General features: G+C 61.2%; 42 protein-coding genes, 5 rRNA genes and 1 riboswitch (1 of these 48 cut by a window edge). Of the genes, 19 read left to right on the top strand and 28 right to left on the bottom strand.

The genetic code is table 11. The features are described from left to right. Window positions 1–42 precede the first annotated feature (42 nt). Window positions 43–387: a PH domain-containing protein gene (locus tag M0639_RS02995; protein ID WP_042922749.1), complete on the top strand. Its 345-nt coding sequence runs from the start codon at window positions 43–45 to the stop codon at window positions 385–387. On the opposite strand, the gene M0639_RS02990 is transcribed toward M0639_RS02995, so the two are convergent. Both M0639_RS02990 and M0639_RS02985 read right to left on the bottom strand, forming a co-directional pair. Beyond that, window positions 388–1,599, bottom strand: a complete 1,212-nt coding sequence (locus tag M0639_RS02990) for a saccharopine dehydrogenase family protein (RefSeq protein WP_042922751.1) — start codon at window positions 1,597–1,599, stop codon at window positions 388–390. Next, the gene (locus M0639_RS02985; RefSeq protein WP_029254370.1) at window positions 1,592–2,590 is read right to left on the bottom strand and encodes an alpha/beta hydrolase family protein; all 999 of its coding nucleotides are present in this window, start codon (window positions 2,588–2,590) and stop codon (window positions 1,592–1,594) included. Before M0639_RS02985 ends, M0639_RS02990 begins: the two co-directional genes overlap by 8 nt. Before the next feature lie 143 nt (window positions 2,591–2,733). Between M0639_RS02985 and M0639_RS02980 the strand changes: the two genes are divergently transcribed. Next, window positions 2,734–3,612, top strand: coding sequence for a DNA-binding transcriptional regulator (locus M0639_RS02980; protein WP_054187927.1), 879 nt, complete (start codon window positions 2,734–2,736; stop codon window positions 3,610–3,612). On the opposite strand, the gene M0639_RS02975 is transcribed toward M0639_RS02980, so the two are convergent. From M0639_RS02975 to M0639_RS02940, 8 genes are all read right to left on the bottom strand, one after another. Further along, window positions 3,591–4,205 carry an LLM class oxidoreductase gene (locus tag M0639_RS02975; RefSeq protein WP_003941149.1) on the bottom strand — a complete coding sequence of 205 codons (615 nt, stop codon included), beginning with the start codon at window positions 4,203–4,205 and terminating at the stop codon, window positions 3,591–3,593. The two genes, M0639_RS02980 and M0639_RS02975, sit on opposite strands and share 22 nt — an antisense overlap. Window positions 4,206–4,415: 210 nt before the next feature. Beyond that, window positions 4,416–5,741, bottom strand: a complete 1,326-nt coding sequence (locus M0639_RS02970) for an aminotransferase class V-fold PLP-dependent enzyme (protein ID WP_054831718.1) — start codon at window positions 5,739–5,741, stop codon at window positions 4,416–4,418. A gap of 53 nt (window positions 5,742–5,794) precedes the next feature. After that, window positions 5,795–5,909, bottom strand: a riboswitch (SAM riboswitch). Window positions 5,910–5,969: 60 nt separating this feature from the next. Beyond that, window positions 5,970–7,505 carry a PucR family transcriptional regulator gene (locus M0639_RS02965; protein WP_064074542.1) on the bottom strand — a complete coding sequence of 512 codons (1,536 nt, stop codon included), beginning with the start codon at window positions 7,503–7,505 and terminating at the stop codon, window positions 5,970–5,972. Then, window positions 7,502–8,560, bottom strand: a complete 1,059-nt coding sequence (locus tag M0639_RS02960) for a DUF917 domain-containing protein (RefSeq protein ID WP_064074543.1) — start codon at window positions 8,558–8,560, stop codon at window positions 7,502–7,504. The genes M0639_RS02965 and M0639_RS02960 overlap by 4 nt, the downstream gene beginning before the upstream one ends. A 6-nt stretch (window positions 8,561–8,566) precedes the next feature. Continuing rightward, a complete protein-coding gene (locus tag M0639_RS02955; protein ID WP_064074544.1) occupies window positions 8,567–9,676 on the bottom strand; it encodes an S-methyl thiohydantoin desulfurase family protein in 1,110 nt (369 codons plus the stop codon). After that, the gene (locus tag M0639_RS02950) at window positions 9,673–11,253 is read right to left on the bottom strand and encodes a hydantoinase/oxoprolinase N-terminal domain-containing protein (protein WP_058039288.1); all 1,581 of its coding nucleotides are present in this window, start codon (window positions 11,251–11,253) and stop codon (window positions 9,673–9,675) included. Before M0639_RS02950 ends, M0639_RS02955 begins: the two co-directional genes overlap by 4 nt. A 30-nt stretch (window positions 11,254–11,283) precedes the next feature. Further along, window positions 11,284–12,651, bottom strand: coding sequence for a purine-cytosine permease family protein (locus tag M0639_RS02945; protein WP_007727143.1), 1,368 nt, complete (start codon window positions 12,649–12,651; stop codon window positions 11,284–11,286). A gap of 151 nt (window positions 12,652–12,802) precedes the next feature. After that, complete coding sequence (locus M0639_RS02940; RefSeq protein WP_054828021.1) at window positions 12,803–13,534, bottom strand: SDR family oxidoreductase; 732 nt, start codon at window positions 13,532–13,534, stop codon at window positions 12,803–12,805. 244 nt (window positions 13,535–13,778) lie between these two features. Between M0639_RS02940 and M0639_RS02935 the strand changes: the two genes are divergently transcribed. Then, entirely contained in the window at window positions 13,779–13,919 is a 141-nt protein-coding gene (locus M0639_RS02935; protein ID WP_003941170.1) for a hypothetical protein, read from the top strand. Here M0639_RS02935 and M0639_RS02930 read toward each other — a convergent pair. Further along, window positions 13,907–14,371, bottom strand: a complete 465-nt coding sequence (locus M0639_RS02930; RefSeq protein ID WP_371714019.1) for a hypothetical protein — start codon at window positions 14,369–14,371, stop codon at window positions 13,907–13,909. The two genes, M0639_RS02935 and M0639_RS02930, sit on opposite strands and share 13 nt — an antisense overlap. A 3-nt stretch (window positions 14,372–14,374) precedes the next feature. Here M0639_RS02930 and M0639_RS02925 point away from each other — a divergent pair, with 3 nt between their 5' ends. The 6 genes from M0639_RS02925 (at window position 14,375) to M0639_RS02900 (ending at window position 24,535) form a co-directional block, all read left to right on the top strand. Beyond that, on the top strand, window positions 14,375–14,680 hold the full coding sequence (locus M0639_RS02925; protein WP_231915069.1) for a ribosomal protein L7/L12: 306 nt from the start codon (window positions 14,375–14,377) through the stop codon (window positions 14,678–14,680). A gap of 425 nt (window positions 14,681–15,105) precedes the next feature. Further along, window positions 15,106–16,959 carry a BCCT family transporter gene (locus tag M0639_RS02920; protein ID WP_007727149.1) on the top strand — a complete coding sequence of 618 codons (1,854 nt, stop codon included), beginning with the start codon at window positions 15,106–15,108 and terminating at the stop codon, window positions 16,957–16,959. 122 nt (window positions 16,960–17,081) lie between these two features. Then, a complete protein-coding gene (locus M0639_RS02915; RefSeq protein ID WP_003941141.1) occupies window positions 17,082–20,975 on the top strand; it encodes a Pls/PosA family non-ribosomal peptide synthetase in 3,894 nt (1,297 codons plus the stop codon). Between the two features lie 11 nt (window positions 20,976–20,986). Then, window positions 20,987–22,288, top strand: coding sequence for a M1 family metallopeptidase (locus tag M0639_RS02910; protein WP_047269739.1), 1,302 nt, complete (start codon window positions 20,987–20,989; stop codon window positions 22,286–22,288). Window positions 22,289–22,436: 148 nt separating this feature from the next. After that, complete coding sequence (locus M0639_RS02905; protein ID WP_054782309.1) at window positions 22,437–22,952, top strand: DUF1449 family protein; 516 nt, start codon at window positions 22,437–22,439, stop codon at window positions 22,950–22,952. Window positions 22,953–22,963: 11 nt separating this feature from the next. Continuing rightward, complete coding sequence (locus tag M0639_RS02900) at window positions 22,964–24,535, top strand: flotillin family protein (protein ID WP_050655914.1); 1,572 nt, start codon at window positions 22,964–22,966, stop codon at window positions 24,533–24,535. A 45-nt stretch (window positions 24,536–24,580) separates the two neighbouring features. Here M0639_RS02900 and M0639_RS02895 read toward each other — a convergent pair whose 3' ends face one another. After that, window positions 24,581–25,855 carry an MFS transporter gene (locus M0639_RS02895; RefSeq protein WP_064074546.1) on the bottom strand — a complete coding sequence of 425 codons (1,275 nt, stop codon included), beginning with the start codon at window positions 25,853–25,855 and terminating at the stop codon, window positions 24,581–24,583. Beyond that, a complete protein-coding gene (locus M0639_RS02890) occupies window positions 25,855–26,499 on the bottom strand; it encodes a GntR family transcriptional regulator (RefSeq protein WP_054782145.1) in 645 nt (214 codons plus the stop codon). Before M0639_RS02890 ends, M0639_RS02895 begins: the two co-directional genes overlap by 1 nt. A gap of 175 nt (window positions 26,500–26,674) precedes the next feature. Between M0639_RS02890 and M0639_RS02885 the strand changes: the two genes are divergently transcribed. Continuing rightward, window positions 26,675–27,796, top strand: a complete 1,122-nt coding sequence (locus M0639_RS02885; protein ID WP_007727167.1) for a GGDEF domain-containing protein — start codon at window positions 26,675–26,677, stop codon at window positions 27,794–27,796. Between the two features lie 14 nt (window positions 27,797–27,810). On the opposite strand, the gene M0639_RS02880 is transcribed toward M0639_RS02885, so the two are convergent. From M0639_RS02880 to M0639_RS02865, 4 genes are all read right to left on the bottom strand, one after another. Then, a complete protein-coding gene (locus M0639_RS02880) occupies window positions 27,811–28,608 on the bottom strand; it encodes an SDR family NAD(P)-dependent oxidoreductase (protein ID WP_007727170.1) in 798 nt (265 codons plus the stop codon). Between the two features lie 77 nt (window positions 28,609–28,685). Beyond that, window positions 28,686–29,384 carry a class F sortase gene (locus M0639_RS02875; RefSeq protein WP_058039293.1) on the bottom strand — a complete coding sequence of 233 codons (699 nt, stop codon included), beginning with the start codon at window positions 29,382–29,384 and terminating at the stop codon, window positions 28,686–28,688. A 129-nt stretch (window positions 29,385–29,513) separates the two neighbouring features. Continuing rightward, window positions 29,514–30,977, bottom strand: a complete 1,464-nt coding sequence (locus M0639_RS02870) for a hypothetical protein (RefSeq protein WP_231915070.1) — start codon at window positions 30,975–30,977, stop codon at window positions 29,514–29,516. A gap of 620 nt (window positions 30,978–31,597) precedes the next feature. After that, a complete protein-coding gene (locus tag M0639_RS02865) occupies window positions 31,598–32,056 on the bottom strand; it encodes a carboxymuconolactone decarboxylase family protein (RefSeq protein WP_007727180.1) in 459 nt (152 codons plus the stop codon). A 47-nt stretch (window positions 32,057–32,103) separates the two neighbouring features. Here M0639_RS02865 and M0639_RS02860 point away from each other — a divergent pair, with 47 nt between their 5' ends. Next, the gene (locus M0639_RS02860; RefSeq protein WP_231915071.1) at window positions 32,104–33,141 is read left to right on the top strand and encodes an aminotransferase-like domain-containing protein; all 1,038 of its coding nucleotides are present in this window, start codon (window positions 32,104–32,106) and stop codon (window positions 33,139–33,141) included. Between the two features lie 110 nt (window positions 33,142–33,251). On the opposite strand, the gene istB is transcribed toward M0639_RS02860, so the two are convergent. The 3 genes from istB to M0639_RS02845 are packed head-to-tail and all read right to left on the bottom strand — an operon-like array spanning window position 33,252 to window position 35,833. Continuing rightward, a complete protein-coding gene (gene istB, locus M0639_RS02855) occupies window positions 33,252–34,046 on the bottom strand; it encodes an IS21-like element helper ATPase IstB (RefSeq protein WP_183591811.1) in 795 nt (264 codons plus the stop codon). Then, on the bottom strand, window positions 34,043–35,587 hold the full coding sequence (istA, locus tag M0639_RS02850) for an IS21 family transposase (RefSeq protein ID WP_064075337.1): 1,545 nt from the start codon (window positions 35,585–35,587) through the stop codon (window positions 34,043–34,045). Before istA ends, istB begins: the two co-directional genes overlap by 4 nt. Before the next feature lie 60 nt (window positions 35,588–35,647). Next, window positions 35,648–35,833 carry a hypothetical protein gene (locus M0639_RS02845; protein ID WP_248671221.1) on the bottom strand — a complete coding sequence of 62 codons (186 nt, stop codon included), beginning with the start codon at window positions 35,831–35,833 and terminating at the stop codon, window positions 35,648–35,650. A 9-nt stretch (window positions 35,834–35,842) separates the two neighbouring features. Between M0639_RS02845 and M0639_RS02840 the strand changes: the two genes are divergently transcribed. Then, window positions 35,843–36,157: an aminotransferase-like domain-containing protein gene (locus M0639_RS02840; protein ID WP_248671220.1), complete on the top strand. Its 315-nt coding sequence runs from the start codon at window positions 35,843–35,845 to the stop codon at window positions 36,155–36,157. A 313-nt stretch (window positions 36,158–36,470) separates the two neighbouring features. On the opposite strand, the gene rrf (M0639_RS02835) is transcribed toward M0639_RS02840, so the two are convergent. The 5 genes from rrf (M0639_RS02835) to pdxA all read right to left on the bottom strand — a co-directional run bounded on the left by rrf (M0639_RS02835) (window position 36,471) and on the right by pdxA (window position 45,421). After that, window positions 36,471–36,587 (bottom strand): 5S ribosomal RNA (rrf, locus tag M0639_RS02835). 153 nt (window positions 36,588–36,740) lie between these two features. Next, window positions 36,741–39,875 (bottom strand): 23S ribosomal RNA (locus M0639_RS02830). Between the two features lie 337 nt (window positions 39,876–40,212). Beyond that, window positions 40,213–41,730, bottom strand: a 16S ribosomal RNA gene (locus M0639_RS02825). The 16S, 23S and 5S rRNA genes sit together here, the layout of an rRNA operon. 643 nt (window positions 41,731–42,373) lie before the next feature. Continuing rightward, window positions 42,374–43,141 carry a DeoR/GlpR family DNA-binding transcription regulator gene (locus M0639_RS02820; protein ID WP_064075611.1) on the bottom strand — a complete coding sequence of 256 codons (768 nt, stop codon included), beginning with the start codon at window positions 43,139–43,141 and terminating at the stop codon, window positions 42,374–42,376. A 27-nt stretch (window positions 43,142–43,168) separates the two neighbouring features. Next, entirely contained in the window at window positions 43,169–45,421 is a 2,253-nt protein-coding gene (gene pdxA / locus M0639_RS02815) for a 4-hydroxythreonine-4-phosphate dehydrogenase PdxA (RefSeq protein WP_064075610.1), read from the bottom strand. Between the two features lie 212 nt (window positions 45,422–45,633). Between pdxA and M0639_RS02810 the strand changes: the two genes are divergently transcribed. From M0639_RS02810 to M0639_RS02780, 7 genes are read left to right on the top strand one after another with little or no spacing between them, the layout of a single operon-like run. Beyond that, window positions 45,634–47,211, top strand: coding sequence for an ABC transporter substrate-binding protein (locus M0639_RS02810; RefSeq protein ID WP_007732494.1), 1,578 nt, complete (start codon window positions 45,634–45,636; stop codon window positions 47,209–47,211). A 4-nt stretch (window positions 47,212–47,215) separates the two neighbouring features. Then, entirely contained in the window at window positions 47,216–48,220 is a 1,005-nt protein-coding gene (locus tag M0639_RS02805) for an ABC transporter permease (protein ID WP_082893328.1), read from the top strand. Then, a complete protein-coding gene (locus M0639_RS02800) occupies window positions 48,220–49,167 on the top strand; it encodes an ABC transporter permease (protein ID WP_064075609.1) in 948 nt (315 codons plus the stop codon). Before M0639_RS02805 ends, M0639_RS02800 begins: the two co-directional genes overlap by 1 nt. 3 nt (window positions 49,168–49,170) lie before the next feature. Continuing rightward, the gene (locus tag M0639_RS02795) at window positions 49,171–50,004 is read left to right on the top strand and encodes an ABC transporter ATP-binding protein (protein WP_058038189.1); all 834 of its coding nucleotides are present in this window, start codon (window positions 49,171–49,173) and stop codon (window positions 50,002–50,004) included. Further along, on the top strand, window positions 50,001–50,867 hold the full coding sequence (locus M0639_RS02790) for an ATP-binding cassette domain-containing protein (RefSeq protein WP_007732503.1): 867 nt from the start codon (window positions 50,001–50,003) through the stop codon (window positions 50,865–50,867). The genes M0639_RS02795 and M0639_RS02790 overlap by 4 nt, the downstream gene beginning before the upstream one ends. Continuing rightward, window positions 50,867–51,826, top strand: a complete 960-nt coding sequence (locus tag M0639_RS02785; RefSeq protein WP_058038190.1) for an aldo/keto reductase — start codon at window positions 50,867–50,869, stop codon at window positions 51,824–51,826. Before M0639_RS02790 ends, M0639_RS02785 begins: the two co-directional genes overlap by 1 nt. A gap of 34 nt (window positions 51,827–51,860) precedes the next feature. Next, the gene (locus M0639_RS02780) at window positions 51,861–52,622 is read left to right on the top strand and encodes an HpcH/HpaI aldolase family protein (protein WP_007732505.1); all 762 of its coding nucleotides are present in this window, start codon (window positions 51,861–51,863) and stop codon (window positions 52,620–52,622) included. A gap of 63 nt (window positions 52,623–52,685) precedes the next feature. Here M0639_RS02780 and M0639_RS02775 read toward each other — a convergent pair whose 3' ends face one another. From M0639_RS02775 to M0639_RS02765, 3 genes are all read right to left on the bottom strand, one after another. After that, window positions 52,686–54,110, bottom strand: a complete 1,425-nt coding sequence (locus M0639_RS02775; RefSeq protein WP_007732506.1) for an aldehyde dehydrogenase family protein — start codon at window positions 54,108–54,110, stop codon at window positions 52,686–52,688. A gap of 379 nt (window positions 54,111–54,489) precedes the next feature. Continuing rightward, window positions 54,490–54,606, bottom strand: a 5S ribosomal RNA gene (gene rrf, locus M0639_RS02770). Between the two features lie 153 nt (window positions 54,607–54,759). Next, window positions 54,760–57,671 (bottom strand): 23S ribosomal RNA (locus tag M0639_RS02765); it runs 223 nt beyond the window's last position.

Genomic DNA, 57,671 nt, shown 5'->3' with positions numbered 1-57,671 from the left:
CAGCCATCGAGAGCATCGACCAGCAGGAACCGGGTTATCACTGTGAGTGCAGGAACATCGACAATCTACGAGGACCGAACCGTCCGGATCGACGATCAGGGCGTCACGATCCGCCACTACTACTTCCCGTTTGTCAGCAAGTTCGTCCCGTACTCGCAGATCGAATCCGTCGACCTCGGAGTCATGTCATGGCTGAGCGGACGCCTACGAATCTGGGGAACAACAGATTTCAGCTCGTGGTACAGCCTGGATCTTTCACGCCCGTGGAAGGAGACCGCGGTGGTACTCACTCTCGCCGGCCACGGATCGCCTTCGTTCAGCCCCAAGGACGCCGATCGCGTCGAGACCGAAATCCGCAGTCGCATCGGATCACACGCCGCGAACTGACTAGCGGAACTCGGATTCGACGGTGACGATCTCACTCCAGTCGGTTCGATCGAACAACCGCGCCAGCGCAGTGAACAGAACTTCCGGGTCGACGACGCTCTCGGGTGAGTGCACACCGATCCGATCCGAAATCGTTCCGTCGGCGAGCCGGGACACCACCTGAGCAAGGCCGAGCGCCAAGGGGATTCCGGTTGCACCGGCCATGTCCGACAGCAACTCCGACACCGGTGAATCGTCTGCAATCCGGGCCACGACGCGCATCGCTCTTCCGTCGAACATTCCTGTCGCCGAGGCGAAGAACAACGGCAGGGATCCGTGGCCGGCGCGCGTGAGCATTCGAGGCGCAGCACGGATCATCCGTCCGAGCGAAGGCTTGCCCAATTCTTCGGCGGCCGAGTCGAGATCGATTCTCCCCTTGTCGATGTCGGCGCGGAGAACGTCGAGAAACGCCACGGTTTCCGGTGTGATGACCATCAGATTTGCCGAATGCCCCGCAGGATTGATGGTCCGATGAAACATCACCGGCTCCGGATGCCCGACCACGTAAGCGTTCCCCCGACGTCCGCCGGGCAGTTCGAGTGCGATGGAACGCAACGGTTCTTCGTTGACGATTCGCCCCGCACGAACCACCGGAACCTGGCCGCTGATCTGTTGCATCCAGTGAACGGCGGCTGCACTCAATGTGTCCACCGACTCGTCCTCGCCCTCGACATCAACCGGCCAGGCTGTATACAGATCGTCGACCACGTCCAATCGCGAGACTGCCATCGCGGCCAGGAGGTTACTCATCCCGGGACTTGCGCCCATGCCGACTACCGCACAGATTCCGGCTCCCCTCGCGGCACAGTCCAATTCCAGCATGTCGACGGCCGGCTCCCAGTCGTCGCAGATGTCGAGATAGTGAGTCCCGGTCTCGATCGCTGCCTGGAGAATGCCGACGCCGAAACGGAAGAACGGTCCGACCGTATTGACGACCACGTCTGCGCCGTCAAGCAATTCACGTAGCGTGCGACCGTCCGTGACGTCGATGCGGCGCGCCTCGACTTCCGCTGACGCCTGCGCCAGTTCAACTGAAAGACGCTTCGCAGCATCGATATCGCGATCCGCGACTACTACCTTGCCGATTCCCGGCAATGTTGCGGCCAGACGAACTGCTGCCGAGCCCATGGCGCCGGCACCGCCCAGTGCGACAACCGTGATTCCGTCAGCCATGAATTCCCTCCAAAAATGCAGTCTGATCCGCTAGATAGCCGGGAGCGAAGATCGAACGGGGAGCAAGAACGGCCACCAGAGCCGACATCAATTCCGAGTCTTCGAGGTCCTTCTCAACAATCGAGTGAGTGGCGTCGGGGTACTTCTTGACCACCAGTTGCCCTGGCGAGTCGAGTAATTCGCGGTACACCCTTTCGGTATCAGCCACGTCGACGTTGACGTCTTGTCCGCCGATGATCAAGAGCACCGGAACCTTCACGGTTTCGAGATCGGCTCGCGCATCCGAGAGGTAGTTCTTTCGGATGAAGTTCCACCGGTCTTCGGTGAGACCGTCGGCCTCGCCGGAGGCCACGAGATCGTCGAACGATGCATCACGGGCCAACTGATCCAAGTTCTTCGCACGATCGACCCGCGCTTTCTCGAACTCGTCGGCCGACGCATTTCTCTCGGAAAGTTCGGCTAGGGTATTGAATTCGCCTTGTTGGAGCCAGTTGATCGCGGGACCCACGGCAATGACGAACGCTACGTCCGGGTCGAGGTTCACCACCTTGGGCATCACCCACCCTGCCTGGCTTGCACCCCACAGACCGATCCGAGACGGATCGATATCCGAACGTCCCCGCGCCCACTCGATTGCCGCTTCCGTTTCTGCCGCGCGATCGTCCATGCTCTGGTCGAGCCAATTGCCCGGTGCCCCATTCACCCCCGGCTTGTCCCAGGAGAGTGACGCGTACCCCGCCTTTGCGAACGCCTCCCACACCGGTCGATAGAACGTCTCATGTGTTGCATCGACCGGGCCGTCTCCGTGGACGAAAACCACGAGCCCGAAGGGACCGTCACCGTGTTCGGGCAGTGCAAGGACTCCCTGGAGCGGCACCGATCCCCCGGTGATCGTCACTTTTTCCTCACGGATGTCATAGGTGTTCTGGTACAGCGTCCAGCCCACCAGAGTCGCGATCAGAACAACGACCACCGCCAGGGAAGTAACCATCCACCTGCGTAAACGAGGCTTACTCTTGCCCTCGCTCATCGATTCCGCTGCCATCTTCCCGCCCTAACGTACGAATTTGAAACGATCGTATTGCATTCGATAGTACAGTTGTGGGCGAAGATGTCGAGAAGCGAGGAAAGGACATGGCGATGACCGACAGGGACGTCGATGTACCCACGAGGATCTTGATCGAGGGACTACTGCGCACGGACGGAACTGTCGACGGGCACACCCTCTATGCCACCGCCGACGCCCTCGGCAAAACTGATCAACAGGTTCGGCTGTGCATCAAGCGGTTGGTCACCGAGGGGAAGTTCACTCAGGAAGGTCGCGGGCGACAGGCCACGCTACGAGCAACGCCGAAAGCCCTGCGCGAGATGGAACCCGACGTCGAATTCGTTCGGCTGGCCTATCGACAAGACCGCGACACTGTGACGCCGTGGGACGGGTACTGGCACCTGGCCGGATTCGCAATTCCGGAGTCGTCACGGAAAGGGCGAGATGCGCTGCGCACCAGGGTCGTTTACCTCGGCGGCGCGCTCGTCCAGGGCGGTCTGTACGTCTCGCCGCACGCCTGGGAACCGTATATTCGCGATGCGGCCGCCGAACTCGACGTCGAACAGCACCTGTCTTCTCTCACCACTCGAGATCTGAAAGTGGGCACTCTCGAAGACCCCGTGAAGATTGCCGCGCAGTTGTGGCCACTGGACCAGATCGCTGACGGATACGAACGGCTACTCGACGTTGCGACCGCACGCCTGCACAAACTGCAGAACAGTCCGGGTACCGATGCTGTCACGATGACCATCGAACTCGCGGCGGAATTCACGCGAGCCATGGAACCGGATCCGCTGTTGCCGCCGGAACTACTGCCCACCAACTGGATCGGCACGAGGGCTCGGTCGATCACTGCGCAGTGCTGGACGCTTCTGGCACAGGTGGACGGTGCCGACGAATTACCGTCGCTGTTCCACCTGTACGCAGATGCAATCGGTGACGATCAGGACGCAAGCGTGCGCTGACGGGGCGGCAGTCCGAAACGCCCGAGAACCTCGTCGACTGCGGTGGACGGTGTGACAAGTCCGCGATCCTGAAGCCACGGAATGGTGCTGTCCACCAGATGCTCGAGCGTGCGAGGCAATGCGAGAGGCAGCAACGTAACGCCGTCGGCGACCTCCGCAGCTCGGATATCGGCGATCAAACTGCCGAGACCGGAAGGCGTTCCGACGTAATGAAGCGAAACGGGAACCCGCGGCGAGGTCAACGCGCTGTCCAACTGCGCAAGCTCCTTACGAGCGGAGCGAGCCTCCGGCGCGATCAGAATCTCGAGATCGACCAGCACTGCGACGCTGTCGGGATCGCGTCCTTCTTCGGCGACGGCAGCGCGTATCCGTGCGCGTTCGAGCTGTGCCTCACGCAGATCCGCAGCGCGAATCCGAACCACATTGGTAGGGAATGAAGCCAAATCGAGAGCCTTTTCACCCTCGGTGAGGTCCACCCAGTAGTCGCCGCCGATGATGGGCAGGTTGCCGGGTGCGCCCTCAGCGGCCGGATGGTGACCGGATCCGGTCAACTCGACCGCTACGTGCAGAGAATGCGAAGCGAGTGAAGACATGTGAGACCTCCGAAAATCAGAAAAGTATGGGATGAGCGAGACGAATCGTCAGCTCGAACACATTCCTGAAGAGGTGCGGCACAGATCGACATGGCGACGGCACCACTGACCGAGAGTGATGCTCACTCTCGAAGGGGTGGCGGGAAAATCCGCTGGTGCCATGGCTGCCATGCTAGTTGTCCGTTCGAGTTTTCGGGGACCGAGCTCAGCTCAGACGCACTCGGCTGCGCCGGCATTGTCGTCTGCGGCTCCGAGGAAGGGGCGGGTCTCGGGCACAGGGTTCCACGCACCTGCCGTCTTCGCGTACTTCCAATCACGCTGATTCGAAACCAGGATGTTCACGGCGTCGACCAACCGCGTCACGTCGTCCGAGCTGCTACCGAGGCCGAGGCTGGCGCGAACTGCACCGCCGGAGAGGCCGAGGCGCGCGAGAACCGGATGTGCGCAGAAGCGACCGTCGCGAACTCCGATGCCGTGCTCGGCGGAGAGGAATGCGGCGATCTCGCCCGCTTCGAATCCGTCAACGGTGAAGGTGACGATTCCGACGGCGTCGGGAGCGTCGTTCCACAGTCGCACGAGTGAGACGCCCTCGATGGCGGACAAGCCGTCAGTGAGCTGGGCGGTGAGCGCCTTCTCATGCTCGGCGATCACGTCGAAGTCCAGGGCGTGCAGGGTTTCGCAGGCGGTCGCGATGGCAGCCGCACCGAGCACGTTGGGGGAACCCGCCTCGTGGCGTGCGGGCGCGCAAGCCCACTCGGTGGATTCGATGGTCACCTCACGCACGGCGCCGCCGCCGGCGAGGTACGGCTGAGCTTCGTCGAGCCAGTCACGGCGGCCGACGAGAACGCCGGCGCCGAAGGGCGCGTACAGCTTGTGGCCCGAGAACGCTACGTAGTCGACGCCGCATTCCTGCAGGTCGATGCGACGGTGGGGAGCCAACTGAGCAGCGTCGACGAGAATACGTGCGCCGCAACGGTGAGCGATGTCAGCCAAACGTGCAATCGGCAGGATCTCACCGGTCACGTTGGAGGCCCCGGTGATTGCGAGCAGCGCGGCAGGCTTGGTGCACAGTTCACCGATCAGACGCTCGATCGTTTCTTCGATGGTGTCTGCGGCGGTGACGATACGAGCGTCGTTCCACGGCAACAAGTTTGCGTGATGCTCGACGTCGAGGACGACGGTGCTGCCAGGGACGCACTGTGCAAGCAGGTTCAGCGAATCGGTGGTGTTCCGGGTGAAGACGACAACCTGATCGTCGGCACAGTTCACGAAACGAGCAACGGATTCACGAGCGTTCTCGTAGGTGAGCGTGGAGATCCGGGACGCGTAGCCGGCACCGCGGTGGACGCTGGCGTATGTCGGCAGCAACTCGGCGATACGGTCGGTGACCTGGGCCAATGCCGGCGCACTCGCGGCGTAGTCGAAGTTGGCGTAGGAGCATTCGCCACCCTGAACCAATGGAACCTGCAGGTCGGAACCCGAAACCTTGGCAATCGCGGTGGTGCAGCAGGTGTCGGCACTCAATACAGCAGTCATCGAAGACAATCCTCACGTTCAAGGACTCGTTCGTCGGGAGATGGCCCCTGAAGAGTCCGCGCTTGCCGCATTCGTTTTCGAACGCAGCCGGGTCGTCACCCGGAGCACCCCACCGCGGAGGAGGGTTGCCGACCAGCAAGCCGGGGCTGAACACTGGTACTCGTGACCTGGCAACGAGGATGGCAGGAACCTCCCGTGCTTGTCAAGACGAAGTCGCGAAGATCTCCGTCAGGGCGCGATGGTCCGGCAAGCAAGGTGGAGCGCGAGTCGCGTTTCCGGATCGGCCAGATCGACCGAGAGAAGGCGCTGAATTCTATCGATCCGACTCGATACGGTGTTGCGGTGCAACCCCATTCGGGTTGCGGTGTGAGCCAGAGACGATTCTTCGTCGAGGTACGTCGACAGAGTCTCGAGCAACTCTCCATTGGAATCGCGTAGCGGTGCGAGCAATGCTGCGGCCGCAGGCTGGAAGGTGTCGGTTCGCGTCCACGCCAGCAGCAACTGCGCCAGCCCGAGGCGGTCCACGTGCAGGAATCGACCTGTTTGAGATCGGGAACCGGCGAGCCGAGCGGCATCCCCGGCCTCCGACAGGGACGAACCGATTCCAGCCGGACCGTCGTGTGCGCGTCCCACACCTACCCAGGTCTCCATCGTGGGTTCCAACCTGGCCTGAGCTGCACGGATGCACTCGGCGATCCTGGTGATCGCCTCCGGTCGCGGCTCGCCTGGCAGAGTCGTCCACGCCGCCCAGCCGTCAGCCTGTTCCACGACATTGGCGTCGATTCCCTCGGCGGCGAGAGCATCTGCAACCTCGCTGCGTCTTGCCACCAGGTCGACCTCACCGACCGCCAGGACTTTGATGCCGATGTGCCATCCGTCCAGCATCCAACCCGCGTCGAGTGCGCGCCGGAGCAGTCCGGGTGTGGCGTCTGCTGACGTGTCGATCAGTTCACCGAGCAACGCGCTACGCCGGCGCGCTTCACGCTCGTCGACCATGCGCGCAACGGCCAGTCGGTGCCCGGCAGCCAACGAGGCCACGTCGAGAACCACTGAGAGAGAAGCCTCTTCGACGCTTTGACGCACCGGGAGCAGCACCGCCAGCCAGGGCTCTCGGGCTGCGCCGGACATCACCGGGCACGCAATCAGGACCCCGCCAGAGTCCAATTCGACCGTGGTGGGCGCCCCGCGACCCGACAACATACCGGCAGCTGCTCGATCAGCGTCTGACAACACGTCGGCGCCGGTCATCGGACGTCCGGACGAGTCCAGGAGAAAGAATGAACGCTGAAAGGTGTTCAGTAGCACCGACAGAAGATTCTCGACGCTTCCTCCGGCTCGTTGGCCCGCGTGTGTCGCCCGCAGTACTGCGTCGGCCATCACCGCCCGCGAATTCGAGAGAAGATCACGAAGATCCACGCTGAACTGCCACGGGTCGGATACTCCGAGCACCACCAGTCCGAGCCGATCGGCAAGCAACGAGAGATTCGCATCCTCCGCCGCAGTGCTGTGCACAGCGACCACCTGGCAGCCGGTCGCCGCTGTGCGCCGAAGGAGAGCGTCGAATCTCCACTCCCCGATGTCGATTCGATCGAGAATCACCAGAACTGATCCTGAACTCGCCGCACCCGACACGGCCTCGGCCGACTGTGCCGATTCCCCGGTGAGTGCTCCCACTGTCGTCACGACAGGATCACCCTCCCCGGCAAGTCGATACAGCCCGACAAAGGCCGGGTTGTTCAGCAACGCCGAAACACTCGCGCTCATCGCGCCTCCATCAGCACTGCGTCGTGGTCGATCCCGAATGCCCGCGGGCCGACAACTTTCAATCTGCCCACTTCGTCCGCCCACCACTGTGGACCGGGAAGAACCAACACGGCCACATCGTGCCCCTGGTGCACGGATTCACACGAGACGAAGGCGCCGGTCCGCACGTCGAGCAACGTCACGATGTCCGGGCACGTTGCAATCATCTCGCCGTCCAACGCGACGGTCAGGAACTCACTCTCGAATTCGACTCGTATCACCGCAGAATCGTGTTCGAGAATCACGCTGCCCCGACGATCGCCGGTGTCCGGACGACTACGACGGACCGCACGCACCCGGCCAGTCCCCATTACCAGGGCCCCGGAGCTCTCCGCGATCTCCTGCCAACTGCCCAGGGCCCCGATGTGCTGACCCAGTTCGTATGCTCGGGAGAGAGTTCCCGGAATGCACGCCTCCTGCACCGTCCGCGCATCGATCGACGCGATCGCCAGAGCGCCCCAACCGCTGGTTCTCCCGATCAACGACCGCACTGCTACCTCGGCGCCGAGCACATCCACTCCGTCGACGACGGTAATGAGGCCGCCGGGCTGGGCGAGTGTGACCGGGCACAATTCCAACCCGGCTGCGGCGAGAGAGAAGTGATCGAGCCGCGGCATCGCTCGACCCAGCAGGTCCGCGTCGACCACGGGAATTCCCAACGCCAACGCCGCCGCAATGCCGGAGAGAGCGTTGAGTCCACCGCCTTCGAAAGTCATCACCGCGGTCGGACGCTTCCCGGTCCAGCGCGTCAAAGCTGCTGCAGTATCTGCAAACTCACGCCCGGAGGGCAATTGCTCCTCCAAAGCCAGGGCCGATCCGACAATTCCCACCGGCATCACCAATGCCTCCTCCGGCAACCGGTCCGGCGCGATGACCTCCACCGAAGTAGACGTCATCAGTGGACGCAGCATTTCCACGAACAGGCGTGGATCGCCGCCCCCGCCGCAGCCCAGGACCACCGCCCCCGCTGCGATCGCGTCGAGGTCGGCCTCCCGGACCGCGTGCAGCCTGCTCACGGCTCGCTATTCTGCCAGTGCAGGTTGCTCGAGTGTCTCCACCGGCAGGAACGGGCGATCGAGTCCGAAACTTGCCGGACCGAACACCGCCAGTGCCTCCGGGGTTCTCATGATGGGTGGGGTCGCGATCCCGATGACCGCAACGCGCTGCCCGTACCGCAAGCCCTCGGTGGTGATGGGTTCGGCGGTATCGGCCTCGACGATGCAGATCAGGTCTGGCACGATCGCCACCATCACTCCGGATTGCACGGCGATCAGATTTTCGTTCTGGAACTGAACTTCCAGCTCTTCGTCTCCGACGCCGGCGATCCGCACCGAACCCCGAGCGAACCCCTCATCGGTTCGCCGGTCGACATCGATCACCTTGCCGTGAAAGAGAACTCGCCCGTATCCGTAGAGCGTGTCGGCGAGACTGTCGACAAGCGCCTGAACCGGGTCCACCCGCTGCTCACGGGAACGCCTGATGGACCGGCCGATGGTCAGGGCCAACGACAGAGTCCGTGGGATCGCCGTCCGCTTCACATCTGCACCCGTCATCGAGTACTGCGCGATGTGCGCCATCCCACCGAACCTCGACGTCACCCCGCGGGCGAGGCCCTCCAATCTGCTGTTGTCACTTCTGGTGTCGAAGATCGCCACCTCGTCGTGCTCGTTCGCCATGGCGAGCGGACTCGCCGAAATCCCGTACACCGAGAAGGTTTCCATCTCGAGCTGAGGAAAGGCTCGTCCCATCCCGTCGGCGTCGACAACCGGCAGGCCGCGCCGTGCGGCCACCAGCAACGGAATCATCGAATTAATTCCGCCGCACTCCATCGGCATCGTGGCATCTGCAGTTCGACCCGTGTGCTTCTCCAACGTGATCAGCGCCAGCTCGGGTTCGGTTCCGCGCGGCATCTTTTCGACCACGACGGTCGGGGCACCCATCTGCGCGACGGGAATCACCCATGCGTCGTCGTCAAGCTCCTCCGGATCGAGAATTGTGATTTCACCGGCCTCACCGAGCGCCTGCGTGACCAACATCTTGCCGACGAACGGATCTCCCCCGCCGCCGGTGCCCAACAAGGCTGCGCCCCTGGCGAGGTCGTCGAGGTCCGCCGTTCGTAGTGTCCAACTCATCGTGAGCCCTCCTGACCGGTGGAGACCAAACCACTGTGCAGTGCCAAGTCACCGACTGCCTTCACTCGAATACGTGTTGCGTTGCCCGGCAGATACGGAATCGGGACCTCGTCGAACTCCACGATCTGCACCGACTCGGGCCGTGCGCCTGCGGCGACTGCCCGATCGATCGCCTCCTGGCGAGCATCGTCGGCAAAAACCTGCCGGTGCCCGTCCCGCACCGCTTCGACTCGATCTACCTCACCACTGACCTGCGCGATCGCAGCGCCGATCGCATTGGCAACATCGAAGCGCTCAGGACGAATCACCGTTCCCAGGCCCGGGAGTTCACGCTCCAGCAGTACCGATCCCCCGCCAACCGCCACAACGGGAAGTGGATCCGACGTGGTCCGCATCTGTTCCACGGCGTCGGCGACTCGGCGCGAGATCCGGTCGAGTGCCGTCGACACCAGGCCGCGGTCGAGGTGCGCCACCGCACTGCGATCTCCGACGTCGACCAAGCCTGCCGCGACGGCTATGTCGGTGGCCGTCAACGTGTCACCGCCGAATACGAGTGCCCGTGAACCCAATTCGTATCCCACAGATTCGGGTCCGACTGTGAGTCCGTCTGCATCCACCACCGAACCACCACCGATACCGATCGAGAAGACGTCCGGCATACGGAAATTGGTCCGTACCCCCGCGACCGTCACCTCCGTGGTGGCTTCTCTGGGGAAACCGTTGGTCAATACGCCCACGTCGGTAGTGGTGCCCCCGATGTCGATCACCGCACAGCTGGCCAGACCGGACAGAACAGCGGCGCCTCGCATGGAGTTGGTCGGCCCCGAAGCGAAAGTCGCCACCGGATAACGCCTCGCGTACTCGATGTCCATCAAGGTTCCGTCGTTCTGGCTCAGGTACAGCGGCGCGACAATGCCGTGCTCGACCAAAGATCGGGCAAGACCGTCGACGATGTGATCGGCGAGCTCGCGCAGCGCAGCATTGATGATGGTCGCGTTCTCCCGCTGGAGTAGACCCACTCGACCGATCTCGTGCGAGAGCGAAATTGCGACGTCCGGGCCGAGTTCCTCACGCACGATCTCCGCGGCGGCCGCTTCGCATTCGAGATTGACCGGAGAGAACACCGAAGATATTGCGACCGAACGAGTACCGCTGCGAGCCATATCGGCGGCATGGCGGCGAATCTCGTCGGGGTCCAGCGGCGAGATACGACGACCGTCGAACTCGTGCCCACCGTGAGCGAGGTAGTGCCTTCCTTGCACAGCGGAGACCAGGTCTCGCGGCCACCCCACCATCGGCGGAAGCGCGGCGGTCGCCGGAAGCCCCAATCGCAGAGCCGCTGTCGGTGCAAGTCCGCGTTGCTCGATGAGAGCGTTGAGAAAGTGCGTCGTGCCGATCATCACTGCTTGAACAGCGCTGGGAGAGAACGAGTACTGCTGCTGCAGCGCCGCCAGAGCTCCGCCGATTCCGCCGGTGATGTCCTTGCTGGTCGAGTGTTTGACATGCCCGATGACGGTGGTCCCGTCCATCAGGACCGCATCGGTGTTCGTACCACCGACGTCGATTCCGATTCGCATCGCGAACTCCCTTCTACAGTGTGTGCCGTGCTAGTGCGTGAGCGCAGATTTTCCCGAAGTCTCTTGCGGCGCTTCGGTTGCGGTGCGTCCGACTCCGCGAATCAGGCCGAGTCGACCCGCGACGACGTAGAGAACGAAGGCCGAGGCCACCGCGTTGATCGACGGCAGGCCGAAGGTGCTGTAATGACCGATCAGCGCCGAGACGATCCAGATCACCAGCGTGGCCGGTACCCAAGTGGGTGCCGAGTTCGGGAGGGTACCCGCAGCTCGACTCTCCTCCAGATCCTTGCGCCATGTCTTGACGATGAAGTATTCCGCCACCATGATCCCGGCGATCGGCGGGAATCCGACGCCCAACAGGATCAGGAAGTCGGTGAACGAGTTCAGGATTCCGGCAGCCGCGAGGACCGAACCGGTGATGCCGACAACTGCTGTGACAACTGCGCGATTGATCCGTCGACCGAACACGACGTCGATGAAGTTCACGACGCCGAGCCCCGAGCTGTACAGGTTCCAGTCGTTGATCTTGAAGGTGCCGAGAACGATGATCAGAACGCCGACCCAACCGACCGACGAGAGAATGATCGTGGCGATGTCGGAACTGCGAACGGCATGGGCAAGGAGAACACCGGTCAGCCCGATCACGTATTCGCCCAACGTTATTCCGACGAGCGTCTGCTTCACGACATCGCCTGCCGTGCGGTTGAAGCGCGTCATGTCAGGTGTGATCACTGCTCCGGCAATGAAACCGCCTGCGACGATGGTAGTTCCGGCGAGGAAGCTGAGCTCCGGCCCGGCTGGAGCAGATGTCATCAGATCTGACAGCGAGTGATTACGCAGTTCGGCGATGACGGCCCAACCGACCAGGATCAGGAACAGCGGAACGGTGATATTGGCGATCAGTTGCATGGATCCGAACCCGCGAAGGACTATCGCGGTGATCAGGAGACCGAAGGCCAAAGCCCACGCCCACTGCGGCAGAAACGGCATGATTCCGTGCAAACCTGATGCAGAGACAGCAGATTGAATGCCGAACCAACCGATCAGGCTGACCCCGATCACCAAACCGATCACCGCGGAACCTGCGTGCCCGAATCCACACCAGCGTGCGACCACCGATGTGTTGAGCCCTTCACGAACCCCGATGATGCCGATGAAAATACAGACGACCTCGAGAATCACCGCCCCGACTGTCAATGCCCAGAAGGCATTCCAGAACGTCATACCGTAGCCGAGCGTCGCACCGAGCAAGAACTGTGCGAGTGCCGATACCTGACCGAATCGCTGTACTGCCACCGAGAACCACGAATATCGTGCTTCGTCGGGAACGCGGGTGAGCGCGTAGTCGTCACCGTCGGACACTTCACCGCCGGCGGCGGTCGTTGACGTGTTTTTCATGACGGACTCCTCGAATAGTTGGGAAGTGTTCTCGGAGAAGACGGTACGAATGTGGCCGGGGTCACGCCTATGGGCGAATTGGCGTTTCTTCGTGTTACGACAATGCATTTCGCACAGTCGTCATTTCACACAGTCGCCAAATGGCACGGGTCTAACGCAACGCGTATCCGCCGTCGGGGTACAGCGTGGAACCCGTTGTGTACGTGTTGGTGAAGAGATAGAACACCGCTTGTGCAATCTCGTCTTCGTTCCCGACGCGGCCGAGCACGTTGTTCTCGGCGCTCCAGGTGAACGCGGCCTCCCGAACCTCCGCCGGGCGCTGAGCCCACAGATGCCCGTCGATGGTTCCGGGAGCGACAGTGTTGACGCGGATCGGCGACAGTTCGACCGCCAGCCCCCGCCCGAGCCCCTCGATTGCCGCGTTGGCTGCAACGTATGCCGCGGCAGCTGCGGGTGGCCGCACACTGGCAGCGCCGGACATGAGGACCACCGATGCGGTGGGTGTCAGCTTGTCGAGCGCAGCGTGCACGACGCGGTACTGCCCCCAGAACTTGGAGGTGAACGGCGACGCCGCTTCCTCGACGCTCTGTTCACGGAACGAGCCGACCTGGTAATCGGCAGCCGTGGTGAAGAGAGCATCGACGCTGGGGATGTTGGTGAAGAACTCTTTCACCGAGTCGTCGTCGGAGGTGTCGACGGTGAACCAGTGCGCAGCCTCACCCAGCTGCGCGGCCGCTGCTTCGAGCTTGGATGCGGTTCGGCCACCGAGAACTACCTGCGCGCCGGCGTCGACGGCAAGCTGCGCCACTCGCAGCCCGATGCCTGTTCCGCCGCCGATCAGTACGACGGTCTTGCCTGAGAGAGGAGAAGGTGTCGTTGTCATGCAGCGACTGTAGGGCTCACCGAATTGTCCCGACATGTGCAGAACGCACAGATTTCACTACGGAACAGTGCTAAGTATCGAGACTTAGCTGGTAGAGGACACCGCCCCCGGGGATCTCGCTTGACGACGTTTGCTGCGTCGAAACTGCCTTCACATGTACTCCTCCTTCGAGTTCGCTTGTAACAAAACAACTCCCACGACCGAAAATGTCGGTGAACCACAACAGCGAAGGGAAGTAACGACTATGGGATCAGCAGACGTCATGGCCTGGCTCGCCGAGGGTTACCTCGCCGGCGATCCGATTCGCTATCCGCTCTACGTCGGATCGATGTTCCTCGCGATGCCGTTCCAACTGATCGGCGTAATTCTGGGTCACCCCTTCTGAATCGTCACATCAGGCCAGGGCGGTCGACGTAGAACTGCCAGGGTTGCGATCACCGCGGCCGCCAGCCCGATGAACTCCCCCATCAAAGCCGCCCTGGTGTGATCGACGGCCGGTGACCACGACGGCTCACCCTCGTGGATCGAGAACACTCCCACTGGCACCGGTATCGGGTCGCCCCGCCACCGCCGGTGTAGACGCGAAACCGTGATGATCGTCGATCCGTCGCTGGTCTGGTGCGGTTCTCCGAAGATCATCGAGGTCCCGGAATCCGCCCGAAGTCGCTCCACCGCATCACGAATCTCCATGATCTCCATCGTCGCACCGAAACAGCAGCCCTGTGCGAGTATCGATCGATGGCCGAGTGGTGGAATCCGAGCAGGCGCGTCGAGCGATGGTGGCAGACGATTGGCCTCGTCCTGCTCGTAGTCGTAATCGGTCCGAGCACCATCCATACAGTGACCACGGAACCGACAACCGGTAATTGGGTTCGCCTGGCAATCTGGCTTTTCGCGACGGCCGGATTTGCCTACGGCACCGTCCAAGCCTGGCGAAACAGGAACAAACCTCAGTCGGTGTGGTGGGAAGGGACAACTGCCCCCACCGAAGTACCCGCCGACGACGTCCGTAGCGCACTCGCGTCGACAGACGACCGCATTCCGGCAATCAAGGCACTACGCGAACTACATCCGGGCTTGGGCCTGAAGGATGCGATGGATCTGATCGACGCTCAGCGGGGCGAACAGGGCCCGCAACACCGATAGTTGCGACCATCACAATCACAGTTAGGTATCGACACCTGACCGCCACGATCGAGCGAGCACGCCAGGAGTTAACCACCTGACAGACAGGCTGTTTCGCCGAGTTTGACAAATGCGGTCAATCGGTGAGCGTCGACTCGACCGATTCAACTCACCGTACCAATCGAATTCGCCGTTCAGCATTCCACTCATGACCCAATGACACTATTGCCCAACGATTTACAACCGGAACTACGGTATCCAGTGAGAACTTTCGCGACAGTGCAGCATCTTTCGTCCAGTTGAGTTGACCGAAACTTGACGTTACGTTGAATTTCAAAGCAATAGCCCGGTCTTGACCTGCGATGGTGTGAGCGAAACGCCCACCTACGCGTGACACGTGGCCGCCCTGAGGGGCGCTGTGAATGCCTGAACGTTCGAGGAGTGGAATGACTGCGGTCAAAACTGCGTGGCGTGAACTACGGAAACCCGTGTTCATCCCCGCGTCGATAGTGATCTTTGCCCTGATCGCCTTTGCCGTGATCTACGCGGGAACCGCCGCGGATGCTTTCGAAACACTCAACAATGTGATCAGCGACGGCGTCGGCTGGTGGTACATCCTCTCGGCCACCGGTTTCGTGATCTTCGCGCTGTACTGCGGAATCAGCCGCATCGGCAACATCCGATTGGGACGTGACGACGAGCAGCCCGAGTTCGGGATGCTCTCGTGGTTCGCGATGCTCTTCAGCGCCGGCATGGGCATCGGGCTCGTGTTCTACGGAGTAGCCGAACCACTTTCGCACTACGTGACCCCACCTGTCGCCGGGCAGATCGCCGGATCCACGGACGCCGCAGCCAATCAAGCCATGGAACTGACGCTGTTCCACTGGGGCTTGCATGCATGGGCGATCTACGTCGTCGTCGGCCTTGGTCTGGCGTACATGACCTACCGAAAGGGTCGCCCGCTGTCGATCCGTTGGCTGCTCGAGCCGCTCCTCGGACGGGCTCGCATCGAAGGAAAGATCGGCCACGCCATCGACGTCGTCGCCATCGTCGGCACGCTGTTCGGTGTCGCGACGTCGCTGGGCTTCGGTGTCCAGCAGATCTCGGCCGGCCTCGACTACCTCGGCTGGGTGGAGACCGACAACTGGTTGGTCATCACCATCATCGTCATCGTGACGGGCATGGCGACCTTCTCGGTCGTCTCCGGTGTCACGAAGGGCCTCAAGTGGCTCTCCAACATCAACATGATGCTCGCTGCCGCGCTGGCCCTGTTCGTCCTGATTCTGGGACCGACGCTGTTCCTCATGCAGTCGTGGGTGCAGAACCTCGGCGGATACGTCCAGGCCTTGCCCGAACTGATGCTGCGCACGTCCCCGTTCGCCGAAGACGGCTGGCAGGGCGCATGGACCATCTTCTACTGGGGTTGGTGGATGAGCTGGGCACCGTTCGTCGGCATGTTCATCGCGCGCATCTCACGCGGCCGCACCATCCGCGAATTCGTCTTCGGTGTACTGCTGGCCCCGACGCTGGTTGGTTCGTTGTGGTTCACGATCTTCGGTAACTCCGGCATTCTGCGTCAGCGCAACGAAGGCACGATGCTCGACGCATCCGGCGCAGTGGACACCAACACGTCGTTGTTCACGCTTCTCGACGGACTTCCGCTCGGAACGATTTCGAGTGTTCTCGCGATCGTCGTGATCGTGTTCTTCTTCGTCACGTCCGCGGACTCCGGCTCGATCGTCATCGACATCCTCGCGACCGGTGGCAGCTTGGAGACCTCCAAGATCACGCGTGTCTACTGGACGTTCCTCTCCGGTGCCGCGGCCGCAGTTCTCCTCATCGTGGGTGGCAGTGGATCGCTCACGGCGCTGCAAACCGTTGCCATCGCCACGGCGGTACCGTTCTCGGTCATCATGGTGCTGGCATGTCTGTCGATGCTGAAGGCATTCCGATACGAGGTCGCGTCGGCACCACGCTACCTGCGGGTTTCTACAAATGCCTCGGCATCGACCGACGTTCCGCAACCCACCGAAAAGCGGCTCCGCGATCTGAAGATCTCGTCGACCTTCGCCGGGCTCACTCCGTCACAAAGCGGGATCATGACGGATCCCTCCGACGCCCACATGCTCGTCGCGGTCCACGAAGTCCCCGCCCATGCGGTCAACATCGACCCGGATACCGGCGCCGTCGACTTCTCCGAGGAATCGAAGGTCGTCGATCCACTGGGCGGAGAGGTGTTCGACACACCCGAGTTCGCCGACTCGGCAGAAGGCCACGCGCAAGCTGCCAGTACGGACTGACCGGCACGTTCGGCATGTTGCATTAGGCATATCTGTTCACCAACTCGCAAACTTGTCATGAGACTTTCAACTCGACAGTTCGCAGGACTCTAAGTTTCGTGAGTAGAACAGGACCAACGGGTTTGCCACTCCAGTCGCAGTCGGAGACGGAACAATCTTTCGGGATTCCGTCCGTATTCCTACGGTCGGCGCATGCACCTGCGCCGCGCACGCTCATCGACATCGTGCGGGCCTCAGCCGAGGCCAACCCGGAAGCACCTGCCATCGACGACGGCGACACCACACTGTCGTACTCGGAGTTGCTCGACGAGATCGCGCTCGGTGCGCGCTGGCTCGGTGATGCCGGCGTCGGCGCAGGTGACCGCGTCGGAATCAGGATGCCGTCAGGTTCGCGTTCGCTGTACGTGGCGATCCTGTCGATCCTCGCGGCGGGCGCCGCCTACGTTCCCGTCGACGCCGACGATCCGGAAGAGCGCGCCGAGTTGGTGTTCGGCGAGGCGCAGGTAGCGGCAATCATCACCGGCGACGGAATCCAGCCGGGGACGGCGCCGAAGCGGCTCGAACATCCACCGGTTCGCGAACCCGAACCCGAGGACGACGCCTGGATCATCTTCACCTCAGGATCCACGGGCACCCCCAAGGGCGTCGCGGTCACTCACCTCAATGCCGCAGCCTTCGTCGACGCCGAGGCGCGCATGTTCCTCCAGGACGAGCCCATCGGGCCTGGTGACCGCGTCCTCGCGGGACTCTCCGTGGCATTCGACGCGTCCTGCGAGGAGATGTGGCTCGCGTGGCGCCACGGCGCCTGCCTCGTCCCGGCTCCTCGTTCGCTGGTTCGCAGCGGCATGGACCTCGGCCCGTGGCTGGTCTCGCGTGACGTCAGCATCGTCTCCACTGTGCCGACGCTTGCGTCTCTGTGGCCGGCCGAGGCCCTCGAAGCCGTTCGACTCCTGATCTTCGGCGGCGAAGCCTGCCCACCCGAACTGGCAGAGCGCCTGGCCGTCGAGGGCCGCGAGGTCTGGAACACTTACGGCCCCACCGAGGCAACCGTCGTCGCCTGCGGCGCACTGATGGACGGCAAGAGCCCCGTCAGCATCGGCCTCCCCCTCGACGGCTGGGACCTTGCCGTCGTCGACGCCCAGAGCAATCCCGTCGCGGTCGGTGAGGTGGGCGAGCTGGTGATCGGCGGCGTCGGCCTCGCCCGTTACCTCGACCCCGCGAAGGACGCCGAGAAGTACGCGTCGATGCCCTCTCTCGGGTGGGAACGCGCCTACCGAAGCGGCGACCTGGTCCGGCTCGAGACCACCGGCCTGATGTTCCAGGGCCGCGCGGACGATCAGGTCAAGCTCGGCGGCAGGCGCATCGAACTCGGTGAGGTCGACAACGCCTTGCAGAACCTGCCGGGTGTGAGCGGCGCTGCCGCAGCCGTGAAGAAGACGGCAGCCGGCAACCAGCTCCTCGTCGGATACATCGCCAGCACGGATCCCGACTTCGATCTCAAGGCCGCTCATGCGCTGCTCAGCGAGCAGCTACCAGCAGCCCTCGTGCCGCGTCTGGCGTTGATGGACGAACTTCCGACGCGTACGTCAGGCAAGGTCGACCGCAATGCGCTGCCGTGGCCGTTGCCCGGCGCCGGTGAAGATGCCGGGGCCGCGTTGGGCCTCGACGGCACCGCCGCCTGGGTTGCCGGTCTGTGGGGATCGATCCTGGGCGCGCAGATCACCGGACTCGACGACGACTTCTTCGAAGTGGGCGGCGGATCCCTCTCTGCGGCTCAGCTGGTAACCGCCCTGCGCGAGCGGTTCCCCGAAGTGACCGTCGCACAGCTCTACGACCACCCACGGTTGGGATCGCTCGCCGAATATCTCGACGAATTGGCACCCACCGAAACTGTGGAGCCGCGCATCGTCGCTCCGACACCCTTGAAGACTCAGCTCGCGCAGATCGCCGTCACCGTTCCGCTCACGACGCTCACCGGACTGCAGTGGGTGACGTGGCTGGCGATCGCGAACAACGTCCTCGGCTGGTTCGTCGACGTCAGCTGGGCGCCCACGGTCTCGTGGTGGTGGATCCTGTTGGCATTCATCGTGTTCATCACGCCGATCGGGCGCATGACCATCGCTGTCGTCGGAGCGCGCCTGCTCCTGCGCAAGCTGGAACCGGGCACGTATCCCCGAGGCGGTAGTGAACACCTGCGTCTGTGGATAGCGCTGCGACTCACCGAAGCCAGTGGCGCAGCCAACCTTTCGGGCGCACCGTGGATGCTCTACTACGCCCGCGCCCTCGGCGCCGACATCGGCAGCGGCGTCGATCTCCACACCCTTCCTCCCATCACCGGCATGCTCGAACTCGGTGACGGCTGCTCCGTCGAACCCGAAGTCGACCTCTCCGGCCACTGGATCGACGGCGACGTCATTCACATCGGCGAGATCAAGATCGGTGACGGCGCCTCCGTCGGTTCACGCTCGACGCTTCTGCCCGGCGCGCGTATCGGTCGCGACGCCGTCGTCGAACCCGGATCTGCGGTGTTCGGCCGAGTGAAGGCAAACCAGCAGTGGGCCGGCTCCCCCGCCACCAAGGTCGGGAAAGCGAATCATCCTTGGCCTGCCGAACATCCGAAGCGTGCACCCGGCTGGGTGCCGGTATACGGCGTCACCTCGGTCTTCCTGGCCGGTATGCCGATCTTCGCGCTGATGGCCGGGATCGCATTGATCGGTTGGTGGATTCGCGACACCGACACGCTCGCGAGCGCAGTGCTCCAATCGCTGATCATGCTTCCCGTCGCGACCATCCTGAGTTTGCTCGTCTTCGCAGTCGTCACCCTTGTGGCCGTTCGTCTTCTCTCGATCGGGCTGACCCCCGGTTACCACCCTGTCCGCAGCCGCATCGGCTGGCAGGTGTGGGCGACCGAACGCCTGCTCGACTCGGCCAGAACCTTCCTCTTCCCGCTCTACGCGAGCCTGCTGACGCCGGGATGGCTCCGCCTTCTCGGCGCCAAGATCGGCAAGAACGTCGAAGCATCCACCGTGCTCCTCCTTCCCAAGTTCACGACGGTCGCCGACGGTGCATTCCTCGCTGACGACACCATGGTTGCGAGCTACGGCCTCGGCGGCGGCTGGATGCACATCGAACAGGCGAAGATCGGCAAGCGCGCGTTCCTCGGCAACTCCGGTATGACCGCCCCCGGTCGACGCGTCCCCAAGAACGGTCTGGTGGCGGTTCTGTCGGCTACCCCGTCCAAGGCCAAGTCCGGATCATCGTGGCTGGGTAGTCCACCGGTACGTCTGAGAAGGGCTGCCGGAGACACCGACGCCGCCCGCACGTTCAATCCGCCCATGCGCCTCAAGATCGCCCGCGGAGTGGTCGAAACCTGCCGACTGATCCCCGTCATGGTCACGTTCGGCATCGGTCTCGGTGTTCTGTTTGCACTCGAAGCACTGGTCGGCGCAGTCGGATTCTGGTTCGCGGCTCTGCTGAGCGGCGTAATTCTGCTCGTCGCCGGAGCAGTGGCGGGCGCGATCACCATCGCCGCCAAGTGGATCGTCGTCGGACGCATCGCCAAGGTCGAGCATCCGCTGTGGAGTTCGTTCGTCTGGCGAAACGAGGTAGCCGACGCCTTCGTCGAGACCGTCGCGGCGCCGTGGTTCGCTCGCGCGGCGACTGGTACGGCCGTACTGAACATCTTCTTGCGTGGACTCGGGGCCAAGATCGGTAAGGGCGTTTGGTGTGAGTCGTACTGGCTACCCGAGGCAGATCTTGTGACTTTGGGCGACGGAGCGACAGTGGAACGGGGGTGCGTCGTGCAAACTCATCTCTTCCATGATCGGATCATGTCCATGGACACCGTCACTTTGGGAGCAGGAGCAACGCTGGGACCGCACTGTGTCGCGCTACCCGCAGCCGGCATCGGCGCGGGAGCGACGGTAGGGCCTGCATCTCTGGTGATGCGAGGTGACACCGTTCCGCCCTCCACCCGCTGGCAGGGCAACCCGATTGCACCGTGGGTGGCGTCGTGAAGCCGAACCGAATGCTCGAGGAGCCGATCGATCCGTACCTGCCGCTCAACGGCAACCGCGGGTACCGCGTGTCCCGGTACGAACTGGAACTGACGTACAAGGTCTTCAGCAACCGTCTCGCCGGCAAAGCTGTCATCACCGCTGTCACCACCGAGAGCCGATCCAAGTTCAGCTTCGACCTCGCGCAGAACCTGCAGGTGTCCAAGGTGTCCGTCAACGGTGCCCGCGGCACCAAGTACGCGCACTTGAACAACAAGCTGATCCTCACGCCGTCTACCAAGATCCCCGCGGGCGGTGCCCTGTCGGTCACCATCGCGTACAGCGGCAACCCCGAGCCGATCAAGAGCCTGTGGGGCGAAGTCGGCTGGGAGGAACTCGACGAAGGAACTTTGGTCGCAAGTCAGCCCAACGGCGCGGCGTCCTGGTTCCCGTGCGACGACCATCCGATTTCCAAAGCGTCGTACCGCATCTCGATCACCACCGATTCCCCGTTCTATGCCCTCGCCAACGGCAAGCTGATCCGCAAGCAGACCCGTGCGAGTCAGACGACGTGGGTCTACGAGCAGACCGAACCGATGGCAACCTACCTGGCAACCATTCAGATCGGTCAGTACGAGCACCGACAAGTGAGCGCCGGGCCGGTACCGGTCTTCGCCGTTCACCCACCTCGGCTGCGAGCAGCGTTCGACGTCGACTTCGGGCGCCAACCCCAGATGTTGGAGGTCTTCGGAAAGCTGTTCGGACCGTATCCCTTTACCGACTACACCGCTGTGGTCACCGACGACGAACTCGAAATCCCCATCGAAGCGCAGGGACTCTCGATCTTCGGAGCCAACCACTGCACAGGCAGGCGCGGTTCCGAACGTCTTGTCGCACACGAGCTTGCCCATCAATGGTTCGGCAACAGCCTCACTCTCGGGCAGTGGTGCGACATCTGGCTGCACGAAGGCTTTGCCTGTTACGCGGAGTGGATCTGGTCCGAGAATTCCGGTGGCCCGTCCTCGAACCAACTCGCGACAAACGCCTATCAAGGGCTCGGGCGTAAATCTCAGGACTTGATCGTCGCCAATCCCGGTCCTGCCCTGATGTTCGACGATCGAATCTACAAGCGGGGCGCATTGACTCTGCACGCCCTGCGCGGCGTTCTCGGAGACGAGAAGTTCTTCGAACTGATCCGTCAGTGGACCACGAAGCATCGACACAGCACGGTCAGTACCGAGCAATTCACCGATCTCGCTTCACGTTTCACCGACACTCCATTGCGCCCACTGTGGGATGCATGGCTGAATCAGCGCTCCCTGCCCCGTCTCTGACGCTCTCTCACCGCGATATCACCACGCCGAAACATTCCGAATGCACCGATTATCTTTGTCTTACCTTTACTATAGAGGTGGGCCGAGGGACGACCCCGACAACACAATTCTCAGGGCACGCTTCCTCGACAGGTAGATCGGGGGATCGATGTTCGTTGTATTCACAATATGTTTCGTGATCGGGGTCGTGGCCCTGGTCGGAGCCTTTGCCGTCGGCGAGGTTGCAGATCTGGGCGGCGGCCACGCAGACGGGCTGCCATTTCTGAGCCTGACAACCTTGGCCACAGCACTTTTCGGCTTCGGCGCCGGCGGCGTAGCTGCCACTCTCGCGGACGCTCCGACATTGGTAGCGGCGATTACAGCACTCGCACTCGCCGCCGTCCTCGTTGTCGTCACGCGCGGCCTACTTCTCCCCTATCTCCTTGAACAACAAGATAATTCGCACATCGGACGAGCTTCGTACTCCGGGCTGTTGGGCACCGTCACCCTCACCATTGCAGCCGAAGGTTGGGGAGAAGTCTCGTTCGTCGACGCCGAAGGCAATCGCGTGCAGGCCAAGGCCGTCAGTGCACAGCCGATGGCGCTCACCACCGGCACCACCGTCTACATCGCCGATGTAGACGATCAATACCTTCACGTCGTCACGGTTGACGACGCGATCTAAGGACTCGATACATGCTGCCAATCATCATCATTGCGGTTGTAGTCGCAGTAATCATCTTCATCGTTCTCCCCGCGATCTACGTGAAGAACTACGTCAAGGTCCCGCCGAACGAAGTGGCGGTTTTCACCGGACGAGGCAAGCCGAAAGTCGTCCGCGGCGGAGCCCGGTTCAAGATTCCGGGAATCGAACGCGTCGACATCATGTCGCTCGAGCCGTTCAACGTCAGCATCAATCTCAAGAATGCGCTCTCCAACGACGGTGTTCCGGTCAACGTCGAGGCAGTCGGCCTGGTACGAATCGGTTCCGCCGACGAAGCGGTTCAGACAGCGGTGCAACGATTCCTGACCTCCGACCTGGACGAACTCCAGCAGCAGATCAACGAAATCCTCGCCGGCAGCCTGCGCGGAATCACCGCGACCATGACGGTCGAGGATCTGAACTCCAACCGCGATTCGCTCGCACGCAGCGTGGTCGAGGAGGCAGGCGGCGACCTCGCACGCATCGGCATGGAAGTCGATGTCATCAAGATCGCGGGAATCTCCGACTTCAACGGCTACCTCGAATCGCTCGGTCAGCGCCGCATCGCCGAGGTCAAACGTGATGCCGCGATCGGAACTGCTGAAGCAGAGCGTGATTCGCAGATCCAGTCGGCAAAGGCGCGACAGGCAGGCTCCGTCGCACAGGCCGAGGCCGACACTGCGATCGCGAGTGCAAATCAGAAGCGCGACGTCGAACTCGCTCGCCTTCGAGCACAGACCGAAGCCGAGAACGCCGAAGCCGACCAGGCCGGACCACTCGCGCAGGCAACGGCCGAGAAGGCCGTCGGCATCGCACGTGAGCAGGCCGAGGCGGCCCGCGTCGAAGCTCGCACCGAGGTCGAGCGTCGTCGCGCCCAGCAATCGGAAGCGGCATTGCAGGCAGATGTCATTGCACCGGCCGAGGCCGAACGCCAAGCCTCCATCGCACGCGCAGAGGGTGAGCGACAGGCCGCGATCCTCCGCGCCCAGGCACAGGCCGAGTCAGCAAGGCAGGCCGGCGGGGCTCAGGCCGATGCACGAAAGCTCGTCGCCGACGCTGTTCGCTCCGAGCAGCAGGCTGATGCCGACGGCCTTCGAGCACGTCTGGAAGCCGAAGCTGACGGCCGCAAGGTAGCGGCCGACGCCGTTCGCGCCGAACAGCAGGCCGAAGCGGATGGTTTGCGCGCCAAGCTCGAAGCCGAGGCTGCCGGTAAGCGTCAGATCGCCGAGGCGCTCAATTCCTACACCCCGCAGGCCGCGCAGTTGCTCACTCTGCCTGACGTTCTGGCAGCACTGGTCGACGCCACCGCAGCAGCAGCGAAGCCGGTCGGCGACATCGATCGGATCTCCATCGTCGGCGGAAGCGACGGGGCGCAGGGTTCGATCGGCTCGATCCTGGGCATCAGTCCCCAGGTGATTGCCGGTGTCATCGAAACTCTCGAAAGCTCAGGCGTCGATATCACCGGTTTGCTCAACGGCCTGAACAAGACCGCATCGGTTCCGGCTGGTTCGGTACACAATTCGGTCCACAATTCGGAAAACGGTTCCGCAACCGTAGACGCGTGATTTCGCCCCGGTCCGCCGACTCTCGCAGGAGTCGGCGGGCCGGCTTCACGCGCTCGGAAGATGTGAACGCGACTTGAAGAGAATCAGAATCAAGCAGGCAGCGGCGGCGGCTGATCCGAACAGCAGAGTCACCGTGTAGCTCAGTGCCGGAATGCTTTCCGACAGCATCGCCAGCAACGCAGGCACCGCGAACCCGATGTAGGTGATCGAGTAGAACACCGCGGTCAATCCTGCCAGATCGTCCGGCCCCGCGATTCGCTGGATCTCCAGCAACCCGGACACCAGTGCCATGCCGTACCCGCAACCGAGGATCGCTGCAGCCACGATCGCGATCGCCACGGTCAGCGTCGACGCAACCAGAGCAGCACCGGCCATACCGACCACCAGAAACACCAGAGCCACAACGGCGCCACGAGCACTGCGGTCGGTGTCGATCTTGCGCCCCAACGACTGAATCGCGAATCCGCATGTCAGCGCGACCATGCACAGCAGAGCCGAAAAGGCCACGGGCGCATCGCCACTGTGCCCGGTCATGAGCGCCGGAATAACTGCATACGCGACACTGGCGGCACCGAACACCCACGGCGCCAACGGAACGACGACGTAGAGGAATCTGCGGTGACCTGCCAAGGGGATCTTGAGGTCGTCGATCAACCTGCGACGGTCGGATTTCGCCTGTGCCGGTCGTGTTTCGGGCGCACGCCACAGCGCCATGGCGGCGAGGACGGTGATCGCGATGTGCAGCACGTACGCCAACACACTCGGCATGGGCGCCCACTGCGCCAAGATTCCCGCAGCACCCGCTCCCAAGGCGAAGCCCGCGGTCAGACTCATCGCTGCTCGCCGAGCACCTGCGCCTTCCGACGCCGTCGGGTCCCAAGGTTGCGTGGACAACTCCTTGACCCAGGAGCCGCCGACGGCCATACCGATCCCCAAGGCGATGCCACAGAGGATTCTTCCCAGGATGAGAGCAGCGGCGGAGTCCGCCCCGAAAGCGAGCAGCGTCGAACCGGCGATCGCGATGATCGGCGCGGGGAGCATGATCGGGCGTCGACCCAATCGATCGGACAGCGGGCCGCCGAGCAGCAGGGCCGGCACAATTCCGACGACGTAGGCGAAGAGGAAGAAATCGACCATCACCGGCGAATAGCCGTGGTCGAGTCGGTACATCACCAGCAGTGGGGTGAATTCGTTTCCGCCCCAGGCAGCGGCGAACATACTGGCGGCAACGGTCAGCCACAGCCACTTTCCGCCGGAGAGGCGTTCACCCTCGAGACGAGTTTCGGCCGCGGTCCCAGCGCCGATCGTTTGGGTGCTCATCACAGAGTTCCTTCGAAGCCGAGGCCGTGGACCTGGCGCATGTGTGTGAGGACGGCAGTGTTGTATCCGTCGGCATCGCCCGTGTCGACGAGGTCGGTAAGCGCGGTGTGATCGGCAAGGATGCGCGAGAGTTGGCCGGGGTCGCGTGAGATCGACCGGGCTGTCATCCGTCGTTGCCTGTCGCGCAGACTCGCGTAGAACGAGTCGAGCAAAGGGTTCCCACCGGCGGCAACGATCATCTTGTGGAAGTCTGCATCGATTGCGCTGAACGCGGCCACGTCCCCGCGATCAGCAATCTCACGTTGCTCGATCAGATTCGCGCGCAACGCTGCGACAAGCGCTTCCCGTGCGTTCGGTCGGACCGACACCACTCGAACGCTCTGAGTCTCGACGAGCTGTCTGGCACTGACTACGTGTTCCGCTTCCCCATCCGCGACCGGGACGATCAGCGCCCCCTTCTTCGGATAGAGGCGCATCCAACCTTCCGATTCAAGACGCAGAAACGCCTCACGCACCGGCGTTCGGCTCACATTGGTCCGTGCAGCGATGTCACCCTCACTGATCAGCTCCCCGCCGGCGAGCTCGCCGGAAAGGATCAGCTCCTTGACTTCGCGGAAGACGGTTTCGGAAGCGGAATACAACATAGACACAAGATGTATTTATACTCCACGCTGGCGCAACGCAGACATCCGGGTCGCCGATCCGAACATCTCGGTCCGATGCGGCATCGATCCAGTTAGCATTGCAAGGTGCCAGACAGAAGAGGAATCAGTTCGCGATGAATGGCGCACGCTCCAGCCTTCGAGGACTGATGCACTCATGACATCGCAGATGAAGTCGATGAGGACGCTGACCCGCGAGTGGTTGATTCTTCCCGATCAATACGACCGCTTCACTCGCTATCTCCGCGACAACGGCCTCACGACCGCCACCCGGCTATTACTTGGCATCATTGTCATCGGACTGGGAGTGTGCGCACTACTGAACAGATTCAGCCCTGCCGGTCCGACAAGCACGATTGCGCTGTTCTTCAATACTGTTGTCGTGATCTCGTGCTTCGTAGTCGGAGTCTCATGGTGGGTCTTCGGCCCCACAAAGCGTCGCTCGTTCGGTTTCGTGGTCTTCTGCGACATCGCGGTCACGATCTCCGTCGTTGGAGATTCCTCCCAGCTCGCACGATTGCTCACCTGTGTCATTTTTGCTCTGGTCGGCATCTACATCGCCTACTTCCACAACCCGAAGTTGCAGATCGCGCACATAGCTTTTTCGCTTCTTGTGATCGCGGTGGCTGCGCAGCCAATTCTGTTCGGGCCGGATCGCGATCCAGCCCTTGGTGTTTCGAAAGTACTGGTCGTCATCACCGCGTTGGTGGTCTGCGCATTCATCTCGCAGATCGTGCTGACGATGCTCAGCATGGATGCTTCCAGTTCCGACCTCGATCCTCTCACCGGCCTCTTGAACCGTCGTGGCCTCGACCGCCACGTCGAGAAGGTACTCGAGGGGTTCCAGCGTCAAGAATCTGCGGCACTACTCGTTATCGCGATCGACATCGACCGGTTCAAGACGATCAACGACGTGCACGGCCACGACGTCGGCGATCGCATCATTCTCCGGGTATCGCAGCGGTTATCCGCCTGGGCACACGCCGATGCTGTCGTCGCGCGGATCGGCGGCGACGAATTCATCCTCGTCCAAAGACTTTCTGTGCCAGCCATCGGACCGATGCTCAACTCGATCGGACCGGCAATGCACTCGAATACCGACGAGATACCATCGACGTCGAGCGTCGGAATCGCCGTGCGTACCCACAAATTCGTCGCCGGAGAAGACCGCGCAGCAGCGTTCACGGACATGCAGAAAGTCGCCGATTCGGCGATGTACGAAAGCAAGAGACTCGGCGGCGGACGCGTTCACACGATCGTCACCACCGCCGGCAGGTAGCAGTACGCACAATTTCAGTAGTAGACCGGCCCCGGCACTCCTCCACCCGCTGCCACTGCGTCACCGGTGATCGCGATGCTTCGCGGCGATGCCAGGAAGGTCACGACGTCGGCTACTTCTTCGGCATCGATGATCCGATGTATCGAGTTCGTCGCGATACCACGCTCCACCTCTGCCTGCGAGCGGCCGGATTCTTCCGACTCGCGCGTAATCCGTGCGGTCAACCTCTCGGTCCTCGTCACGCCCGGATGGACGACGGTGACGTTGATTCCCTTGGGGCCCAGCTCGTCCGCAAGATTCTTGGTCAGTGCAGACACACTGACGTTGCGGATCGTGTGGGCGATCGAAGTGGCCTGTCTGGCACCCAAACCGCTGATGTTGATGATCCGACCCCAACCCTGATCGATCAGATACGGCGCCACAGCGCGCGCAGTTCGCAGGTACCCCAGCACTTTCACTTCGACTTCGTCTCGCACGACGTCGTCGGTGGTCGCCTCGAAATCCGTCGGCTTTCCGGCGCTGAACGGCGTCGCTGCCGAATTGACAAGAATGTCGACACCGCCGAACTCCTCTACCACTTGCCGCACCGACGCCTGAACCGCGTCGTCGTCTCGCGTATCCGTCACGACTCCGATCGCACGAATTCCGAACTCCGAAACCAAATCTCGTGCAACGCTTACGACGGTTCGCTCAGTGCGCGCGAGTATCGCGATGTCGACCCCTTCAGCGGCCAGACCTCTGGCGATTGCCAGACCGATCCCCTTGCTACCACCGGCAACGATCGCACGCTTTCCAGACAAGTGAAGATCCATACCTGCGACACTATCCAACAGGCGATCCCCGATCGCTACGAAGAGGGATCGGGGACCGTCGGAATCATTCCTGTGTCTCAGAGCATCAGATCCGCGTACAGGTAGACGTTGTCGGCGTAGTTGCCCACACCGTCCGCGAATTGCAGTTCGCCGCCGCAGGTTACGACTGCCAACTTACGAGGGCCCTCCGGGCCGGCCAGCACGCTTTCCTCCACACCATCGGCCTTCGGGCGCGTCGTCACCGCAGTCACCTTCCACGACGTGCTCTTACCCGTCGCGTCGGATGTACGGATCACTTCACCCGGCTCGATCGTGCCCAGGTCGAACAGCGCGCCGTTACCCTGGCCGGTCAGATTGACGTGTCCGGCAATCAAGGTCGTGCCGGTGGCGGAATCGAGAGATGCACCGTCGAGCCAGATTCCGACGTTCTTGACGTTCTCCGGCGGAGTGAGAACTCCTTCCGGCACGGTGGCGTCCACGATCGGCGCCTGAACACCGACCGGGTCGAGCGAAAGGGTGTTGGGAGTCATCAACGCATCCGTAGGCGTTGCCGGATTCGCGGAGTGCGACATGACAACTCCCGGACTCGGCGGGATCGCAGCATCGTCATCGGAGGATCGCAGGCCGACGAAGGCCATGGAAGCACCGGCGACCAACACCGCGATGAGAGCCAGAATGAACGCGACACGACGCCCTTTGCCTGGACTCGCGGGCTGATCGTGGTTGGGATCGTCGTATGGATTGGATGGATTGGGATCCGACTCGTACATGGTCATCGAACTGTCTCCTGCGGGATGAGGCGCCCCCGGCACCTCGTGCGAATTGACGCCCCCTGCGTCTGATCAATGTCGGCACCGATCACACGAAGCGTGATCGGTGCCGACGTCTACTACACGTGCCTGGTGTCAGGATCGCTTGCGGCGGAGAGCAACTGCTCCGGCAGCAGCCATTCCGACAAGCCCGAGGCCCGTCACTGCGACGGCGACGTTGCGGCCTGAATTCTGTTCAGCAGCACCACCGTCGATGGCAACCGGGCGGGGGCCAGTGGCCGGCTTCGGAGCCGACGGCGCCGGAGTTGCGGGAGTTGCAACCGGCTGCGACGGAACAGGTGCACCCGGAACTACAGGCACGATCGGCACAATCGGCACAATCGGCACGATGGGCACGATCGGAACAATCGGCACGATCGGAACGACCGGGGTTGCAGGCGTCGTGGTGGCCGGTGTGGTCGTTGCCGGTGTGGTCGTTGCCGGCGTGCTCGTTGCCGGTGTCGTCGTGGGTGCTGCTGCATATCCGACGCTGGCAGATGCATTCATCGAAGCCGGCCGAACGGTGTCGAACGACGCGAAGATCTGGCACTGTGCGCCTGCCGTGTTCCAGTGCAGGTTCTCGACCGAATCCGGAATGACGCTTGCAGTCACCGAGTAGTCCCCGCCGGCCGCAGCGGTGAGGCAAAGATCAACAGCAGTCGGTGCGTCGCCGCGGCCGTCGACCGTCAGTTGATTTGCAGACAACGTCGCCTTGGCGTTGTCACCACAGACGGTCAGTTCGGTGCCCGCCGAGGACTGAACAGTGATCGGCTTCCGGTACATATTCGTATTCAGGGTGAAAACGGCAGTCTCGCCGGCCTTCAGAGTCCCCGTCGCGGGTGTCTTGCGAACGAGGTCGAGCGTCTGCGTGACGTTCATGATCTCGACGATGCGAGCTCGCTCGTCGTCGCCGATGTTCCTGTCGCACAGGCTTTTGAAATCGGCCATCAGCGGATTGTCGTAGTCCGAGACACACCACACAAGCGTCTGCCGCGCCGAACGTGCATCCTCGCTGCCATTTCCCGAAACGACACCGTCGAGTTTGGCGGGATTCTGCAGCAACCAACTGATGACAGCGAGATCGTCGGCTGACAGATCGGGATTGCCCGAAGACGGCACCGTCGCACCCATCTCGTCGTTGTGCTTGTCAACCGGCAAACCGTTCTCGTCGACACCGGCACACGGATCGAGATCGAAGTCCGTGCAGTACATCCATTCCGACTTCGCAATTCCGTCGACATCGCGGACACCGCAGACCGGAGCATCCACCGCGGCCGAGGTACCCCGATCGGTGGTGCCGTACATCGGCACGATGTTGCCGTCGTTGTAGTGATCCAGCCGAATGCCGGAGATGTCGAGCATCTGCTCCGAGGGCGTGTACTCGGTGCCCTCACACAACCCGGCGGTGAACGCCGGAGCGGCCGCGGTTCGCACCGGCATCGGCGCGGACACAGCTGGCGAAGCAAAAGCAACGCTACTACCGGCGACCGTTACGGCAATAGCTGCAGTTAGCGAGAGCCGGAGAACAAGCGGCCTACGCCGTGAACCAGACACAGTCATCAAAGCTTCCCTTTCAAGACATTTCGGTAGCGGGACGGTTGCCTGGATTCCCAATACCACGCCACCCAGCGCTCACTTCCGAGAGGATCAGCCGATCACTTTTGGCAATCAGCCAGTTACTGAATGGCAATGTAGTGCATGTTTCAAGAAAGATCACCCAATCGTCGAGCACCCAGGGCGCAGCTTGGACATTCGGATGACGAGTTAGCCATGAAGGTGACTGAACCTTTGTCCAACCGCACAACAATCGCGATCCCCCCAAAATCTGCTCATCCAACCGCGACGTTCCCGACATTTCGCCAACGCTAGCCAGTCGGTAACTTGGACATTCTGGGGAAACTCACAGGAAGGGGCGTTTTCAGCTCGCGCGCAAAAGAAGGGGCCCGCTATGCGGACCCCTTCGCCGGAAACTTCCGACCGAGACTGCTTTGTCGGGATTCGGGCAACTTGTAGATGACCCAGAACAATCTCCACTCACATTATGTGATTTGCCTCACATTCAAAGAATCTGTTGGTTTTGTTCACACCCTGAACCAATCTTTTGGTCCTCTTTGCGCCGATTACCCAGATCTCCGACGGCGGAACCCTGCCCTGCCGGAGAGCGGAGCACGAGCCTCGGATCAGTCTCGGACCGGAGGCGCCTTCCTCGTGGTAACCGCAATGCGATTCCACGCATTGATCGTCAAAATGACGCTGATGAGCTGAGCCAGTTCCACGTCCGAGAATTCGCCGGCAGCCTCGCTGTACACCTCGTCCGGAACGAAACCGTCGGTGAGGACTGTCACGGCCTCGGTCAAGGCGAGCGCGGCACGTTCACGATCGGAGTACATCCCTCGCGCTTCTTCCCATGCGTTCAGTAGGTAGAGCTTCTGCTCCGTCACGCCGACCTTTCGTGCGTCGCGAGTGTGCATGTCCAGGCACCATGCGCAATGATTCAGCTGCGACGCACGCGTGAGGACCAGCTCGACGAGCGTCGGCTCCAGCCCCTTGCGTGCAGCGGCATCCAACGCAATCATCGCCTTGTAGACCTCGGGCGCCAGCTTTGCGATATCCAGTCTTTGTCCTGTTGCTGTAGTCATAACTCAAACGGTAATCCCGGAAAGACCCGGAAACATGGTTCAATCCGGTGGTGAATTCGTGGGCCAATCTTGGGTTCGATCTACATATCGAGCTGCCACAGGGAATCGGGGTTCGCGCTGCACTGCTTCAGACTTTTCGCGACGCGATCGACAGTGGACTGCTGAAGCCCGGCACCAGACTCCCACCTTCCCGCACCCTCGCGCTCGACCTCGGAGTTGCCCGAAACACCGTTGCGGACTGCTATGCCGAACTCGCCGCAGCTGGGTGGCTTGTCACACGGCCTGGTTCCGGGACCCTGGTCGCCACGCTCGCCAGCACACACACCCGCGAGGTCGAGCCGTCACCGACTCGACGACGCTGGACCTACAGCCTTCTCCCTGGATCGCCCGACGCGTCGGCGTTTCCCCGCGCTGCATGGATTTCGTCCGCCAGACGTGCTTTGACCACCGCGCCGACCGACGCGTTCGCGACTACTGATCCCAGGGGCCGAGTCGAACTCCGAAACGCCCTCACCACATACCTGAGCCGCACCAGAGGCGTTCGCGTCGATCCGACCTGCATTGTGATCAGTGCCAGCTCGGGTCACGGGATTTCCCTCCTTGCCCGCGCACTCGGAGGAACGATCGCGGTCGACGCTTTCTGCCTTCACCTGCACCGGCAGTTGCTCGCCGACGAAGGGCTGCTGACAGTTCCCATATCGGTTGACCAATCAGGCACTTGCACAGACGAATTGGCGTCTACTTCTGCTGAGAGTGTTCTGCTGACGCCGACCCATCAGTTCCCTCTCGGCGGTCCCCTCACACCGGCGAGGCGCGCGACCGCTCTCGAATGGGCCACGACTACGGGTGGCGTCATCATCGAGGACGACTACGACGGCGAATTCCGTTACGACAGAAAACCTGTCGGTGCACTCCAAGGAATCGCACCGCAGCACGTTGCGTACCTGGGCACTGTCAGCAAGACACTGTCGCCGGCCATTCGCATCGGATGGATGGTGTTGCCGGACAGGCTGATCGAACCTGTCCTCGCAACAAAGGGACCCTACGAACGCTGGGTAAGTTCAACGGATGTCAAGGGACAGTAGGAACTGCCCAGGGGCGGTCGTGAGACCTGCCCGCTGACGGTCACGAGAACTGCCCGGTGGTGGCCATGGGATCTGCCCAGTGGGCTTGCGGCCACCACCGACCAGAGCACTCAGCTCAAGGGACTCACCCCTCGGCCGGCGAGTGCCTGGGTAAGTCGCACGGAGTCTCCGCTGGTCTGGCACACGTGGGCGTGGTGCAGTAGCCGGTCGACGGTGGCGGTCGCCAGCGTCTTGGGCATCAGCTCGTCGAACCCGGACGGGTGCAGGTTCGAGCTGATCGCGACCGACCGCTTCTCGTAGGCGGCGTCGACGAGCCGGTAGAGCCCCTCGGCGGCATCCTGGGCGACCGGCAACAGGCCGATGTCGTCGACGACAACGAGATCGGCGCGCAGCACACGGGCGATGGCCTTGGACACCGTGTCGTCGGCACGATGGCGGCGCAGCAGGACCCCGAGGTCTTCCAGGGTGAACCAGGCGACCTTCAACCCGGCCTCGACGGCTTGGTGACCGAGTGCCTCCAGTAGGAACGTCTTCCCGGTCCCCGACGGCCCGCACACGACGAGGTTTTCCCGACGGTGGACCCATTCCAGGGTGCGGAGTGCCTGCTGGGTCGGTGCCGGGATCGAGGATGCCTCGGGCTGCCACGCATCGAACGTCTTCCCGGTCGGGAACCCCGCAGCCGCCCTGCGGGTGGCCAGTGCGGAGCGTTCCCTTCCGGCGACCTCCTCGGCGAACAGAGCCTTGAGCACCTCGGCGGGCTCCCAGCGTTGGGCCTTCGCGGTCGCGACGACCTCCGGTGCGTGGCGACGGATGTGGGGCAGCCGAAGCCGCCGCAAGAGGTCCTCCAACTCGGCCGGCAACGGCGGCGCGGACGCCATCGATGGTGTGGTGGTCTTGGTCGTCATCGGGTCACCTCGTTCCCCTCGCGGCTGTCGTGCTGGCTGTCGTGCTGGCCGAGACGTGCCCATCCGGCGGTGCCCTGGGTCAGCGACCGTTCTTCGCCGGCACGGTGCTCGCCAACAGCGGGTTGCCGGGCGTGGTGGTCGAGGATCGAGGACAGATCGGCCTCGGCGAACCGGCCGTGGACGGCGGCGTGGCCGAGTGCCCAGTCGACCTCGACGGGGTCGAACAGCTTGGCCAGGCTGAGGGCTTCGGCCATCTTGACCCTCATCCGCGGCGTGCCCGCCGCAGCGGCCTCGACCAGCCACAGGCGGGCGCCCTCGCCCAGGTCGAGGAACTCGGCTTCCGCTGGGTTCTTCGCTCGCGGCTGCCGGTTCAACGGACCTTCCGGCTGCGGTGGGAAGTGCTCGTCGTTGATCCTCGGCGTGCCCGGCGTCGCGCGCGCGTGGCGGGCGACCTCGGCGGGTCCGTCCTCGCCGACGTGAACGATGACGACCTCCTCGCCGTCGCCGAGTCCTTGGGCACGAACCCACACCGTGGCGCCGAGCAGGGTGTGTGGCACCGAGTACTGGCCGGACTCGAACATCACCATCGGCGTGTTGCCCGGCACTACCCGGGTGGTGCCGAACGCGACTGTGTGCGGCTGTGTCGGGACCGGGTGTAGCCGTGTCCGCTCTTCGGCCAACATCTCGACCGGTGGCCGCTTCGTGGTCCGGTGAGCCCGGGTGTTGACCTTCTGACAGAACGCCTCACACGCCTCCTCGAGCTCGCTAAACGACGCGTACTCCTCACGCAGGTTGGTGTCCTTGGGCACCAGGTCGGCCTTGCTGATCTTCACCGACGACTCGGTGCCGCCCTTGGACGCCGGATCCGCCGGCACACAGGTGTGGACCACGACCGAGTAGTGCTCGGCGAAGGTGACGAGCTGTCCGTTGCGGACCGGGATCCCGGCGATGTGCTCGGTCGTGACGGTCTTCTCGTTGTCGGTCAGCACGTAGGTCGGCACCCCACCCAACCGGCGGAAGGTCTGGTCCAGCGCGGCGAACACGGACGGCATGGTCTTATCGCGCAGCGCGATCACGACCCGGAACCGCGACCACGCCAGCCACGCCACGAACAGAACCGTCTTGACGCCGTCGACGACAGGTCCGTCGCCGTAGTCGTACTGCAGCCACATCCCCGGCTCGGTGACCCAGGGCCGGTGGACCCGCACATGTCCTGACCGGTATGACTTCTTCACCGATGCGACCGCACGACGGGTGGTGCGCTCCGAACCCTTGTAGCCCATCGCGAGCAGCTTCTCGTGCGCTCTGTCGGCACGGACCTTGCCCTTGGACCGCTCGACCCACTCCTCGACCTTGGGCAGGTACTCATCGATCAACTGCGGCCGAGTCACGGCCTTGTCCAGCTCACCCCCGGCAGCACGGCGGTCCACGTAGTGCTTGACCGTGTGGTGCGAGCATCCGGCCAGCTCGCCGGCATCACGCAACGACCCTGTCAGGTCGTAGGCATCCAGGATTTCCATGATCTCCTCGGCAGACTTCAAGTTGTCCCTCCTCAGGGCGACGGGCGCTTCAGCACCGCCGATCGCACCTGAGGAGGGGCCTCAACCGTCGGAGCCGGTGAGGCAGACGACGTCGTGTCGGGCAGATCCCATGACCGCCACCGGGCAGGTTTCATGTCCGCCAGCGGGCAGTTTCGTGGCCGTCTCCGGGCAGAATTTCATGGCCGCCGACAAACGGATCAATTGACCTTGGCGGACTTCATCGAATCCGGAAGATTCGACAGCCATATTCGAAAGATGCGCACCTCGTACCGACGACGACGCGATCAACTGGTCGCGACACTTGCGCAGCAAGTACCCCAGGTCAGGGTCGAGGGGATCTCCGCGGGACTTCACGCTGTGATCCGTCTGCCCTCCGGCACCGAACAATCTGTTCTTGCAGCGGCCCGGGCGCGCGATCTCGGGCTCGAAGGGCTTTCGGTCTTCCGACATCCCGACGTGTCGTCAGTCGGCGGTGACGGCATCGTCGTCGGCTACAGCACGCCGACGCAGTCGCAGTATTCGAGGACGCTGGACGTGCTCTGCGAGGTGCTACAGGCAGCTCTGCGATAACGCCTGTCGGATCTGCCCATCCGCTCACCTGCCCTGCCCTGCCCTGCCCTGCCCTGATGGTGTGAGCGTACCGTTCCCCTCGCCTAAGAGGGTGAGTGTGTCGTTCGCTCGCTCCCGGACGGGGTGGTGAGCCCGCTGTGCTCGCGCCCCTGATGGTGTGAACGGTGCGTTGGGTCGATCTGAGGCGACGAACGTACCGTTCACTCGATCAGAGGGTGCCGGCGGGGGTGCTTTCGGGTGTTGGCGGGGTGGGGTGTTTTGGGTACGAGAAAGCCCCCCAACCAGTACTGGTTGGGGGGCTTCTCTAATGTGTGTTCGGCGGTGTCCTACTCTCCCACACCCTGTCGAGTGCAGTACCATCGGCGCTGAAGGGCTTAGCTTCCGGGTTCGGAATGGGACCGGGCGTTTCCCCTTCGCTATGACCGCCGTAACTCTATGAAACTGTCACAGTAACCTTCTTCTGATCACCTGGTTTCACCACCCGTCAACACCAGTTTCTGGTGTTGGGGGATGGAGAAAACAGGGTTTCTCATCAGTATCTGTGTGTTGTTTCAGATACCGCACAGTGGACGCGTAGCTTCTTTGTGGTAAGTCCTCGGCCTATTAGTACCAGTCACCTGCATGCATTACTGCACTTCCAGTTCTGGCCTATCAACCCGGTGGTCTGCCGGGGGCCTTACCCCCTCGAGGGGGTGAGAAACCTCATCTTGGAACAGGCTTCCCGCTTAGATGCTTTCAGCGGTTATCCCTTCCGAACGTAGCTAACCAGCGGTGCTCCTGGCGGAACAACTGGCACACCAGAGGTTCGTCCGTCCCGGTCCTCTCGTACTAGGGACAGCCTTCCTCAAGTTTCTAACGCGCGCGGCGGATAGAGACCGAACTGTCTCACGACGTTCTAAACCCAGCTCGCGTGCCGCTTTAATGGGCGAACAGCCCAACCCTTGGGACCTACTCCAGCCCCAGGATGCGACGAGCCGACATCGAGGTGCCAAACCATCCCGTCGATATGGACTCTTGGGGAAGATCAGCCTGTTATCCCCGGGGTACCTTTTATCCGTTGAGCGACACCGCTTCCACTTGCCGGTGCCGGATCACTAGTCCCGACTTTCGTCCCTGCTCGACCTGTCAGTCTCACAGTCAAGCTCCCTTGTGCACTTGCACTCGACACCTGATTGCCAACCAGGCTGAGGGAACCTTTGGGCGCCTCCGTTACATTTTGGGAGGCAACCGCCCCAGTTAAACTACCCACCAGGCACTGTCCCTGAACCAGATCATGGTCCGAGGTTAGAGGTCCAATTCGATCAGAGTGGTATTTCAACAACGACTCCACGATAACTGGCGTCACCGCTTCACAGTCTCCCACCTATCCTACACAAACCGAACCGAACACCAATACCAAGCTGTAGTGAAGGTCCCGGGGTCTTTTCGTCCTGCCGCGCGTAACGAGCATCTTTACTCGTAATGCAATTTCGCCGAGTCTACGGTTGAGACAGCTGAGAAGTCGTTACGCCATTCGTGCAGGTCGGAACTTACCCGACAAGGAATTTCGCTACCTTAGGATGGTTATAGTTACCACCGCCGTTTACTGGGGCTTAAATTCTCAGCTTCGCTCCCGAAGGAACTAACCGGTCCTCTTAACCTTCCAGCACCGGGCAGGCGTCAGTCCGTATACATCGTCTTACGACTTCGCACGGACCTGTGTTTTTAGTAAACAGTCGCTTCTCACTGGTCTCTGCGGCCCCACCCAGCTCAGACAGTAAATGTCGTCACCAGACAGGGCCCCCCTTCTCCCGAAGTTACGGGGGCATTTTGCCGAGTTCCTTAACCATAGTTATCTCGATCGCCTTAGTATTCTCTACCTGACCACCTGTGTCGGTTTGGGGTACGGGCCGTGTGAAAGCTCGCTAGAGGCTTTTCTCGGCAGCATAGGATCACTGAATTCGCCTCAATCGGCTACGCATCACGTCTCAGGCTATGTGCGACCCGGATTTGCCTAGGTCACGCCCTACACGCTTACACCAGTATTACCACTGACTGGCTCAGCTACCTTCCTGCGTCACCCCATCGCTTGGCTACTACCAGATCAGGTCCCATGCATCCACCAACTCGAGACCCGAAGGTCTTCTCGTGGCTTCAGGATGGTTAGTATCACTGATTCACCATGGGCGCGTTCACACGGGTACGGGAATATCAACCCGTTGTCCATCGGCTACGCCTGTCGGCCTCGTCTTAGGTCCCGACTCACCCTGGGCGGATTAACCTGGCCCAGGAACCCTTGGTCATTCGGCGGACGAGTTTCTCACTCGTCTTTCGCTACTCATGCCTGCATTCTCACTCGTGTGGCCTCCACGGCTAGGTCACCCTGCCGCTTCCATGGCCACACGACGCTCCCCTACCCATCCACACACCTGCCAGAAAATCCGTGGATCAACTGGGGGCTATTGCGTGAATGCCGCAGCTTCGGTGGTGTACTTGAGCCCCGCTACATTGTCGGCGCAGGATCACTTGACCAGTGAGCTATTACGCACTCTTTCAAGGGTGGCTGCTTCTAAGCCAACCTCCTGGTTGTCTTCGCGACCCCACATCCTTTTCCACTTAGTACACGCTTAGGGACCTTAGCTGGCGATCTGGGCTGTTTCCCTCTCGACTACGAACCTTATCGCCCGCAGTCTCACTGCCGCGCTCTCACTCACCGGCATTCGGAGTTTGGCTGATTTCGGTAAGCTTGTGGGCCCCCTAGACCATCCAGTAGCTCTACCTCCGGTGAGAAACACGCGACGCTGCACCTAAATGCATTTCGGGGAGAACCAGCTATCACGGAGTTTGATTGGCCTTTCACCCCTACCCACAACTCATCCCCTCAGTTTTCAACCTAAGTGGGTTCGGTCCTCCACGACGTCTTACCGTCGCTTCAACCTGGCCATGGGTAGATCACTCCGCTTCGGGTCTAGAGCATGCCACTACGATCGCCCTATTCGGACTCGCTTTCGCTACGGCTACCCCACACGGGTTAACCTCGCGACATGCCACTAACTCGCAGGCTCATTCTTCAAAAGGCACGCCATCACCCCCAGCAGTAAACTGCTCGAAGGCTCTGACGGATTGTAAGCGCACGGTTTCAGGTACTATTTCACTCCCCTCCCGGGGTACTTTTCACCTTTCCCTCACGGTACTAGTCCGCTATCGGTCACCAGGGAGTATTCAGGCTTATCGGGTGGTCCCGACAGATTCACACCAGATTTCACGGGCCCGGTGCTACTTGGGTTTCCATTACAACAGTCACAAAGTTTTCGTGTACGGGATTCTCACCCTCTACGACAGGCCGTTCCAGACCACTTCCACTAACCCTGTGATTTCTTACTGTTGGCCAACACGGCAGTATTGACAAAATGAACCCCACAACCCCACGAATGCAACACCTGCCGGCTATCACACACCCATGGTTTAGCCTCTTCCGCTTTCGCTCGCCACTACTCACGGAATCACGGTTGTTTTCTCTTCCTGTGGGTACTGAGATGTTTCACTTCCCCACGTTCCCTCCACACGCCCTATATATTCAGGCGCGGGTAACACGACATCACTCGTGCTGGGTTTCCCCATTCGGACATCCTCGGATCACAGCTCGGTTGACAGCTCCCCGAGGCTTATCGCAGCCTCCTACGTCCTTCATCGGCTCCTGGTGCCAAGGCATCCACCGTACGCTCTTCATTACTTACAACAAAGATGCTCGCGTCCACTGTGCAGTTCTCAAACAACACACAAACAACCACCTCACGCAGACACCAACAAAAACCACTCTCACGAATAATTCTTGCGGTATGACTGCAGCAGTCATTTGTCGTTACTTCCTAGAAAGAAACACTCGCGTGTTCTCTCAGGACCCAACAGTATGCCGATATATTGTTCGTCGGTTTCCCACAGAGGAGAAACCGTACGACGATCAAGTTTGTCAGCGTCCACCCATGAGCTCCTGCCGGACCACAAGTGGGTCCGAAACAGGCTCTGCCAACCAACCATCCACCTGTGTGGATATTGGACTGGAGAATGCTCCTTAGAAAGGAGGTGATCCAGCCGCACCTTCCGGTACGGCTACCTTGTTACGACTTCGTCCCAATCGCCGATCCCACCTTCGACGGCTCCCTCCCACAAGGGGTTAAGCCACCGGCTTCGGGTGTTACCGACTTTCATGACGTGACGGGCGGTGTGTACAAGGCCCGGGAACGTATTCACCGCAGCGTTGCTGATCTGCGATTACTAGCGACTCCGACTTCACGGGGTCGAGTTGCAGACCCCGATCCGAACTGAGACCAGCTTTAAGGGATTCGCTCCACCTCACGGTCTCGCAGCCCTCTGTACTGGCCATTGTAGCATGTGTGAAGCCCTGGACATAAGGGGCATGATGACTTGACGTCGTCCCCACCTTCCTCCGAGTTGACCCCGGCAGTCTCTTACGAGTCCCCACCATAACGTGCTGGCAACATAAGATAGGGGTTGCGCTCGTTGCGGGACTTAACCCAACATCTCACGACACGAGCTGACGACAGCCATGCACCACCTGTATACCGACCACAAGGGGGGCCACATCTCTGCAGCTTTCCGGTATATGTCAAACCCAGGTAAGGTTCTTCGCGTTGCATCGAATTAATCCACATGCTCCGCCGCTTGTGCGGGCCCCCGTCAATTCCTTTGAGTTTTAGCCTTGCGGCCGTACTCCCCAGGCGGGGCGCTTAATGCGTTAGCTACGGCACGGATTCCGTGGAAGGAACCCACACCTAGCGCCCACCGTTTACGGCGTGGACTACCAGGGTATCTAATCCTGTTCGCTACCCACGCTTTCGTTCCTCAGCGTCAGTTACTGCCCAGAGACCCGCCTTCGCCACCGGTGTTCCTCCTGATATCTGCGCATTTCACCGCTACACCAGGAATTCCAGTCTCCCCTGCAGTACTCAAGTCTGCCCGTATCGCCTGCAAGCCAGCAGTTGAGCTGCTGGTTTTCACAAACGACGCGACAAACCGCCTACGAACTCTTTACGCCCAGTAATTCCGGACAACGCTTGCACCCTACGTATTACCGCGGCTGCTGGCACGTAGTTAGCCGGTGCTTCTTCTGCAGGTACCGTCACTTGCGCTTCGTCCCTGCTGAAAGAGGTTTACAACCCGAAGGCCGTCATCCCTCACGCGGCGTCGCTGCATCAGGCTTTCGCCCATTGTGCAATATTCCCCACTGCTGCCTCCCGTAGGAGTCTGGGCCGTGTCTCAGTCCCAGTGTGGCCGGTCACCCTCTCAGGTCGGCTACCCGTCGTCGCCTTGGTAGGCCATTACCCCACCAACAAGCTGATAGGCCGCGGGCCCATCCTGCACCGATAAATCTTTCCACCACCCACCATGCGATAGGAGGTCATATCCGGTATTAGACCCAGTTTCCCAGGCTTATCCCGAAGTGCAGGGCAGATCACCCACGTGTTACTCACCCGTTCGCCGCTCGTGTACCCCGAAAGGCCTTACCGCTCGACTTGCATGTGTTAAGCACGCCGCCAGCGTTCGTCCTGAGCCAGGATCAAACTCTCCGTTGAAGACTCTAGATATCACCAACCCGAAGGCCGGCTAATCAGTCATAGACAAAAAGAGTCAAATCACTAGCAAAAAAACTCAACTAGCAAAAAATGTGTCGGCAACCATTCAGACGGAAGAATGAACAATCACCGACGAAAAATACTCACACCACACACAAACCAACCAAACCCCAAGAGGCGGTTGATCATTCGCGGATGTGAAGTACCAAAAAAATTCTGGCACTGACATTCATCGACACACTGTTGAGTTCTCAAAGAACACGCACACACCATCACCACGACCCTATGGCCGCCGCTCCGGGGCAACTTTCCCAGCCTATCCCAACCTGGCCACCGGCGCAAACCGCTGAACATTCGGGGAAGAACTGGAGGTGAAGCACAACCATACACGATGGAAACTACTTCGAAATTTGGTCAGGCACTTCGTACAACCTCGTGTCACTCGCCGTGAAGCGGGAGTCGGTGTCCGTGTCGCTCTGACTTGGAATAAGTTACGCGTCCGCCGAAGTCTTTGACAAATCCACAGGTCAGAGACTCAGAGGTATCCATTTCCCCAGCAAGATTGCCCATTTCAGTCGATTTTCACGAATTCGGACATCATGTGACGCCGGACACCGTGCCCGGATCGGCACGCAGCGGGAACTCACACCACTTGGACTCGGATACCTGCATCCTCAAACAACGCGACTTGCTTTGCGTCTACTGCAGCATCGGTAACCAGCACGGCCCCCGGCGGTATCGGCGCCCACGCATGGAAAGGACGTTCACCGAGCTTGGCGGAGTGGGCGAGGATGTAGACCTCGCCGGCACGTTCGATCATCATTTCCTTGAGCCGGGTCTGATCGAGCTCAGCTTCACAAATACCCAGGTCAGCCGTAACTGCATCGGCACCGAGGAATGCCTTGTCAAACGACACCCGCTGCAGCGACGCTTCCGCCAGTGGCCCGACGAATCCTTGACTGAGCTGCCGCAGCGTCCCGCCGAGACATTCGACTCGAACGCCATCAGCGTCGGCTAACGCCTTGAGCGCCGTCAGCCCTGCAGCGATCACCGTCAAATTCGTCACGTGACGTAAGAACTCTCCCATCGCTCCGACGGTGGTACCTGCATCAAGAAGTACGGTTTCCCCGGGCCGAACCTGCTCAGCAGCCCATTCGGCGATGCCCCGTTTGGCGTCGAATCCCTCCATTGCGCGTTGACGCAAGGAGGATTCCGGATGAGGGTTGAGAGCAATCGCCCCGCCGTACGTTCGAGCAATTACTCCCTGGGCAGTCAACTGACTCAGGTCGCGACGAATCGTGGATGCAGTCACCCCGAATTGGGCAGACAGATCCTCGACACTGGCCAGACCGCTGGTGCGAGCGAGCCTCGCAATCTCCGACCGCCTCGCCTCCGACTCCCGGATGGCCATCGCTCCTCCCCCTACAAACCGTGGTTCTTACTTGGAAACGAATGTGCTGGTTGCCAATTCGGCCGCCTGCCGCAGCGCTTCGACCATACTACCGGCCTCGGCAATGCCCTTACCTGCAATGTCGAAAGCGGTTCCGTGATCGACGGAGGTACGGATGACAGGTAACCCGACGGTGATGTTGACGCCGGCCTCGATCCCGAGAACCTTGACCGGGCCGTGCCCCTGATCGTGGTACATCGCAACGATCAAGTCGTAGTCCCCACGTCCAGCGAGGAAGAATGCCGTGTCCGCCGGCAGTGGGCCGTGGACGTCGATTCCTTCTGCCTTCAAGAGTTCAACGGCGGGAATGATCTTCTGCTCTTCCTCTCCGTACCCGAAAAGCCCGTTCTCCCCCGCATGCGGGTTGATCCCGCACACGCCGATTTTCGGAGATGGATTGCCCGTGCGCACCAAAGCTTCGTGACCTCGACGAATGGTCCTCTCGACCAGGCCGGGCTCGATCCTGGCAACTGCATCGAGCAGTCCGATGTGAGTGGTCACGTGAATCACCTTGAGCTTGGGGGTCGACAACATCATCGACACCTCCTCGGTACCGGTCAGGTGCGCAAGCAATTCCGTGTGTCCGGGATAGATGTGTCCTGCCGCATGCAGCGCTTCCTTGTTCAGCGGCGCCGTGCAGATCGACTGGACTTCACCGCGTACGGCGAGTTCGCTTGCGACGCGGATATATTGATAGGCCGCATCTCCCGCGACTGCCGACAGTTCACCCCAGGCGAGATCCTCGGGTAGCAAGTCCAGGTCGATGACGTTGATCCGTCCATCGATGAATTCAGCATCCTTGATCTCCTCGATCGCGACCACGTCGACGTCGATTCCGAGCACCGTGGCAGCCAATCGCAAACGCTTCGCGTCGCCGACAACAACAGGGCGGCAACGCTTTCTCGTTTCGGCGTCGAGGAGTGCGGGGACGATCACTTCCGGTCCGACGCCGGCGCCGTCGCCCATCGTGACAGCGATCAGCGGCAGTGGAGTGGATTCGATTGACATGGGATTGACCTCGTTGTCTGAAGGAGTAACTGAAGGTGGACTGTCCGGAGCGGCGACCGGGGTGGGGTGCGCGAGAAACTTCGTTATGGAGAAAAGACTGTGTGCATTCCCGAAACTGCCTGGCCGCGTGACGATGTACCGTCCGGTGCGATCGACGGAAAGTACGGCGCCGTGTTCGATTTCGTAAATCGGTGACAGCGTGTCGATCCGCAGGCGGTCGAGAACGCTGCGCGCGGTTTCGCCACCGGTAAGTACCAGGTCGATCGGGTACTCGTCGTGGGAGAATCCTGCATCGACGGCAGCGATCAGATCGGCGAGAGCCGAAACGAGGTGGACGGATTCTGCAGGCACGACAGGTCCACTTACCGAAACCACGACGTTTCCGCGAACCAGTGCGTTCAGAATCGGAAGCGGATCGACCGAATGCGCCAGCAGCTCAGCACTGTTCACTTCGATATGATGCGCCCCTGAATCCCGAAGCAATGCCACTTGGTCCCCGGCAGACGCATCCGCCGTCCCCACGACGACCAAGGTAAATCGAGAATCACGAAGAGATGGGCACGCGACGGGTGACTGCACGGTTCTTCGTCGTGCCACTGCCATCGCGAGCGCCGAGGTTCCTACCAATCGAGAACCCCGAACCTCCTGTGCTGCAGCCACAATCAGTTCCAGATCACTCTCGGTCTCGACGTCGCAGATCGCCACCGACCCGGCTTCTGAGATCGACGCAAGAACCTGGATCAAACGACCGGAGCGAATGTCATCCAGCGATACGCCAGAAGTGATTGCCGACGGGCCGAGCGCCTCTGCAATCGACCGAGGAGTCGGCTTCGACTCCGCGCGCCACAGGTCGGTGGAGTGCAACGCAACCCCATCGACCAACACCACGCCGTCTTGCACCGTGCGCCCTTGTCTGGGCAGTCCGGCGGCGACGATGACCGGGGATCCGTCGCGGGAGAGTTCTCCAACCTCCGCTGCTATGTTGCCCCTGAGCAGGGAATCGATCTTCTTGACGATCTCGGAGCCGTCAGACGATTGCAGAACTGATCTCACGTCCCGAGAGGCTCTGGCGGGGTCGGATCGCCGTGAGTGCAGATCGAAAACCGTCACTCCTGATCCGTCGGGCGCATCTGGGCCGAGCCGAAGCGATATGCCCGAACTGCGGAGCAGAAATCCTGCGGCCGACTCCGCTGCTCCGGAAAGATCATCAGCGATGATTACCAGTGGTTTCATCGAATTCCTCGACCCCCTTTCGGTCTGAATCGAGTTTGCACAGCATCGCAACCGATGCGCGAAGTACGCAATCGAAGTTACGGGACTTGCGCGAAGTGCGCAACAGTGCCATTGTGAGCTGAGTTACAAGCGAGAGCCCGACGCGATTGTTCACCAACAGTCCGCTCGGAGCGTCGCCCCCACGCTGCCCCGTCAGGATCGAAAGGTCACCGATGACCAATACTCGTTTGCGAACACCACAGCTCTCCCGGCGATCCTTTCTGCAGTTCACCGGGCTGATCGGTGGCGCAACGCTTCTGGGCACGACTGCCGCGTGCGCCGGCCCTACCGGGAAACCGACACAGGACACCCTGGTGCTCGGGCTCAACCGCTCGCTCGTCAGCCTCGACAACAAACTCAATCAATTCGACGCAGCAGTCACGGCTCAACGTGGCGTCAGACAAGGTCTCACCCGGATCGGCGACAATCTGACACCGCAACTCGTTCTCGCTGACAGGTTCGAATCGACCGGCCCGACCGAGTGGACGGTTCGACTCCGCGAGGGCATCCGTTACTCCGACGGCACACCTGTGCTGATCGACGACGTCACGACGGCAATGCAGATGTACCAGCAGGTCAGCGGATCGTTTGTCGCACCGCAGTTCCCCGAGTGGCCGACGGTCGTCCCCATCGACGATCGCACCTTCATCCTTCGGACGAATTCCCCGGTGCCGGTTCTGGACTCGCTCATGTCCAACATCTTGATCACCCCGGCCGCTGCCAACGAACCCAACGAACTGCAGAGCGGAATCGGGTCGGGACCGTTCGTCGTCAGCGAATCGAACCGGGGCACCGGCGATTACACACTTGTCGCCAATGACAACTACTGGGGCCCGGCCCCCGGCGTTCGTCGTGTTCAGGTCCGCTTCATTCCCGAAGAGGCCGGCCGCGTCGTCGCGCTTCGGAGCGGCGAGGTCGACGTCATCGACTCGATCAGTCCCGATTCCGCCGAACAACTCGCCGATCTGCCTGGTGTCCAGGTGGACACAGTACCGAGCACACGCATCAACCAACTGTTCTTCAACTTCCGCAAGCCCGCCGATCACCCACTGTCCAATCCGCGTGTCCGAGAAGCTCTCACGTATGCCATCGACGGTGAGTCACTCGCTCGGGACGTGCTGATCGGTTCCGCAGTCCCGGCCACCGGCCCCGCACCGTCGACCTTGGACGGAGCCGTAAAAACCGGTACTTACCAATATGATCCACGGAAAGCGCGGCAAATGCTCGAGGCCGAAGGTGCCGACGACCTCGAACTCACCTTCATCTGGGAAACCGGAGAGTTCACCAACGACGTCTCGGTGATGGAATCGGTACTCGAAATGATGAAGGCCGTGGGAGTACGCGTCAAACTCCAGCAGTTCGAACCGGGCGGTGACATCTCGTCCTGGCGCCAGGGCAAGACCGGCGACTGGGATGTGCTGGGCAACGGCTACGGCAACCAGACCGGACTTGCACTGACCACGTTGCAGGGGATGTACGCCGGCACAGCGGAGAAGGAAGCAACTCGCGACACCTATCACGGGTACGTCTTCCCCGAAATCACCGCGAAGATCCAAGCCGCATCCAGTGAACCAGACCCGACCAAGCGCGCCGCTCTACTCGACGCCGCACAACAAGACATCTGGAACACCTGGCCTTGCCTGTGGAGCTTCGTACCCAACGCACTCCTTGCGAAACGCACTCGTGTACAAAATGTTTCACTGACCCCAATCAACTCCTACGACCTCGGCGCCGTCCGATTGGAGGCCTGAGGCGATGACTCTCACCGCTCCGAAACCGCAAACCGCTCTCGGAATCTCTCCGCGTCGACGCACAAGGATCAACCCGACCGTCAAATACGTGCTCAAACGTCTGGCACAGAGTGCCTTGACGATCTTCCTCACGCTCACAACAGTGTTCGTCCTGATCCGAATGGCACCCGGCGATCCTGCCTACGCCTTGGCCGGACCGCTGGCCAGCACCAAGGATCTCGCACAGATCCGTGCTGACATGGGCTTGGACAAGTCGGTGTTCTCCCAATACCTGATCTACCTGTGGGACCTCGTCCACCTGAATCTCGGCACGTCGTACTCGTTCCAGGCGCCGGCCATGGACGTTGTCCTCGGCCGTCTCCCGTACACCATCACCCTTGCCGTCAGCTCCATTCTGTTGACCGCCGTGCTCTCGATTCCGCTGGGCGTGTGGATGGCCCGTCACGCGGACACCAGACGTGAACTCGGTGCGAACGTCGTAGCCGTCGGCGGGCAGTCCATGCCGGAGTTCTGGAGCGGCCTGATGCTGGTGACGATCTTCGCGGTCTTGATCCCAGTACTCCCGGCAGCCGGTTTCACCACATGGCCGTCGTTGATCCTGCCTACCGTCACCATCGCCATCCTTCAGATCGCGTTGATCTCCCGGATGGTTCGACGCGAAATGGTCTCGGCCTTCGCTTCTCCGTACATCACGGTCGCACGCTCTCGCGGAGTATCGGAACGCGAACTCACCTGGCGATATGCGATGCGTAATTCGGCGATTCCGATCGTCACCGCGCTGGGCACCAGATTCGCCGGAATGCTGAACGGCGTCGTGGTGGTCGAGGTCGTGTTCGCCTGGCCTGGTGTCGGCTCGCTGGTGGTCCGCGCACTCGAGACTCGCGACTACCCGCTCATCCAGGCCACCGTGCTTGTCACCGCGGTTCTCGCCGTGCTCGTGCAACTGGCAGTGGACCTCCTCTACCCCCTCCTGGATCCACGCGTGCGACTCGGAAAGGGCGCCAACTGATGACTACCGTCTTGGAACCTCCAACAACTCCACGCGCCAGCGCGGTCACCGAGGCAGACTTCGCACGCGCCGGAGCCACGCGCCGTAAGCGAGACAGCCGAGCCAAGATCTGGACCGGCTCGATCTGCGCGCTCCTGGTGATTCTTCCTGTTGCATTGGCGGGACTACTCCCCCTTGCAGATCCGAACCAGACCAACCTGAGCAGTCGACGGCTACCGCCTCTCACCGACGGCCATCTTTTCGGCACCGATCAGTTGGGACGAGATCTGCTCTCACGGATCCTGCACGGCGGCCAGGTGTCTCTGACGATCGGTATTCTCGCCGTGATCGTCTCCGGCGTCATCGGCATCGTCGCCGGATCCGCCGCGGGGTACTTCGGTGGTTGGGTCGACACCGTGATCTCCCGCCTACTCGAAGCACAGCTTTCTCTGCCTCTGCTGATGATGCTGCTTCTCGTTGTTGCGCTGTTCGGCCCGTCCATTCCCGTCATCACGTTTGTCATCGCGATCGCACAGTGGCCCGAAGTCGCACGGTTGACTCGCTCATTGGTACTCGTCGAACGCGAAAAGCCTTACGTAGCTGCAGCTCGAGTCCTCGGACTTACCCGCATGGCCATCCTGCTTCGTCACGTCATTCCCAACATCGTCAAGCAGGCATCGCTCGTCGTCCTGCTGCTGCTCGCGCAGGCCGTACTGCTGGAAAGTTCGTTGAGCTACCTCGGCGCCGGACCGCAACGTCCATTCGCTACCTGGGGACGAATCATCGCCGACGGCCAGGACTACATCACCACGTCATGGTGGATCGTCACGTTGACCGGTCTGATGATCGTGCTGCTGGTCGTCGGAGTGAACCTACTCGGCGATGGTCTGCGCGATCGTCCTGCAGGTTCGAAACGACTGGGCGCAAGCCTGTTCGGGCGTGGCAGCGCCCAGAAAGCGAAGGCGTGAGACATGGGAAATCTACTACGGGTCGACGATCTCCAGATCGAACTTGTCACGGCGAACGGCGTCATCCGAGCCGTCGACGGCGTGTCCTTCTGCATCGACGCCGGTGAAACCGTCACCATCATCGGTGAATCCGGCTCCGGAAAGTCGACGACAGCCATGGGGATTCTCGGACTGCTTCCGGACGATCTTGCGGTTCTTTCCGGGAAAGCCGTGTTCAAGGGTCAGGACATTCTCGGAAACACGAAGATCCTGAACGATATTCGCGGAAAACACATCGCGCTCATCCCCCAGGACCCGATGACGGCTCTGAGTCCCGTCCACACCATCGGCAGCCAACTTCGAGAAGCAGTGCGCCACAGCGGTGTGACCGCGAAGAAGCAACAAATCGAGCGGGCAGTGCAACTGCTCGAGCAGGTACGCATTCCGTATCCGGATCAGCAACTCGACAAGTACCCGCATCAACTGTCGGGTGGAATGTTGCAGCGCGTCCTGATCGCCGGCGCTCTTGCTGCCGGCCCCGAACTGATCGTGGCCGACGAACCCACCAGCGCACTGGACGTAACCGTTCAGGCCGGGATTCTGGATCTATTGCTCGAGTTGCAGGAGCGCACCGGGATCGGAATGCTGGTCATCACTCACGATCTCGGAGTTGCGCGGTTGGTCTCCGATCGCATCTACGTGATGAAGGACGGACGTTTTGTGGAGACCGGTAGTGCCGACATTCTCGTCGACTCACCGCAAAGCGCCTACACACAAAAGCTTCTCGACGCCATACCTCAACTGGGGCCTTGGGACGGCGACCCCGCCCGTTCAACACAGATCGGAGCCTCGGCATGACCCGCCACGAAACGCCACTTCTCGCCGTCGAAGATCTCGTGGTCGAGTATCCGGTTCCCGACGGAGTTTTCCGAGCCGTGGATGCTGTGAGCTTCTCGGTGGAAAAGGGCAAGACCTTGGCCATCGTCGGCGAATCCGGATGTGGCAAGTCGACCATCGCTCGATCGATCGTCCGACTCCTCACACCGACCAGTGGACGCATTCTCGTCGACGGCAATGACATCGCGCAGATGTCGGAGAAGTCGCTGCGCCCCTACCGCTCTCGCGTTCAAATGGTGTTCCAAGATCCGTACGGATCGCTCGACCCTCATCTGACTGCCGAGGACATCATCGGAGAACCACTGCGCCTCAAAGGTGTTCGGAGCAAGTCTGAACGCGCAAAGGCAGCAGCAGAACTCGTCGATCGCGTTGGCTTGCCCAGCTCGGCACTACACCGGCGTCCGGCGGAGTTCTCAGGAGGCCAACGTCAGCGCATCGGAATTGCTCGTGCACTTGCCAGCGGACCCGAGATCCTGGTCTGCGACGAAGCGACCAGCGCTCTCGACGTGTCGGTGCAAGCGCAGGTACTCGAGCTCCTACGTGAAATTCAGGCCGATACCGGTCTGACGTACGTTTTCATCTCACACAACTTGGGCGTCGTCCGAGAAATCAGCGAGACCGTAGTCGTGATGTCGAAAGGAACCATCGTCGAATCCGGTTCCACAGACACAGTTCTCGCCAGTCCGCGCGAGCCGTACACCCGCGCACTACGAGGCGCTGCTCTCGATCCCACCACCATGGTCGGCATCAAACCACGCCACGTGGTGGCAGCCCTGTCCAAGAACTTGCTAGCCAAGCAGACCGAATCACGAGGAGTTGCCTGATGACCGCCCCCTTCGAGCTTCCGAAACTGGTGCTCGGCACCATGACATTCGGAGACACGGTCGACATATCGGGCGCCGGATCGATGCTCGACGCAGCACTAGGCGCCGGTATCTCTCACATCGACACGGCCAACGGCTATGCGGGCGGCGAGTCCGAGCGCATGCTGGCAAAGCTGCTCCACGGCCGACGCGATTCCGTCACTCTCGCCACCAAAGCGGGAATGCCGCATCCCGATGCCGGCGACAACAGCCCACTCTCGACAGAGGGGCTCCGAGCAAGCGTCGAAGGAAGCCTGCGCAGACTCGACACGGACTACGTCGACCTGTTCTATCTCCATCAGCCGGACCGAACCGTCACGCTGACCGAAACTCTCACCACCGTCGCGGAACTGGTTGCCGAGGGCAAGATCCGCACACTCGGCGTATCCAACTTCGCAGCGTGGCAAATCAGTGAAATCAACTACACCGCAGACACAGTCGGAGCTCCCCGACCGATCGTCGCACAGCAGCTCTACAACTTGCTCGCGCGTCGCATCGAAGAAGAATACGCAGAATTCGCGGACGTGACCGGACTGACCACCATGGTCTACAACCCACTCGGTGGGGGCCTGCTCACGGGGCGCCACACCTTCGACGAAAGTCCCGCCGACGGCCGATTCGGCGACTCACGTCTTGCGTCGATGTACAAGGAGCGATACTGGAACACACAGATATTCGACGCGATCGCTCAACTGACGGCAATCGCAGAGCAGTCGGGCATCTCCCTGACCGAGCTTGCGTTGCGCTGGCTGGTCAGCAAGCCCGTCGCCGGATCGCTGCTCCTCGGAGGATCCAAAGTAACGCACCTCGAATCCAATATCGCGGCCATCGGGCGAGGTCCACTCGACGCCTCGACCGTCGAAGAGTGTGATCTCGTCGGTGCCGCCCTACGAGGCCCCATGCCCAACTACAACCGCTGAAACACCCGACCTTCATCAGGAAGAGTTCTTCACTATGTCAGCACAGGAATTCGCCGCACGCATCCGAGGACGCGAACGCATACTCGGATATTGGTCCGTCATCGACAGCCCGATCTCGACCGAATGGATCGCGCACGTCGGCTGGGACTACATTGCCCTCGACATGCAGCACGGCCTGATCGGCTATTCGGGGATGGTCGCCGGGCTCACCGCCATCGACTCGTCACCGTCCACCGTCGGGATGGTGCGCGTCGAGGCAAACAATCCGACGCCCATCGGCCGTGCACTCGACGCGGGCGCTGTGGGCGTCATCGTTCCGCTGATCAACAACGCCGAAGAGGCAGCGGCCGCCGTGGCAGCCGCCAAGTATCCGCCTTTCGGCATCCGCTCCTACGGACCCATGCGCTCGCAACTCCGTATCGGCCCCGTTCCCGCCGACGCGAACCGCGACACCGTTGTATTTGCGATGATCGAGACCCCACAGGGTCTGGCGAACGTCGAAGAGATCTGCGCAGTGCCCGGATTGGACGGCGTGTACGTCGGGCCGTCCGACCTACGAATCGCCGTCGGAGGTAAGCACTCCAACGATCCGGACGTCGCCGAGGAATTCGAATCAGCGCTCACCAGGGTGCGCGAAGCTGCCGCCGTCAGCGGAGTCGCTGCGGGAATCCACACACCTTCCGGTCAGGTTGCGGCACAACGGCTCGGGGAGGGCTACACGTTCGCGACCGTGGCCTCGGACCTGACACATCTGGCGAACATCTCGGCTCAGCATTTGGATGCCGCCAAGTCCTGATCCGGGTACAAAAATGGCGATGCTCCCGCACTTGGTACGGGAGCATCGCCATTCTCGAACAAACTATCTCTGAATCGCCTTGATCTCGAGGAACTCTTCGAGCCCGAACGTGCCGGCCTCGCGCCCGACGCCCGACTGCTTGTACCCACCGAACGGAGCATTCGTGTTGAAGGCGCCGCCGTTCACCTCGACCTGCCCGGCACGCAGTTGCCGCGCGACGCGATCCGCGCGATCGGGGTCACCTGACCAAACGCCACCGGCCAGTCCGTACTCGGTGCCGTTGGCGATCCGCACTGCGTCGGCCTCGTCTTTGTAGCCCATGATCGAGAGGACCGGTCCGAAGATCTCCTCGCGCGCAATGGTCATGTCTTCGGTCACGTTCGCGAACACCGTCGGACCGACGAAATATCCACTGGCCAGACCGGTTTCGCGACCGTCGACAACTGCGGTGGCACCTTCCGACACACCCTTCTCGATGTATCCGCGAACGCGTCCCAGCTGATTCGCGTTCACCAGAGGACCAAGCACCGAAGTCGGCTGAGTCGGATCACCTACCGGGAAATGAGCGGCGACCGCAGCAGCAATTGCCGCTGCCTCATCCACCTTCTCCGCGGGAACCAACATACGCGTCAGCGCCGAACAGGTCTGGCCCGAGTTGATGAAGCACTTTGCGACGCCGTCCGTGACAGCCTTTTCGAGATCGGCGTCGTCGAGAATGACGTTCGCCGACTTGCCACCCAGCTCGAGCGAGACCTTCTTGATGGTGTCCGCGGCGACGATGGCCACTCGCTTGCCTGCCCGAGTCGACCCGGTGAAGGAGACCATGTCGACTTCCGGGTGGCCGGCGATGGCTTCACCCACTACCGGGCCGTAGCCACTTACCAGGTTGAATACACCTGCAGGCAAACCAATTTCGTCGAAGATGTCAGCGAGAGCGTACGTGATGAGTGGCGCAACCTCGGTGGGCTTGAGAACCACGGTGCAGCCCGCCGCGAGCGCACCGCCAACCTTCAAGACAACTTGGTGGAGCGGGAAGTTCCAGGGAGTGATCGCGCCGACAACACCCGCAGGTTCGCGAACAATCAGCGAATTCCCGACCTCGTGAGCGTCGAAATCATAAGTGCGAGCCAATTCGGCAAATGCATTCAAATTCGCGAGCGGCATTCCGATTTGCACGGGCTTCGCGAATCCGATCGGCATGCCCATATCCTGCGAAACCAGCGCCGCAAGATCATCGGTACGTTCGGCAATAATCGCCGCGGCTTTGGAAAGATATTCGGCTCGCTCGCCGCCGGATAGTGCAGACCAAGCGGGGAAAGCCTTTCGTGCTGCCTTCGCGGCCGCATCGACATCTTCGACAGTGCCTTCGGCGACAGTTCCTATCAGCTCTTCGGTAGCCGGATTGAGAACGTCGATCCGACCGCTGCCAGTGGATTCGATCCAGGCGCCATCAACATAGATTTTGGTGCGGTCGAGAATATCGGTCATCGAAGCCTCCGTAGTCATCACGCGTGCACAGGTGAGGTGGGCCCGATCACACGGGGCACCTCTTCCGAGCCTAGCCACGCTCGACGGGTTCCGTGGCAGGTTGGTGTCGAGATTGACCTTCGACTGACGAGACCTGTGGTGCGCGCACACTTTTCAGTGATGGTGTGAACGTACCGTTCCCCTCGTCCAAGAGGGTGAGAGTGCCGTTCACTCGATCCCGGACGCGGTGGTGAGTCGGCGGCGTGCCCGCCCCTGATGGTGTGAACGGTGCGTTGGGTCGATCTGGGGCGACGACAGTGCTGTTCGCTCGAAGTCGGGGGTGTTTTGGGTACGAGAAAGCCCCCCAACCAGTACTGGTTGGGGGGCTTCTCTAATGTGTGTTCGGCGGTGTCCTACTCTCCCACACCCTGTCGAGTGCAGTACCATCGGCGCTGAAGGGCTTAGCTTCCGGGTTCGGAATGGGACCGGGCGTTTCCCCTTCGCTATGACCGCCGTAACTCTATGAAACTGTCACAGTAACCTTCTTCTGATCACCTGGTTTCACCACCCGTCAACACCAGTTTCTGGTGTTGGGGGATGGAGAAAACAGGGTTTCTCATCAGTATCTGTGTGTTGTTTCAGATACCGCACAGTGGACGCGTAGCTTCTTTGTGGTAAGTCCTCGGCCTATTAGTACCAGTCACCTGCATGCATTACTGCACTTCCAGTTCTGGCCTATCAACCCGGTGGTCTGCCGGGGGCCTTACCCCCTCGAGGGGGTGAGAAACCTCATCTTGGAACAGGCTTCCCGCTTAGATGCTTTCAGCGGTTATCCCTTCCGAACGTAGCTAACCAGCGGTGCTCCTGGCGGAACAACTGGCACACCAGAGGTTCGTCCGTCCCGGTCCTCTCGTACTAGGGACAGCCTTCCTCAAGTTTCTAACGCGCGCGGCGGATAGAGACCGAACTGTCTCACGACGTTCTAAACCCAGCTCGCGTGCCGCTTTAATGGGCGAACAGCCCAACCCTTGGGACCTACTCCAGCCCCAGGATGCGACGAGCCGACATCGAGGTGCCAAACCATCCCGTCGATATGGACTCTTGGGGAAGATCAGCCTGTTATCCCCGGGGTACCTTTTATCCGTTGAGCGACACCGCTTCCACTTGCCGGTGCCGGATCACTAGTCCCGACTTTCGTCCCTGCTCGACCTGTCAGTCTCACAGTCAAGCTCCCTTGTGCACTTGCACTCGACACCTGATTGCCAACCAGGCTGAGGGAACCTTTGGGCGCCTCCGTTACATTTTGGGAGGCAACCGCCCCAGTTAAACTACCCACCAGGCACTGTCCCTGAACCAGATCATGGTCCGAGGTTAGAGGTCCAATTCGATCAGAGTGGTATTTCAACAACGACTCCACGATAACTGGCGTCACCGCTTCACAGTCTCCCACCTATCCTACACAAACCGAACCGAACACCAATACCAAGCTGTAGTGAAGGTCCCGGGGTCTTTTCGTCCTGCCGCGCGTAACGAGCATCTTTACTCGTAATGCAATTTCGCCGAGTCTACGGTTGAGACAGCTGAGAAGTCGTTACGCCATTCGTGCAGGTCGGAACTTACCCGACAAGGAATTTCGCTACCTTAGGATGGTTATAGTTACCACCGCCGTTTACTGGGGCTTAAATTCTCAGCTTCGCTCCCGAAGGAACTAACCGGTCCTCTTAACCTTCCAGCACCGGGCAGGCGTCAGTCCGTATACATCGTCTTACGACTTCGCACGGACCTGTGTTTTTAGTAAACAGTCGCTTCTCACTGGTCTCTGCGGCCCCACCCAGCTCAGACAGTAAATGTCGTCACCAGACAGGGCCCCCCTTCTCCCGAAGTTACGGGGGCATTTTGCCGAGTTCCTTAACCATAGTTATCTCGATCGCCTTAGTATTCTCTACCTGACCACCTGTGTCGGTTTGGGGTACGGGCCGTGTGAAAGCTCGCTAGAGGCTTTTCTCGGCAGCATAGGATCACTGAATTCGCCTCAATCGGCTACGCATCACGTCTCAGGCTATGTGCGACCCGGATTTGCCTAGGTCACGCCCTACACGCTTACACCAGTATTACCACTGACTGGCTCAGCTACCTTCCTGCGTCACCCCATCGCTTGGCTACTACCAGATCAGGTCCCATGCATCCACCAACTCGAGACCCGAAGGTCTTCTCGTGGCTTCAGGATGGTTAGTATCACTGATTCACCATGGGCGCGTTCACACGGGTACGGGAATATCAACCCGTTGTCCATCGGCTACGCCTGTCGGCCTCGTCTTAGGTCCCGACTCACCCTGGGCGGATTAACCTGGCCCAGGAACCCTTGGTCATTCGGCGGACGAGTTTCTCACTCGTCTTTCGCTACTCATGCCTGCATTCTCACTCGTGTGGCCTCCACGGCTAGGTCACCCTGCCGCTTCCATGGCCACACGACGCTCCCCTACCCATCCACACACCTGCCAGAAAATCCGTGGATCAACTGGGGGCTATTGCGTGAATGCCGCAGCTTCGGTGGTGTACTTGAGCCCCGCTACATTGTCGGCGCAGGATCACTTGACCAGTGAGCTATTACGCACTCTTTCAAGGGTGGCTGCTTCTAAGCCAACCTCCTGGTTGTCTTCGCGACCCCACATCCTTTTCCACTTAGTACACGCTTAGGGACCTTAGCTGGCGATCTGGGCTGTTTCCCTCTCGACTACGAACCTTATCGCCCGCAGTCTCACTGCCGCGCTCTCACTCACCGGCATTCGGAGTTTGGCTGATTTCGGTAAGCTTGTGGGCCCCCTAGACCATCCAGTAGCTCTACCTCCGGTGAGAAACACGCGACGCTGCACCTAAATGCATTTCGGGGAGAACCAGCTATCACGGAGTTTGATTGGCCTTTCACCCCTACCCACAACTCATCCCCTCAGTTTTCAACCTAAGTGGGTTCGGTCCTCCACGACGTCTTACCGTCGCTTCAACCTGGCCATGGGTAGATCACTCCGCTTCGGGTCTAGAGCATGCCACTACGATCGCCCTATTCGGACTCGCTTTCGCTACGGCTACCCCACACGGGTTAACCTCGCGACATGCCACTAACTCGCAGGCTCATTCTTCAAAAGGCACGCCATCACCCCCAGCAGTAAACTGCTCGAAGGCTCTGACGGATTGTAAGCGCACGGTTTCAGGTACTATTTCACTCCCCTCCCGGGGTACTTTTCACCTTTCCCTCACGGTACTAGTCCGCTATCGGTCACCAGGGAGTATTCAGGCTTATCGGGTGGTCCCGACAGATTCACACCAGATTTCACGGGCCCGGTGCTACTTGGGTTTCCATTACAACAGTCACAAAGTTTTCGTGTACGGGATTCTCACCCTCTACGACAGGCCGTTCCAGACCACTTCCACTAACCCTGTGATTTCTTACTGTTGGCCAACACGGCAGTATTGACAAAATGAACCCCACAACCCCACGAATGCAACACCTGCCGGCTATCACACACCCATGGTTTAGCCTCTTCCGCTTTCGCTCGCCACTACTCACGGAATCACGGTTGTTTT

The organism is Rhodococcus qingshengii JCM 15477, assembly GCF_023221595.1.
Classification (GTDB): domain Bacteria; phylum Actinomycetota; class Actinomycetes; order Mycobacteriales; family Mycobacteriaceae; genus Rhodococcus_F; species Rhodococcus_F qingshengii.
Note: the sequence above shows the minus strand (reverse complement) of the source record. Positions and strands in the feature narration are given on the sequence as shown.

Coding starts and splice junctions, on each gene's coding strand:
- M0639_RS02990 (WP_042922751.1), bottom strand. CDS start 1,599: ATGGCTGACGGAATCACGGTTGTCGCACTGGGCGGTGCCGGCGCCATG.
- M0639_RS02985 (WP_029254370.1), bottom strand. CDS start 2,590: ATGGTTACTTCCCTGGCGGTGGTCGTTGTTCTGATCGCGACTCTGGTG.
- M0639_RS02980 (WP_054187927.1), top strand. CDS start 2,734: ATGGCGATGACCGACAGGGACGTCGATGTACCCACGAGGATCTTGATC.
- M0639_RS02975 (WP_003941149.1), bottom strand. CDS start 4,205: ATGTCTTCACTCGCTTCGCATTCTCTGCACGTAGCGGTCGAGTTGACC.
- M0639_RS02970 (WP_054831718.1), bottom strand. CDS start 5,741: ATGACTGCTGTATTGAGTGCCGACACCTGCTGCACCACCGCGATTGCC.
- M0639_RS02965 (WP_064074542.1), bottom strand. CDS start 7,505: ATGAGCGCGAGTGTTTCGGCGTTGCTGAACAACCCGGCCTTTGTCGGG.
- M0639_RS02955 (WP_064074544.1), bottom strand. CDS start 9,676: ATGAGTTGGACACTACGAACGGCGGACCTCGACGACCTCGCCAGGGGC.
- M0639_RS02950 (WP_058039288.1), bottom strand. CDS start 11,253: ATGCGAATCGGAATCGACGTCGGTGGTACGAACACCGATGCGGTCCTG.
- M0639_RS02945 (WP_007727143.1), bottom strand. CDS start 12,651: ATGAAAAACACGTCAACGACCGCCGCCGGCGGTGAAGTGTCCGACGGT.
- M0639_RS02940 (WP_054828021.1), bottom strand. CDS start 13,534: ATGACAACGACACCTTCTCCTCTCTCAGGCAAGACCGTCGTACTGATC.
- M0639_RS02935 (WP_003941170.1), top strand. CDS start 13,779: ATGGGATCAGCAGACGTCATGGCCTGGCTCGCCGAGGGTTACCTCGCC.
- M0639_RS02930 (WP_371714019.1), bottom strand. CDS start 14,371: ATGGATGGTGCTCGGACCGATTACGACTACGAGCAGGACGAGGCCAAT.
- M0639_RS02920 (WP_007727149.1), top strand. CDS start 15,106: ATGACTGCGGTCAAAACTGCGTGGCGTGAACTACGGAAACCCGTGTTC.
- M0639_RS02910 (WP_047269739.1), top strand. CDS start 20,987: ATGCTCGAGGAGCCGATCGATCCGTACCTGCCGCTCAACGGCAACCGC.
- M0639_RS02905 (WP_054782309.1), top strand. CDS start 22,437: ATGTTCGTTGTATTCACAATATGTTTCGTGATCGGGGTCGTGGCCCTG.
- M0639_RS02900 (WP_050655914.1), top strand. CDS start 22,964: ATGCTGCCAATCATCATCATTGCGGTTGTAGTCGCAGTAATCATCTTC.
- M0639_RS02895 (WP_064074546.1), bottom strand. CDS start 25,855: ATGAGCACCCAAACGATCGGCGCTGGGACCGCGGCCGAAACTCGTCTC.
- M0639_RS02890 (WP_054782145.1), bottom strand. CDS start 26,499: ATGTTGTATTCCGCTTCCGAAACCGTCTTCCGCGAAGTCAAGGAGCTG.
- M0639_RS02885 (WP_007727167.1), top strand. CDS start 26,675: ATGACATCGCAGATGAAGTCGATGAGGACGCTGACCCGCGAGTGGTTG.
- M0639_RS02880 (WP_007727170.1), bottom strand. CDS start 28,608: ATGGATCTTCACTTGTCTGGAAAGCGTGCGATCGTTGCCGGTGGTAGC.
- M0639_RS02875 (WP_058039293.1), bottom strand. CDS start 29,384: ATGACCATGTACGAGTCGGATCCCAATCCATCCAATCCATACGACGAT.
- M0639_RS02870 (WP_231915070.1), bottom strand. CDS start 30,977: ATGACTGTGTCTGGTTCACGGCGTAGGCCGCTTGTTCTCCGGCTCTCG.
- M0639_RS02865 (WP_007727180.1), bottom strand. CDS start 32,056: ATGACTACAGCAACAGGACAAAGACTGGATATCGCAAAGCTGGCGCCC.
- istB (WP_183591811.1), bottom strand. CDS start 34,046: ATGACGACCAAGACCACCACACCATCGATGGCGTCCGCGCCGCCGTTG.
- M0639_RS02845 (WP_248671221.1), bottom strand. CDS start 35,833: ATGGCTGTCGAATCTTCCGGATTCGATGAAGTCCGCCAAGGTCAATTG.
- M0639_RS02840 (WP_248671220.1), top strand. CDS start 35,843: ATGCGCACCTCGTACCGACGACGACGCGATCAACTGGTCGCGACACTT.
- M0639_RS02820 (WP_064075611.1), bottom strand. CDS start 43,141: ATGGCCATCCGGGAGTCGGAGGCGAGGCGGTCGGAGATTGCGAGGCTC.
- pdxA (WP_064075610.1), bottom strand. CDS start 45,421: ATGAAACCACTGGTAATCATCGCTGATGATCTTTCCGGAGCAGCGGAG.
- M0639_RS02810 (WP_007732494.1), top strand. CDS start 45,634: ATGACCAATACTCGTTTGCGAACACCACAGCTCTCCCGGCGATCCTTT.
- M0639_RS02805 (WP_082893328.1), top strand. CDS start 47,216: ATGACTCTCACCGCTCCGAAACCGCAAACCGCTCTCGGAATCTCTCCG.
- M0639_RS02800 (WP_064075609.1), top strand. CDS start 48,220: ATGACTACCGTCTTGGAACCTCCAACAACTCCACGCGCCAGCGCGGTC.
- M0639_RS02795 (WP_058038189.1), top strand. CDS start 49,171: ATGGGAAATCTACTACGGGTCGACGATCTCCAGATCGAACTTGTCACG.
- M0639_RS02790 (WP_007732503.1), top strand. CDS start 50,001: ATGACCCGCCACGAAACGCCACTTCTCGCCGTCGAAGATCTCGTGGTC.
- M0639_RS02785 (WP_058038190.1), top strand. CDS start 50,867: ATGACCGCCCCCTTCGAGCTTCCGAAACTGGTGCTCGGCACCATGACA.
- M0639_RS02780 (WP_007732505.1), top strand. CDS start 51,861: ATGTCAGCACAGGAATTCGCCGCACGCATCCGAGGACGCGAACGCATA.
- M0639_RS02775 (WP_007732506.1), bottom strand. CDS start 54,110: ATGACCGATATTCTCGACCGCACCAAAATCTATGTTGATGGCGCCTGG.